Source organism: Thermoactinomyces sp. CICC 10735 (assembly GCF_016055175.1).
Taxonomy (GTDB): Bacteria; Bacillota; Bacilli; order Thermoactinomycetales; family Thermoactinomycetaceae; genus Thermoactinomyces; species Thermoactinomyces vulgaris.
The window spans coordinates 1-57671 of record NZ_JAECVT010000006.1 but is presented as its reverse complement, the minus strand read 5'-3'; the positions used below and the strand labels follow the sequence as shown (position 1 = coordinate 57671).

Annotated in this window: 57 protein-coding genes, 14 tRNA genes, 1 pseudogene and 1 riboswitch (1 of these 73 running past the window's edge); of the genes and pseudogenes, 7 read left to right on the top strand and 65 right to left on the bottom strand. The window is 48.2% G+C overall.

Going from position 1 to position 57671, the window contains the following annotated elements; genetic code table 11:
* The 8 genes from xylE to I8U23_RS12630 form a co-directional block, all read right to left on the bottom strand.
* Window positions 1-1099, bottom strand: the 5' portion of a protein-coding gene (xylE, locus tag I8U23_RS12665; protein WP_198051114.1) for a D-xylose transporter XylE. Its footprint begins 329 nt before the window's first position; 1099 of the gene's 1428 nt are visible here — the first part of the coding sequence; the start codon lies at window positions 1097-1099; the stop codon falls past the left edge of the window.
* Between the two features lie 87 nt (window positions 1100-1186).
* Window positions 1187-2512, bottom strand: coding sequence for a xylose isomerase (gene xylA / locus I8U23_RS12660; RefSeq protein ID WP_037998292.1), 1326 nt, complete (start codon window positions 2510-2512; stop codon window positions 1187-1189).
* 261 nt (window positions 2513-2773) lie between these two features.
* Window positions 2774-4414 carry a chaperonin GroEL gene (gene groL / locus I8U23_RS12655; RefSeq protein WP_121874493.1) on the bottom strand — a complete coding sequence of 547 codons (1641 nt, stop codon included), beginning with the start codon at window positions 4412-4414 and terminating at the stop codon, window positions 2774-2776.
* Between the two features lie 56 nt (window positions 4415-4470).
* The gene (groES, locus tag I8U23_RS12650; protein WP_037998287.1) at window positions 4471-4755 is read right to left on the bottom strand and encodes a co-chaperone GroES; all 285 of its coding nucleotides are present in this window, start codon (window positions 4753-4755) and stop codon (window positions 4471-4473) included.
* Window positions 4756-4994: 239 nt separating this feature from the next.
* Complete coding sequence (locus tag I8U23_RS12645; RefSeq protein WP_037998284.1) at window positions 4995-5228, bottom strand: hypothetical protein; 234 nt, start codon at window positions 5226-5228, stop codon at window positions 4995-4997.
* A gap of 92 nt (window positions 5229-5320) precedes the next feature.
* A complete protein-coding gene (gene tatC, locus I8U23_RS12640; protein ID WP_037998282.1) occupies window positions 5321-6067 on the bottom strand; it encodes a twin-arginine translocase subunit TatC in 747 nt (248 codons plus the stop codon).
* A 33-nt stretch (window positions 6068-6100) separates the two neighbouring features.
* On the bottom strand, window positions 6101-6778 hold the full coding sequence (locus I8U23_RS12635) for a redox-sensing transcriptional repressor Rex (protein ID WP_052186911.1): 678 nt from the start codon (window positions 6776-6778) through the stop codon (window positions 6101-6103).
* 89 nt (window positions 6779-6867) lie between these two features.
* The gene (locus tag I8U23_RS12630; RefSeq protein ID WP_037998281.1) at window positions 6868-7452 is read right to left on the bottom strand and encodes a 5-formyltetrahydrofolate cyclo-ligase; all 585 of its coding nucleotides are present in this window, start codon (window positions 7450-7452) and stop codon (window positions 6868-6870) included.
* A gap of 94 nt (window positions 7453-7546) precedes the next feature.
* Between I8U23_RS12630 and I8U23_RS12625 the strand changes: the two genes are divergently transcribed.
* Window positions 7547-9535, top strand: coding sequence for an ABC-F family ATP-binding cassette domain-containing protein (locus I8U23_RS12625; protein WP_231564652.1), 1989 nt, complete (start codon window positions 7547-7549; stop codon window positions 9533-9535).
* Between the two features lie 42 nt (window positions 9536-9577).
* Here I8U23_RS12625 and I8U23_RS12620 read toward each other — a convergent pair whose 3' ends face one another.
* The 23 genes from I8U23_RS12620 to I8U23_RS12510 all read right to left on the bottom strand — a co-directional run bounded on the left by I8U23_RS12620 (window position 9578) and on the right by I8U23_RS12510 (window position 18468).
* The gene (locus tag I8U23_RS12620; protein WP_198051105.1) at window positions 9578-10531 is read right to left on the bottom strand and encodes a 5-oxoprolinase subunit C family protein; all 954 of its coding nucleotides are present in this window, start codon (window positions 10529-10531) and stop codon (window positions 9578-9580) included.
* Window positions 10524-11327 (bottom strand): LamB/YcsF family protein, encoded by an 804-nt coding sequence (locus tag I8U23_RS12615; protein ID WP_052186916.1) that lies wholly within the window; start codon window positions 11325-11327, stop codon window positions 10524-10526. The genes I8U23_RS12620 and I8U23_RS12615 overlap by 8 nt, the downstream gene beginning before the upstream one ends.
* A complete protein-coding gene (pxpB, locus tag I8U23_RS12610; RefSeq protein ID WP_069201568.1) occupies window positions 11284-12036 on the bottom strand; it encodes a 5-oxoprolinase subunit PxpB in 753 nt (250 codons plus the stop codon). Before pxpB ends, I8U23_RS12615 begins: the two co-directional genes overlap by 44 nt.
* 150 nt (window positions 12037-12186) lie before the next feature.
* Window positions 12187-13212, bottom strand: coding sequence for a tRNA (adenosine(37)-N6)-threonylcarbamoyltransferase complex transferase subunit TsaD (tsaD, locus tag I8U23_RS12605; RefSeq protein WP_062843376.1), 1026 nt, complete (start codon window positions 13210-13212; stop codon window positions 12187-12189).
* Window positions 13175-13672 carry a ribosomal protein S18-alanine N-acetyltransferase gene (rimI, locus tag I8U23_RS12600; RefSeq protein ID WP_037998146.1) on the bottom strand — a complete coding sequence of 166 codons (498 nt, stop codon included), beginning with the start codon at window positions 13670-13672 and terminating at the stop codon, window positions 13175-13177. Before rimI ends, tsaD begins: the two co-directional genes overlap by 38 nt.
* Window positions 13665-14390 carry a tRNA (adenosine(37)-N6)-threonylcarbamoyltransferase complex dimerization subunit type 1 TsaB gene (gene tsaB / locus I8U23_RS12595; RefSeq protein WP_198051104.1) on the bottom strand — a complete coding sequence of 242 codons (726 nt, stop codon included), beginning with the start codon at window positions 14388-14390 and terminating at the stop codon, window positions 13665-13667. Before tsaB ends, rimI begins: the two co-directional genes overlap by 8 nt.
* Entirely contained in the window at window positions 14387-14845 is a 459-nt protein-coding gene (tsaE, locus tag I8U23_RS12590) for a tRNA (adenosine(37)-N6)-threonylcarbamoyltransferase complex ATPase subunit type 1 TsaE (protein ID WP_037998151.1), read from the bottom strand. Before tsaE ends, tsaB begins: the two co-directional genes overlap by 4 nt.
* Window positions 14846-14850: 5 nt before the next feature.
* Window positions 14851-15849: a thiamine-phosphate kinase gene (gene thiL / locus I8U23_RS12585; RefSeq protein ID WP_198051103.1), complete on the bottom strand. Its 999-nt coding sequence runs from the start codon at window positions 15847-15849 to the stop codon at window positions 14851-14853.
* 75 nt (window positions 15850-15924) lie between these two features.
* A tRNA-Gly gene (locus I8U23_RS12580) sits at window positions 15925-15998 on the bottom strand.
* Between the two features lie 11 nt (window positions 15999-16009).
* A tRNA-Pro gene (locus I8U23_RS12575) sits at window positions 16010-16086 on the bottom strand.
* A gap of 18 nt (window positions 16087-16104) precedes the next feature.
* A tRNA-Leu gene (locus tag I8U23_RS12570) sits at window positions 16105-16191 on the bottom strand.
* Window positions 16192-16203: 12 nt separating this feature from the next.
* Window positions 16204-16288: transfer RNA gene (locus I8U23_RS12565), tRNA-Leu, on the bottom strand.
* A 154-nt stretch (window positions 16289-16442) separates the two neighbouring features.
* A tRNA-Lys gene (locus I8U23_RS12560) sits at window positions 16443-16518 on the bottom strand.
* A gap of 10 nt (window positions 16519-16528) precedes the next feature.
* Window positions 16529-16603, bottom strand: a tRNA-Gln gene (locus I8U23_RS12555).
* A 4-nt stretch (window positions 16604-16607) separates the two neighbouring features.
* Window positions 16608-16683 (bottom strand) — tRNA-His (locus I8U23_RS12550).
* Window positions 16684-16695: 12 nt separating this feature from the next.
* A tRNA-Asp gene (locus I8U23_RS12545) sits at window positions 16696-16772 on the bottom strand.
* 17 nt (window positions 16773-16789) lie between these two features.
* Window positions 16790-16865 (bottom strand) — tRNA-Val (locus tag I8U23_RS12540).
* 4 nt (window positions 16866-16869) lie between these two features.
* Window positions 16870-16946 (bottom strand) — tRNA-Glu (locus I8U23_RS12535).
* A 7-nt stretch (window positions 16947-16953) separates the two neighbouring features.
* Window positions 16954-17047: transfer RNA gene (locus I8U23_RS12530), tRNA-Ser, on the bottom strand.
* A 3-nt stretch (window positions 17048-17050) separates the two neighbouring features.
* Window positions 17051-17125 (bottom strand) — tRNA-Asn (locus I8U23_RS12525).
* A 28-nt stretch (window positions 17126-17153) separates the two neighbouring features.
* Complete coding sequence (locus I8U23_RS12520) at window positions 17154-17318, bottom strand: hypothetical protein (RefSeq protein ID WP_156097777.1); 165 nt, start codon at window positions 17316-17318, stop codon at window positions 17154-17156.
* Window positions 17318-18022: a Bax inhibitor-1/YccA family protein gene (locus I8U23_RS12515; protein ID WP_231564650.1), complete on the bottom strand. Its 705-nt coding sequence runs from the start codon at window positions 18020-18022 to the stop codon at window positions 17318-17320. Before I8U23_RS12515 ends, I8U23_RS12520 begins: the two co-directional genes overlap by 1 nt.
* A 116-nt stretch (window positions 18023-18138) precedes the next feature.
* Window positions 18139-18468, bottom strand: coding sequence for a hypothetical protein (locus I8U23_RS12510; RefSeq protein WP_037998138.1), 330 nt, complete (start codon window positions 18466-18468; stop codon window positions 18139-18141).
* Between the two features lie 131 nt (window positions 18469-18599).
* Between I8U23_RS12510 and I8U23_RS12505 the strand changes: the two genes are divergently transcribed.
* Entirely contained in the window at window positions 18600-19628 is a 1029-nt protein-coding gene (locus tag I8U23_RS12505; protein ID WP_240790236.1) for a ThiF family adenylyltransferase, read from the top strand.
* A 25-nt stretch (window positions 19629-19653) separates the two neighbouring features.
* Here the strand turns inward: I8U23_RS12505 and I8U23_RS12500 are convergent, their stop codons facing one another.
* Entirely contained in the window at window positions 19654-20556 is a 903-nt protein-coding gene (locus I8U23_RS12500) for an NAD(P)-dependent oxidoreductase (protein ID WP_232335533.1), read from the bottom strand.
* A 128-nt stretch (window positions 20557-20684) separates the two neighbouring features.
* On the opposite strand from I8U23_RS12500, the gene cmpA reads away from it, so the two are divergent.
* Window positions 20685-20819 carry a cortex morphogenetic protein CmpA gene (cmpA, locus tag I8U23_RS12495; protein WP_121874494.1) on the top strand — a complete coding sequence of 45 codons (135 nt, stop codon included), beginning with the start codon at window positions 20685-20687 and terminating at the stop codon, window positions 20817-20819.
* Window positions 20820-20854: 35 nt separating this feature from the next.
* Here the strand turns inward: cmpA and I8U23_RS12490 are convergent, their stop codons facing one another.
* The 5 genes from I8U23_RS12490 to I8U23_RS12470 all read right to left on the bottom strand — a co-directional run bounded on the left by I8U23_RS12490 (window position 20855) and on the right by I8U23_RS12470 (window position 27400).
* Complete coding sequence (locus I8U23_RS12490; protein ID WP_198051101.1) at window positions 20855-22996, bottom strand: Tex family protein; 2142 nt, start codon at window positions 22994-22996, stop codon at window positions 20855-20857.
* Window positions 22997-23322: 326 nt separating this feature from the next.
* Window positions 23323-24297, bottom strand: coding sequence for a hypothetical protein (locus I8U23_RS12485; RefSeq protein WP_232335532.1), 975 nt, complete (start codon window positions 24295-24297; stop codon window positions 23323-23325).
* Between the two features lie 74 nt (window positions 24298-24371).
* The gene (locus I8U23_RS12480) at window positions 24372-25598 is read right to left on the bottom strand and encodes a HAMP domain-containing sensor histidine kinase (protein WP_198051100.1); all 1227 of its coding nucleotides are present in this window, start codon (window positions 25596-25598) and stop codon (window positions 24372-24374) included.
* Between the two features lie 196 nt (window positions 25599-25794).
* Window positions 25795-26520 (bottom strand): response regulator transcription factor, encoded by a 726-nt coding sequence (locus I8U23_RS12475; protein WP_037998069.1) that lies wholly within the window; start codon window positions 26518-26520, stop codon window positions 25795-25797.
* 319 nt (window positions 26521-26839) lie between these two features.
* Entirely contained in the window at window positions 26840-27400 is a 561-nt protein-coding gene (locus tag I8U23_RS12470; RefSeq protein WP_062843381.1) for a class I SAM-dependent methyltransferase, read from the bottom strand.
* 688 nt (window positions 27401-28088) lie between these two features.
* Between I8U23_RS12470 and I8U23_RS12465 the strand changes: the two genes are divergently transcribed.
* Window positions 28089-29369 carry a Glu/Leu/Phe/Val family dehydrogenase gene (locus tag I8U23_RS12465; protein ID WP_037998052.1) on the top strand — a complete coding sequence of 427 codons (1281 nt, stop codon included), beginning with the start codon at window positions 28089-28091 and terminating at the stop codon, window positions 29367-29369.
* Window positions 29370-29541: 172 nt separating this feature from the next.
* On the opposite strand, the gene sigB is transcribed toward I8U23_RS12465, so the two are convergent.
* From sigB to I8U23_RS13470, 14 genes and pseudogenes are all read right to left on the bottom strand, one after another.
* Window positions 29542-30327: an RNA polymerase sigma factor SigB gene (gene sigB / locus I8U23_RS12460; RefSeq protein ID WP_062843382.1), complete on the bottom strand. Its 786-nt coding sequence runs from the start codon at window positions 30325-30327 to the stop codon at window positions 29542-29544.
* On the bottom strand, window positions 30290-30778 hold the full coding sequence (gene rsbW, locus I8U23_RS12455) for an anti-sigma B factor RsbW (protein WP_037998054.1): 489 nt from the start codon (window positions 30776-30778) through the stop codon (window positions 30290-30292). The genes sigB and rsbW overlap by 38 nt, the downstream gene beginning before the upstream one ends.
* Window positions 30775-31110 carry an STAS domain-containing protein gene (locus I8U23_RS12450; protein ID WP_037998057.1) on the bottom strand — a complete coding sequence of 112 codons (336 nt, stop codon included), beginning with the start codon at window positions 31108-31110 and terminating at the stop codon, window positions 30775-30777. Before I8U23_RS12450 ends, rsbW begins: the two co-directional genes overlap by 4 nt.
* The gene (locus tag I8U23_RS12445) at window positions 31107-32168 is read right to left on the bottom strand and encodes a PP2C family protein-serine/threonine phosphatase (protein ID WP_052186901.1); all 1062 of its coding nucleotides are present in this window, start codon (window positions 32166-32168) and stop codon (window positions 31107-31109) included. Before I8U23_RS12445 ends, I8U23_RS12450 begins: the two co-directional genes overlap by 4 nt.
* Window positions 32169-32441: 273 nt before the next feature.
* Window positions 32442-32792 (bottom strand): type II toxin-antitoxin system PemK/MazF family toxin, encoded by a 351-nt coding sequence (locus I8U23_RS12440; RefSeq protein WP_037998060.1) that lies wholly within the window; start codon window positions 32790-32792, stop codon window positions 32442-32444.
* A gap of 5 nt (window positions 32793-32797) precedes the next feature.
* Window positions 32798-33049 (bottom strand): CopG family ribbon-helix-helix protein, encoded by a 252-nt coding sequence (locus tag I8U23_RS12435; protein ID WP_175413226.1) that lies wholly within the window; start codon window positions 33047-33049, stop codon window positions 32798-32800.
* A gap of 223 nt (window positions 33050-33272) precedes the next feature.
* Entirely contained in the window at window positions 33273-34481 is a 1209-nt protein-coding gene (gene alr, locus I8U23_RS12430; protein WP_232335531.1) for an alanine racemase, read from the bottom strand.
* Entirely contained in the window at window positions 34474-34890 is a 417-nt protein-coding gene (locus I8U23_RS12425) for a YdbT family protein (protein ID WP_037998062.1), read from the bottom strand. Before I8U23_RS12425 ends, alr begins: the two co-directional genes overlap by 8 nt.
* 121 nt (window positions 34891-35011) lie before the next feature.
* A complete protein-coding gene (locus I8U23_RS12420; protein ID WP_131470885.1) occupies window positions 35012-35992 on the bottom strand; it encodes a LolA family protein in 981 nt (326 codons plus the stop codon).
* Window positions 35993-36087: 95 nt separating this feature from the next.
* On the bottom strand, window positions 36088-37626 hold the full coding sequence (locus I8U23_RS12415) for an NAD(P)H-hydrate dehydratase (protein WP_198051099.1): 1539 nt from the start codon (window positions 37624-37626) through the stop codon (window positions 36088-36090).
* A 42-nt stretch (window positions 37627-37668) separates the two neighbouring features.
* The gene (acpS, locus tag I8U23_RS12410; RefSeq protein WP_198051098.1) at window positions 37669-38049 is read right to left on the bottom strand and encodes a holo-ACP synthase; all 381 of its coding nucleotides are present in this window, start codon (window positions 38047-38049) and stop codon (window positions 37669-37671) included.
* The gene (locus I8U23_RS12405) at window positions 38050-39147 is read right to left on the bottom strand and encodes an ABC transporter permease (RefSeq protein WP_198051097.1); all 1098 of its coding nucleotides are present in this window, start codon (window positions 39145-39147) and stop codon (window positions 38050-38052) included. It abuts the gene before it with no gap.
* On the bottom strand, window positions 39144-39641 hold the full coding sequence (locus I8U23_RS13475; protein ID WP_370526951.1) for an AAA family ATPase: 498 nt from the start codon (window positions 39639-39641) through the stop codon (window positions 39144-39146). Before I8U23_RS13475 ends, I8U23_RS12405 begins: the two co-directional genes overlap by 4 nt.
* Before the next feature lie 9 nt (window positions 39642-39650).
* Window positions 39651-39988 (bottom strand): annotated as a pseudogene (locus I8U23_RS13470) (ATP-binding cassette domain-containing protein); the annotation flags it as partial.
* 224 nt (window positions 39989-40212) lie between these two features.
* On the opposite strand from I8U23_RS13470, the gene I8U23_RS12395 reads away from it, so the two are divergent.
* Window positions 40213-40500, top strand: coding sequence for an antibiotic biosynthesis monooxygenase family protein (locus tag I8U23_RS12395; RefSeq protein ID WP_198051096.1), 288 nt, complete (start codon window positions 40213-40215; stop codon window positions 40498-40500).
* A gap of 14 nt (window positions 40501-40514) precedes the next feature.
* Window positions 40515-40967, top strand: coding sequence for a DUF2269 family protein (locus tag I8U23_RS12390; protein ID WP_131470888.1), 453 nt, complete (start codon window positions 40515-40517; stop codon window positions 40965-40967).
* Between the two features lie 41 nt (window positions 40968-41008).
* Here I8U23_RS12390 and I8U23_RS12385 read toward each other — a convergent pair whose 3' ends face one another.
* The gene (locus I8U23_RS12385; protein WP_037997120.1) at window positions 41009-42463 is read right to left on the bottom strand and encodes an amino acid permease; all 1455 of its coding nucleotides are present in this window, start codon (window positions 42461-42463) and stop codon (window positions 41009-41011) included.
* Window positions 42464-42564: 101 nt separating this feature from the next.
* Window positions 42565-42760: riboswitch (Lysine riboswitch) on the bottom strand.
* Window positions 42761-42945: 185 nt separating this feature from the next.
* On the opposite strand from I8U23_RS12385, the gene I8U23_RS12380 reads away from it, so the two are divergent.
* Window positions 42946-43542: a LysE family translocator gene (locus I8U23_RS12380; RefSeq protein ID WP_198051095.1), complete on the top strand. Its 597-nt coding sequence runs from the start codon at window positions 42946-42948 to the stop codon at window positions 43540-43542.
* A gap of 12 nt (window positions 43543-43554) precedes the next feature.
* On the opposite strand, the gene I8U23_RS12375 is transcribed toward I8U23_RS12380, so the two are convergent.
* The 13 genes from I8U23_RS12375 to I8U23_RS12315 form a co-directional block, all read right to left on the bottom strand.
* Window positions 43555-44079: a hypothetical protein gene (locus I8U23_RS12375; RefSeq protein ID WP_037997117.1), complete on the bottom strand. Its 525-nt coding sequence runs from the start codon at window positions 44077-44079 to the stop codon at window positions 43555-43557.
* A gap of 35 nt (window positions 44080-44114) precedes the next feature.
* On the bottom strand, window positions 44115-44345 hold the full coding sequence (locus I8U23_RS12370) for a DUF5957 family protein (protein WP_052186840.1): 231 nt from the start codon (window positions 44343-44345) through the stop codon (window positions 44115-44117).
* 172 nt (window positions 44346-44517) lie between these two features.
* Window positions 44518-45603 (bottom strand): sensor histidine kinase, encoded by a 1086-nt coding sequence (locus tag I8U23_RS12365; RefSeq protein WP_198051094.1) that lies wholly within the window; start codon window positions 45601-45603, stop codon window positions 44518-44520.
* Window positions 45603-46310 (bottom strand): response regulator transcription factor, encoded by a 708-nt coding sequence (locus tag I8U23_RS12360; RefSeq protein WP_037997139.1) that lies wholly within the window; start codon window positions 46308-46310, stop codon window positions 45603-45605. The genes I8U23_RS12365 and I8U23_RS12360 overlap by 1 nt, the downstream gene beginning before the upstream one ends.
* Window positions 46311-46390: 80 nt before the next feature.
* On the bottom strand, window positions 46391-47623 hold the full coding sequence (locus I8U23_RS12355; protein WP_037997115.1) for an MFS transporter: 1233 nt from the start codon (window positions 47621-47623) through the stop codon (window positions 46391-46393).
* Window positions 47624-47657: 34 nt separating this feature from the next.
* Window positions 47658-49226, bottom strand: a complete 1569-nt coding sequence (locus tag I8U23_RS12350; protein ID WP_198051112.1) for a Vga family ABC-F type ribosomal protection protein — start codon at window positions 49224-49226, stop codon at window positions 47658-47660.
* 644 nt (window positions 49227-49870) lie between these two features.
* A complete protein-coding gene (glmS, locus tag I8U23_RS12345) occupies window positions 49871-51697 on the bottom strand; it encodes a glutamine--fructose-6-phosphate transaminase (isomerizing) (protein WP_037997369.1) in 1827 nt (608 codons plus the stop codon).
* Window positions 51698-52342: 645 nt separating this feature from the next.
* Window positions 52343-53683: a phosphoglucosamine mutase gene (gene glmM / locus I8U23_RS12340; RefSeq protein WP_198051093.1), complete on the bottom strand. Its 1341-nt coding sequence runs from the start codon at window positions 53681-53683 to the stop codon at window positions 52343-52345.
* A gap of 29 nt (window positions 53684-53712) precedes the next feature.
* Complete coding sequence (locus I8U23_RS12335; protein ID WP_037997364.1) at window positions 53713-54918, bottom strand: CdaR family protein; 1206 nt, start codon at window positions 54916-54918, stop codon at window positions 53713-53715.
* Window positions 54911-55741, bottom strand: a complete 831-nt coding sequence (gene cdaA / locus I8U23_RS12330; protein WP_037997361.1) for a diadenylate cyclase CdaA — start codon at window positions 55739-55741, stop codon at window positions 54911-54913. The genes I8U23_RS12335 and cdaA overlap by 8 nt, the downstream gene beginning before the upstream one ends.
* A gap of 353 nt (window positions 55742-56094) precedes the next feature.
* Window positions 56095-56997: an arginase gene (gene rocF, locus I8U23_RS12325; protein WP_037997359.1), complete on the bottom strand. Its 903-nt coding sequence runs from the start codon at window positions 56995-56997 to the stop codon at window positions 56095-56097.
* Window positions 56998-57496: 499 nt separating this feature from the next.
* A tRNA-Gly gene (locus I8U23_RS12320) sits at window positions 57497-57571 on the bottom strand.
* A gap of 6 nt (window positions 57572-57577) precedes the next feature.
* Window positions 57578-57653: transfer RNA gene (locus I8U23_RS12315), tRNA-Lys, on the bottom strand.
* Window positions 57654-57671: the final 18 nt, after the last annotated feature.

Below are 57671 nucleotides of genomic sequence, written 5' to 3'. Positions count from 1 at the left end.
CCATGAAAAACAATGCCCAGATGCCGAACCATTGGAGTGATGCAAACGCCGCCATTCCGAACATGCCTGCGGCCATTCCGATTGAACCGGTAATCAGCAAAGGTTTTCTTCCCCATTTGTCCACCGTTTGAATGGCCACGATGGTGAAAATGACATTGACAGTCCCCATGACCACGGTTTGGACCATGGAGGCATTTTGGCCGGCACCCATGCTTTCAAAAATGCGCGGGGCATAATAGAGCGCCACATTGATTCCGACGAATTGCTGGAAAACCGAAAGCAAAACCCCCACGGCAATCACAAGCTTCCCGTAGGAAAACAGCCGGCCGGCTTTCACTTTTTGGCGCAACGACGCTTCGATTTCCGCCAAAATTCCCTGCGCCCGGTCTTTGGAGCCATAGATTTTCTTTAAGATGCCAAACGCCTGATCCCTGCGGCTTTTGGAAGCCAGGAACCTCGGAGTTTCCGGAACAAAAAACAATAAAACCAAAAACAGGGTGGCCGGAACCAGTTCGGATGCCATCATGTACCTCCAGCCACGGTCGACAATCCACTCCATCGAATGGCCGCTGGCAATCATCCAGTTCACAATGTATACCACCAATTGCCCGAAAATAATGGCAAATTGGTAGTAAGAAACAAGCCTTCCCCGGACGGATGCAGGGGCGATTTCCCCGATATACGTCGGTGAAGCGGCAGATGCGATTCCAACCCCGACCCCGCCAAGAATCCGGTAGAAGTTAAACATCCACAGCAATCCCATCGTGGGCTCCCCCGCTTGGAAAAAAAAGAACTCCGGATACGCGGACCCCAAAGCCGACAAGATAAATAAAACAGCCGATACCAACAATGCATTTTTGCGTCCGATGGAATTGGAAATCCATCCGGAAATCATGGCGCCAAGGATGCAACCAATCAATGCGGATGACACGGTTAACCCGTGGACGAATGAACCAAGCCCGAGACTTTGGATCAGGTATACTTCAATGGCTTGCTCCGCCCCGGAGATGACAGCCGTGTCATATCCGAACAAAAGTCCTCCCAATGCCGCGGTCAAAGTAAGCGATAAAATATAAAAGCGATGCGTGCCATCCTTCATCCGTTTTGAGGAACAAGCCCCCTTTTCGGGGGCCGGCCCTCCGCCTCCTCTCTTTGTCAAGGCATTCACCGGAAGAAACCTCCTGCTTTACCTTTGGGCAACAATATTTAACAAGTATTGGTTGATGGTGGCTTTGATCTGTTCCAGCCGCCCGGATTCATTCCGGATTTCGTTTAAGCCCAGCGCATATTCCTCCAATTTGTGAAAATCGACTTTCCCTTCGACAATCTCTTTTCCGATTCCATCCCGATAACTCGCGTACCGTTTTTCGATCCATCCATCCAGCACTTGATCATCAATCAATTTTTGTGCCACTTTGAGCCCCACGGCAAAGCTGTCCATTCCGACGATATGGGCCAGGAATAAATCATCCGGTTCGAACGAACCACGGCGCACTTTGGCGTCAAAGTTCAATCCGCCCGGCTTCAAGCCACCATTTTTCAGAATTTCATACATGGCCAGGGTTGTTGCATACAAATCCGACGGAAATTCATCGGTATCCCAACCCAACAGAGGATGCCCCTGGTTGGCATCCACAGACCCCAGCAAGCCGTGAATCCGTGCATAGCGCAGTTCATGTTCAAAGGTGTGGCCGGCAAGGGTGGCATGGTTGGCTTCGATATTTAATTTGAAATCATCTTGAAGGTCATAATGTTGCAAAAACGCATAGCAACTGGCCGCATCAAAATCATATTGGTGCGAGGTCGGCTCTTTGGGTTTCGGCTCCAGCAACAACTGCCCTTCAAAGCCGATTTCTTTGGCATAATCCACCGCCATGCGGAAGAAACGGGCCAAATTGTCCAACTCCAGCTTCATGTCGGTATTCAAAAGCGTTTCATATCCTTCGCGCCCGCCCCAAAACACATAATTTTCCGCTTCCAGCTCTTTGGCAATTTCCAACCCTTTTTTCACTTTGGCTGCTGCATAGGCAAACACATCCGCCTGGTTGGAAGAGGCCGCCCCGTGCACGAAACGCGGGTGCGTAAAGTTGTTCACGGTGTTCCACAGCAATTTAACCTTGCTGTCTTTCATGTAATCCTTAATCATCGACACAATGATATCCAGATTTCGATTGGTCTCTCTTAAATTGCTTCCTTCCGGCGCGATATCCACATCATGGAAGCAGAAATAAGGAACCCCCAGTTTTTCAAAAAATTCAAAGGCCGCTTCCACCCTCGCTTTGGCCAAATCCAGCCCCTGATACCGGTCCCATGGCCTGAGCGCCGTTCCGCTCCCGAACGGATCGGATAAATCTTCGGTAAAGGTATGCCAATAAGCCACACTGAACCGCAAGATCTCTTCCATGGTTTTGCCGCCGACTTTTTCCTCCGGATTGTAGTGCTTGAATGCAAAAGGATTGGATGACCCCGGACCCTCATACCGGATTTTTTCAATATTAGGGAAAAAGCTCATCTACCTCTTCTCCTTTCATGATCTGCGATGGAAAAAAACTTCAAACTTTGTTTATTCTTTAAATTAAGTTAATCGCAAAATGAAAACGTTGTCAATATAAAATACTCATATAAACAAAGATATTCCGTTATACACACCAGATATTTCTTGTCGACTTTATTCATCGGTTAAACTATTCATATCAAAAAACGGATAGAAAAAGAGGCCTTCCATTCAATGAATGGAGGCCTCTTTTTCAGATCAACGGGCTTCAGGGCTTGATTACATCATGCCGCCCATTCCGCCCATTCCTCCCATGTCCGGAGAACCGCTGTCTTTTTGTTCTTCCGGTTTGTCAGCCACAACGGCTTCCGTGGTGAGGAACATGGCAGCAACGGATGCTGCATTTTGCAGTGCGGAACGGGTTACTTTCGCCGGATCCACAACACCAGCTTGGATCATGTCGACCCATTCGCCGCTTGCAGCGTTGAATCCGACTCCGGCTTCTTCTTTTTTCAGACGTTCCACGATGACGGAACCTTCCAATCCGGCGTTGAAAGCGATTTGGCGTACCGGCTCTTCCAGTGCACGTTTGATGATGGAAACACCGGTTTTTTCGTCGCCAATCGGCAAAGAGCTTTCCAGATCTCCCACAACATTGATCACATTAACAAGCGCGGTTCCCCCACCGGCAACAATTCCTTCTTCCACAGCGGCACGGGTGGAGTTGAGCGCGTCTTCAATGCGCAATTTTTTCTCTTTGAGTTCGGTTTCGGTTGCAGCACCGACTTTGATGACGGCCACACCGCCAGCCAGTTTGGCCAGACGTTCTTGCAGTTTTTCTTTATCAAACTCGGAAGTGGTTTCTTCGAGTTGTTGACGGATTTGGTTTACACGGGATTGGATGGCACTGGGTTCACCGTAACCGTCAACGATGATGGTGTCGTCTTTGTTGACGCGTACTTGGCGGGCACGGCCGAGCACTTCGAGTCCGACGGATTTCAGGTCGAGACCCAATTCTTCGGAAATGCGTTGCCCACCGGTCAAGATGGCAATGTCATCGAGCATTGCTTTGCGGCGGTCACCAAATCCGGGAGCTTTTACAGCCACAGCGGTGAACGTTCCACGCAATTTGTTCACAACGAGGGTGGCCAATGCTTCCCCTTCCATGTCTTCGGCAATGATTAACAATTGTTTGCCTTGTTGTACCACTTTTTCCAGGATCGGCAGGATTTCTTGGATGCTGCTGATTTTTTTGTCGGTGATGAGGATGTACGGCTCATCCAAAACAGCTTCCATTTTGTCGGTGTCGGTTACCATGTAAGGAGAAATGTAACCGCGGTCGAATTGCATCCCTTCCACCACTTCGAGTTCGGTGGCGAATCCTTTGGACTCTTCCACGGTGATGACGCCGTCTTTACCCACTTTTTCCATGGCTTCGGCAATCAATTTACCGATTTCTTCATCGTTAGCAGAAATGGCTGCAACTTGGGCAATGGAGTCTTTTCCTTCGATCGGTTTTGCAATTTCATGAATTTGTTCAACGGCTTTTTTAACCGCTTTTTCGATCCCTTTGCGGAGAATCATCGGGTTTGCACCGGCAGCTACGTTTTTCAATCCTTCACGGATGATGGCTTGTGCCAAAACGGTGGCTGTGGTGGTACCGTCTCCGGCAACGTCGTTGGTTTTGGTTGCTACTTCTTTCACCAACTGTGCACCCATGTTTTCAAAAGGATCTTCCAATTCGATTTCTTTTGCAATGGTTACACCGTCATTTGTAATCAAAGGAGAACCGAATTTTCTTTCCAACACCACGTTGCGGCCTTTCGGTCCGAGGGTTACTTTTACCGCATTCGCCAGTGCGTCCACTCCGCGCAGCATTGCACGACGGGCTTCTTCGCTGAATTGAATTTCTTTTGCCATGACTCACCGTCCCCTTTCCATATGTAAGTGAAATTTTTATATCTCAATGACTGAGATCAGTCAACGATTGCGAGGATATCACTTTCACGCAAGATGAGGTATTCTTTGTCGCCGTATTTTACTTCGGTTCCGGCATATTTGGAGAAGATCACATGGTCTCCTTCTTTGACTTCCAATGCGATCCGGTTTCCATTGTCATCCAAGCGGCCGCTTCCAACCGCAACAATGCGTCCTTCTTGCGGTTTTTCTTTGGCGGTGTCCGGCAAAACGATGCCGCTGGCTGTTTTTTCTTCTTTTTCTACTGCTTCCAAGACAACACGATCACCCAAAGGTTTGATCATTGCGAAACCCTCCTTTGTTCAGTGGATGAATTTGTCATATTGTTAGCACTCATCAAAGCCGAGTGCTAACATCCATTAAATATAATATTCCTCTCGCCTTCATTTTTCAAGTGGGGAGCCAAAAAAACTATCAAAAATCCCGTTCAGGCAAAAATGAAAGCGATTCCCACCCCGAATCGCTTTCCAAATCCCGGTCTGCTTTTTTGTTTGTGAAATGCTCCTTATAATAAATAAACATCTCATATTGACTGGTTTAAATCAAGACGGATTTTAAAATCATCTTCCGGGCCGCCCGATGACGAATGGCCGGAAGAACCGCCATCCTGGCGCTTTCCGCCTTTGAACAAAGAGAGCAACCGGTCTTCAAAAAATTGGGAGACACACTGCCTGACCGATGGTATGGCCAACAGCGTCATCAAGACAAAGGCGAAAAAATACACCTTTGGGAAACGGTCTTTTGAACATGAACTCATGGTACTCCTCCTTCCATCAGGAATTGTTCCCCAATCCATATCAACCTATGTAACGCAAAAACTCCCGTCAGAGGACGGGAGTTTTTCGCCAATCATTGATTTTCTTTTTCCCACTCAGCATCTTGGCGCTCCATGCGCCGTGACAAAATCGTTGAAATGGAAATACTTACTTCATATAACAAGATCAGCGGAATGGAGACGAGGATGTTGGCGATCGGCTCGGGTGGCGTGATCAAAGCCGCGACGATCACCAGCCCCAGGTATGCATAACGCCGCACTTTGCGCAACAAATCCGGCGTCACCAAGCGGATGCGCGTCAAAAACAAAGTGATCACCGGCAATTCAAAAAACAGCGCGAGCGGCAGGATCACTCCGAACAAAAAACTGAAAGCATATTGTACGCTGAAGTTTTCCTGCAACCCCATCTGTCCGCCAAGCAACACCAAAAAATCAAGGATATAAGGAAAAATGACAAAATACCCGAAAGCAACGCCCGTTAAAAACAATCCCAATGAGACCGGAATATAAATCAACGCGGCCCTTTGTTCATTCGGGTGAAGACCCGGGCGGACAAAGCGCCAAAGGTGATACATCCAGAAAGGCGAACTGATCACCAAGGCTATAATGACCGATATTTGCATATAAATACGAATCGGATCAACCGGATTCAAGATGACGATTTTGTAATCGGAAAACAAGTCCTGCTTAATGAACAAGAACACATCCTGCGAATAAAAAAAGCTTCCGATTAAGGCGACGAAAAAAAAGACCAGACTCCATATAATACGGCGTCGAAGCTCCCCTAAATGCTCTGTGATCGGCTGTTGTTCATCGCTCATGATCCAATGCTCCCTTACAATCATCTGTGGCAATCATTTTTCCGTCGTCAAAGACTCTTCTTCGCTGTCCCCCGGGTTCCCTTCCGGAAAGTTTTTGAGGAAGTAAATCAATGTCTGCAGTTCGATCGTCAAATCGATATTGTGAATACGCACATAAGGTGGCGCCGTCAAACGGGCCGGCGTGAAGTTTAAAATCCCCCGGATCCCGTTCTTGACCAAAAAATCAGCCGTGGATTGAGCCGCATTCAGCGGAACAGTCAAAATCGCCACTTCCACATTGTGCAACTGGGTCACTTCCGCCAGGCGATCCATGGAATAGACCGGAATGCCATCCACATCTTTTCCCACTTTGTTCGGATCCTGGTCAAAACCGGCAACGATCTTGGTATTGTGGCTGCGATAAAAATTATATCTCAATAATGCCGTTCCGAGATTTCCCACTCCAACCAACACCACATTGGTGACCTCGTCTTGTTTCAAGAAATCCCGTAAAAATTGAAGCAGATAAGTAACATTATAACCGTAACCTTTTTTCCCGAGCTCACCCAGGTAAGAAAAATCGCGGCGAATCGTCGCCGGATCTATATGCAATGCATCGCTCAAATCCGCTGAAGAAACGCGTTGTTTCCCGATCGCATGCAATTTCTCCAAATAACGGTAATATAAAGGCAACCGCTTTGCCGTCACCTGCGGTATTTTATTTTCAGGCATCGTGCCAACATACACCTCCATAAATGTGAATCAACGCACAAAAGTTTTGCAAAAAACATCATACCATAAAACTTGTAAATTCGGGTGGTTCACTTAATTTTTAACCGGGTGAATTCCAATATTTTCCGTGGGGAAACCAACCAGTCCATCCTGCAATCATGAGGTTCTGCCTTCACATCATTTACAATTTGTTCATCATAAGCGACGCCCATACGGACCGCTCCGGGGTGCCGGGATAAAAACCGGTCATAATATCCGCCGCCGTATCCCAGGCGAAACCCTGAAACATCGAAGCCGACGCCCGGTACGATCACCAATTCCACTTTCTGAACGACAATCTCCTGACAAAGGGATGCGTCCGGTTCCAAAATGCCGTAGGCTCCTTCGGTCAAATCCTTCAATCCCCGAATCCGGAAGCAACGGATGGACTTCTTTTCTTTTTCGGTTTTTGGCAAAATCACCCGTTTGCCGGATGAAAGCGCTTCTTTCAGGGCAGGCAAAACATCCGCTTCACCACGAACCGGCATATAAAACATCACCGTCTTTGCCTGCTTGTAAGCCGGATGGCCCGTCACCTTCCGGCAGATAATATCAGAACATTCTTTCTTATATGCAGAAGAAAGACGGCTGCGGACTTCAAGCAAATGCCGGCGCAGTTCCTTTTTATTTTTCATGTTATTCATTCCTTCAAGGCAATGAAAAAACAGTGATTGATTCTTACATTATAACCTTTCTTTTTTCAATAATCCACCGGAGATAAGGGCCGCCATGAATAATTTGCCCTGCGGCAAAGACTCGATTACACTGGACATGAGCGAGGTGGACCGAATGCTGTTACAAGCGAAAAACATAGAAAAAACATTTGGAGGAAACATCATTTTTCAAAATGTGGACCTGAAAATCAATGAAGGTGAACATATCGGACTCATCGGCCCGAACGGCGCCGGCAAATCCACGCTTTTAAGAATTTTGATCCGGGAACTGCTTCCCGATGAAGGCGAAATCCATCTTTCCAAAAAAGCCAGAGTCGGCTATTTGGCGCAAAACAGCGGACTTCAGTCTGAAAAAACGGTCTGGGATGAACTTTTGCTCCCGTTTCAAGAACTGATCGGGATGGAAAAGCAGCTCCGCCTGTTGGAAACGGAAATGGGCAAAGAAGAAGTATACACCCGGCCGGACATCTATGAAAAGACGTTGGAAAAATATTCCTCATTGCAATCCGCATTCGAAGAAAAAGGCGGATATGCTTATGAAGCCAAAATCCGGAGAGCTTTAACCGGATTGGGAATGGGCGGCATTGACTGGAAAGCGACACCGGTCCAATCCTTGAGCGGAGGGCAAAAAACCCGGGTGGCGCTGGCCAAATTGCTTTTGGAAGAACCGGATTTACTCATCCTGGATGAGCCGACCAACTATCTGGACATGGACGCGATGTCCTGGTTGGAGCAAATGCTCGCCAATTACCCGGGGGCTTTGCTTTTGGTTTCCCACGACCGGTATTTTCTCGACCGTCTGGTCACCATCATCTATGAACTGGAACACCATCAGATCACCCGGTATGTGGGGAATTATTCTTCCTATGTGAAACAGAAAGAAGCGAGATGGGAACAACAACAAAAACTATATGAAAAGCAACAAGCCGAAATCAAAAGGATGGAAGAATTCATCGAGCGAAACATCGCCCGGGCTTCCACCACCAAGCGGGCACAAAGCCGCCGCAAAGCGCTGGAAAAAATGGAACGCATCGAACCGCCATCCCCGCGCCCGCGCAAAGCGGCCATCCGGTTTGAACCGGCCGTCCGAAGCGGCAAAGAGATTTTGGAAGTCAAAAATTTAACCATCGGATACGAAAAGCCGCTCATCCAAAACCTCGACTTCCGCATCGAACGGGGAGAACACATTGCACTGATCGGTCCGAACGGGCTGGGAAAATCAACATTGTTAAAAACCATCGCCGGCAAGCTTCCTCCGCTCAGCGGGACGTGGAAGTGGGGAACGCAAGTGGAAATGGACTATTATGACCAGGAACAACAAGAGTTGAATCCGGATCTTTCAGTGATTGACGAATTGTGGAATGATCACCCACGCCTGGATCAGACCACCATCCGTTCAGCACTCGGGCAGTTTCTGTTTTACGGGGACCATGTTTTTAAAAAGGTGAGCAGTTTGAGCGGCGGGGAAAAAGCGCGCCTTTCCTTATGTAAACGCATGTTAAACCAGGCAAATTTTTTGCTGATGGATGAACCGACCAACCATTTGGATATGCCCAGCAAAGAACGGTTGGAGCAAGCCTTGGAAGAATTTCCGGGAACCCTGCTGTTCATTTCGCACGACCGGTATTTCATCCGGCGCCTGGCCACCCGCATCTGGGAATTGACCCCCGACGGCATACGGGATTATCAGGGGAATTATGATTGGTACTTGGAGAAAAAGGCATTGGAGCAATTTGAAGACAAAACCGCCCCTCCCGCGCAGGGCACTTCATCCGCCCCTTCGCGGACTGAAGCAGATGCCTACCGGAAGCGGGAAAAAGAAAAGCAACGCAAACAAAAACAACGCCGGCAGAAGTTGGAACGGCTGGAACAAGAAATCGAACAACTGGAATCAAAAATTGAAGAGATTCACGCCAAGTTGTGCGATCCAGAAATTTATAACGATCCGTCCGCCAGTGCGCCTTTGCAACAGGAACTGGCAAAGCTGGAAGAAAAATTGGAGGAAACCACCAATGAATGGGCGGACTTGGCGGATGAATCTTAGTCAAACAACGGTTGCGGCTGCCATCTGAAAAAGATGGCAGCCTCATTTTTGATTATGGGCGCTTAATTGTTTTAAAAAGCGGACTTGTTCCACCAACGCTTCCCTCGCTTCCCCAAGGGACACGGGGCAAAAACGGATCCGGTCGCCCGGCATCAACTGGGCGATCTTCGTGAAATCCGCACGAATCACCGTCGCAATTTGTGTGTAACCGCCGGTCGTCTGGCGATCGGCCAACAGAATAAAGGGCTGTCCGTCCGCCGGAACTTGAATGGATCCAAACGTGACCCCGGCGGATATGATATCCGCTCCGTTTTTGTGTTCCACCGGCTCACCCAAACATTGAAGGCCCATGCGGTTCATCCGGTGAGAACATTGGAATGTGGCGGAAATAAACCGTTCTTTTCCTTTTTGGGTGAAGGCATCATCATGCGGACCGAAAACCACCCGGACTTTTTCCGGTTCTTTCTTTTTTTTCTTTCGGAACCACACCGGCGAAAGCCTTCGCCCCTTTAAAACCGAAGGATCCATCCTCTTTTCCCCCACTTTCAGCTTGTCCCCTTTTTTAAGAGCCCGTCCACCGGTTCCGCCGATTCCGGCGATGAGATCCGTGGACGCACTCTTTAACACTTCGGGCACATCAATTCCTCCGGACACGGTGAGATAACAGCGGGCACCATCCGGTTTTCCTTTCAGGGAGAGCAGACTTCCTTCCGGCCACAAAAAGACGGTTCCAAGCGGCATGTCCTTCCCGTCCAGCTTGGCCGAAAAATCCGCCCCGGTCAGGGTGGCCGCCAATGTTTCATGCGCACGGAAAACCGCTCCGATCAGGTTCATCTCAATGCCGGGGGCATCGGGATGATTTCCGACCAACAAATTTCCGGTGTTTAACGAAAAACGGTCCACGGCCCCACCGACCGTCACGCCCCATGCCTGGTAACCCGTTCTTCCCCCGTCTTGCACCGTGGTCAAGAGTCCCGGATCCACCACTTCAATCATCCAAACGTTCCCCTGCCGGACGAAGCACAATCCCCTCGTCCTCCAATTGTTTGCGCAAACGGGATACGAAAAAAACCGCCCCCGGATGGTCGCCGTGCACACAGATTGTATCCGCTCTTAACGGAACAGCGGTTCCTTCGACCGTGGTCACCATTCCGTCTTTCACCATGGAAATCACTTGCCGGGCGGCTGAACGGATGTCATGGATCACGGCTTTCGGATGGCGGCGGGGGGTTAACGATCCGTCCGGCTGGTAAGTGCGGTCGGCAAATCCTTCTTCGGCCACTGTCAATCCGGCCCGTCGTCCGGCTTTGACCAGTTCGCTTCCGGACAGTGCAAACAAGATCAACTGCTTGTCCAAATCGCGGACGGCTTCGGCAATCGCCCGGGCCAGTTCGGGTTGGACGGTGGCAAGATTGTACAACGCTCCGTGGGGTTTCACATGTCTCACCCGAACCCCTTCCACATCGGCAAATGCTTTTAATGCCCCCACCTGATAAATCACCATATGGTACACCTCGTCTGCCGACATCTTCAACTCACGCCGCCCGAATCCCATCAAATCGGGAAATCCCGGATGCGCCCCCAGGGACACGCCGTATTGTTTGGCCAGTTTGACGCTGTGATACATGGTTTCCGGATCTCCGGCGTGATAACCGCAGGCCACGTTGCAGGAAGTAATCCACTTCATGATTTCTTCATCGTTTCCCAGACGGTAATGCCCGAAACTTTCCCCCAGATCACAATTTAAGTCAACGGATGCTTGACGATTCACTTCCCTTCCCTCCTTTGACATAACGAATTTCAACGGGAATTTCCCCATGATTGCATTTCTCTTTGATGGCGTGGTACACTGGCTCGTCAATGGGGACAAATTGCACCAGGTCCCCGGCGCGCAATAACGATGGAGGAGATTGATCCGGGAGAAACAAAGGCAGCGGCGTCCTGCCGATGATCCTCCAACCGCCCGGCACCTCCAGTGGATAAACGCCGGTTTGTTCGCCGGCAATCCCGACGGAACCGGCCGGAATTTTCGGGCGGGGCGAATCCCGCCTCGGCATCGCGATCCGGGAAGACATCCCTCCCAAATAAGCGAACCCCGGAACAAATCCGATCATATAGACAAGGTAAGTTCCGCCGGCATGAATCCGGATCACCTCTTTGGCATCCATCCGACAGAAGCGGGCCAGTTCCTCCAAATCGGGGCCAAATTCCCCTCCATAACAAACCGGGATTCCGATCATCCGCACCCGATCTTGCCCGTCGCCCGCGGATTCGGCGGAAAAATCCGCCAACTTTGATTGAAGTTCAAAAGAGGATAATAAAAATGGATCAAAATGAATGGTCACCCCTGTATACGAAGGAACCCATTCCACCACCCCGTTGATCTTTTGTTGCTCAAGCCATTTGCAAAAAGCCAGCACCTTCCGGTGAACGGCCGGATCAATCCGATCCCCCAGTTCAACAATCAGGGCTTGTTCTCCCAAGCATCGAAACCGGATCATGTTCCCCCTCCCTGACCAGTCTTCATCTGACTTCGTAATTTATTTTAATTTTAACATAATTTTACCTAAAATCTGATTATTCTTATCCTTATCTTTAAAATAAAAAAACCAATGTCGTCGGACATTGGTCAGTCTTCTTTTTGTCTATATTTAGTTTTCCCCAATCAGCGGGAGGTTGGCATCGGCATTTAAGGTTAAACCGGCCGTTTTCCCGTCCATCAGCTGATAGGTTCCCGCCGCAGCAATCATGGCCGCATTATCCGTACAAAGTTCCAACGGAGGCATTTGAAACCGGATGCCTTCTTGTCCGGCCCGCTCCTGCAAACGTTTCCGCAAGCCTTTGTTGGCCGAAACCCCGCCGGCGAGCAACAAATGTTTCGCTCCGGTTTGATGAACCGCCCGCATCGCCTTTTCAATCAACACCTCGAGCACCGCTTCCTGGAAGCTGGCCGCCAAATTGGCTTCATTGATTTCTTCCCCTCGTTGCTTGGCGTTGTTCACCAAATTCATGACAGCCGATTTCAACCCGCTAAAGCTGAAATCCAAAGAATCCGGTTCCAGCCAGGCCCGCGGCAGATCATATTCAGGCGTTCCCATTGCCGCCAGACGGTCGATGTGCGGCCCTCCCGGATAAGGGAGATTCATCAACCGCGCCACTTTGTCAAACGCTTCCCCGGCGGCGTCATCCCTTGTTTTTCCCAAAAGCTGAAACCGATTGTGTTCTTCCATGTAGATCAATTCCGTATGTCCGCCGGAGACCACTAGTGCGACCAACGGGAAGGAGAGCGGTTGCACCAGGTGATTGGCATAAATGTGCCCTGCAATATGGTGCACCGGGATCAACGGTTTTCCGGTGGCAAACGATAACGCTTTGGCTGCAGCCACCCCGATCAACAGCGCCCCGACCAACCCCGGGCCCTGGGTCACGGCAATCCCGTCCACTTCCTCCATGCTGACCTTGGCATCATGCAAAGCTTTTTCAATAATCAACGTGATCCGTTCCACATGGCGTCTGGAAGCCACTTCCGGCACCACGCCGCCAAATTTGCGGTGGATGTCCATCTGTGATGAAATCACATTGGATAACACAGTGGTTCCGTTTTCCACGACGGCGGCGGATGTTTCATCACAACTTGTCTCAATTCCCAGAATGATGGTCCTTCTGTTCTCGTTCATTTAATGTCACCCACATAATCATCGCATCTTCTTTATTGTCAGTATAATAGCCTTTTCGAATTCCCGAGCGGACAAATCCCAGTTTCTCATACATTTTTTTGGCCACTTCATTGGATACCCGCACTTCCAAGGTCATTTTTTCCGCACCCAATTTTTTCGCCAAATCCATCACATAACTCAACGTCGCTTCACCAATCCCTCTGCCCCGGTAATCCGGGTGAATGGCGATGTTGGTAATGTGCGCCTCATCCAAAATCAGCCAGAACCCGCAGTAGCCGATCACTTTCTCATCGTACGTGGCAACGGTGTAGTAAGCAAACTGGTTAAACATCAACTCATTATAAAACGCCTTGCGCGGCCAAGGGGTGGGAAATGAGCTTTTCTCCACCAATTCAATCTGCGGCAAATCCATGATTTCCATCGGACGAAAAGCCACCGGACCCAGCGATTGTTTAGCCATTCGCCCCTTCCTTCCGTTGTTTTTTTAACCAATTGGCCTCGGCTTCGGTCATCTGCAAATACTCCGGGGAGAAATCCGGTGGTTCCGGTTGTTCTTGCCGGCTCCATTTTTGATAAGCCAACCAGGCCAACGATGCCGGGCGGGGAATGTTCTCCTGCGGGGTGCCGAAACATGCCTGTTTGCCGAGCGTGGACCGGATTTCTTCTTCAAAGCGAACCACGTCATCCCCCAAAAACAAAACCGGTTCGCCGGATTCTTTCAATTGTTGTAACCAAGCATTCAAGGTAATCACTTGCTGGGGCAATTTTTCACGGATTTCATGGTTGTCCATCCGAAATGCCCCGGTATAAACCCTGCGCCGGCGCGCATCAAACATGGGAACCACCCATCCGCCAAAACGGGCACCGTTTAACGCCAACACCGCCAAGCTGGACGCACTGTAAAGCGGAATTTGTCTTGCCCAGGACATGGCCTTGGCGGTGGTCACTCCGATGCGAATGCCGGTGTAAGAACCCGGTCCCCGTGTCACCGCCAAATGGGTGAGATCATCCACGGCGAGATCCAGGTCGTTTAACAGCTGCTCAATGGTGGGCATTAAGCGGACCGAATGGTTCTTGTGTAAATTGGTCACCGTCTCTCCCAAAATTTTTTGGTTTTCCAGATCCATCACGGCCACACCCATCACCAGCGTGGAGGTATCCATGGCGATTAATTTCATCGGGCTGCCAACTCCTTCATCAATGAATTCCAACGCGAATCTTTGGATCGAATCCGGATGCTCCTCCGGTCCGGCTTTACCGTCAAAAACATCCACAACGTGGAATCCGGCAGGAGCGGCTTTACATGGGATGCCCATTCCACCAGACAAACCCCGTCCCCGTAAAAATACTCTTCCAATCCCAACTCTTCTTCCGGGGAATCAATGCGGTACACATCCATGTGATAAAGGGGAAGCGTTCCTTCATATTCTTTGATAATGGTAAAGGTCGGGCTGTCCACCGGTCCCGAAATCCCCAGCGCTTTGGCAATCCCTTGGGCAAGTGTCGTTTTGCCGGCTCCCAAATCCCCCTCCAGCGCAATGACATCCCCGGGTTTCAAATACCGTGCAATGGTTCGGGCCAATGCCTTCGTCTCTTCTTCGCTGAACGTGTCAACCGTGCATTCTTTTTCCACAAATATCACCTGTTTGCAAAATGATTGTAACCGGATTTCTCCACTTTCAACCTTTGTTTATCCACTATTTTTTCAACACCGGGTTCCCCGGATTCCACCTGTCCGATGGCAGCGATTTTCCAATTTCTTCTCTTTGCCTCCCATTCAAAAGCCTCCCAGTGCTGGAACGGAACGGTTCCCAACAATTGAAAATCCTCTCCTCCGCTCCATACCCACTGATACGGATCTTGCCCGGAACTTTCCGCATAAGAGAGCAAAGCCGGGGACAAAGGGATTTTGTCTTCTTCAATCACAATCTTGACGCCGCTGGCTTCGGCAATTTCCCAAGCTTCCCGCGCCAGCCCGTCACTGATGTCATTCAGGGACACGCGGCTGTAAAAAGGAGAATCCGAGAGCCAAGGTCCGATTTGCAGCGGGGGATCAGGGCGACGGTGCGCCTCAATCAACAGCTTCTCCCCGTCAGAAGCTGCCCGGTTCTTCAACAACAAATCCAATCCTACCGCAGAATCCCCCAAAGTGCCCGTGACAAACAAAATATCCCCCGGTTTTGCCGCCGAACGCCGGAGCGCACGCCCTTTCTCCACTTCCCCCGTCAAGGTCAACGTGAGGGTCAAAGGTCCGTCGGTACGGGTCGTGTCCCCGCCGATCAGGGCCACTTTGATTTCTTCTGCATACGCATACAATCCCTCGTAAATTTGGAGCAATTCGTCTTCCTGCCATCCATCCGGAACCGATGCACTGATCAGGGCATAAACCGGCACCCCGCCCATCGCATTGATGTCACTTGCATTGACGGCAAGCAGTTTGCGCCCGATTTCCTTAAATGAAAGGGTATCCCTGCGAAAATGAACGGTTTCCACCATCGTATCACAAGTCAAGACCATGGAATTTCCGGAAAGAGGTTGGACAACCGCCGCATCATCCCCGATATCCACTTCGATGTGCCTGTCGGGAGTCGGACGCCGGCTCAACCAAGACCGAATGAGCGCAAATTCGTCTTGCACCTTGAATCTCTCCTTTGACGGTAAAAAAATAAGGATCGCAGCAGTCACCGCGATCCGTGTTTCTCATCTCTATTTTGGAGCGGGTGAAGGGAATCGAACCCTCGCATTCGGCTTGGAAGGCCGATGTTCTACCACTGAACTACACCCGCAAATATAAAAATGGTCGGGGTGACAGGATTTGAACCTGCGACCTCCTCGTCCCGAACGAGGCGCTCTGCCAAGCTGAGCCACACCCCGATATAAGAATTCTTTGCTTGGTGCGGTCGGCGAGACTCGAACTCGCACGGCCAAAGGGCCACTACCCCCTCAAGATAGCGTGTCTGCCAATTCCACCACGACCGCCCGGTTGACGTTTGGTGCGGGTGGAGGGAGTTGAACCCCCACGCCCGAAGGCGCTAGAACCTAAATCTAGTGCGTCTGCCAATTCCGCCACACCCGCATGACTGCTATTACGCACTGTCAGCTCTCATATCGACAAAAAACAGAATAACATGCTTTCGGGATAAAGTCAATAGAAAATTTATTTTTTATCGCATGTCCATTCATCATGAAAGCCTCCTCAGTGAAAACCCCACCAAGGAGGCCAAACACTGTGGTGAGCCATGAAGGACTCGAACCTTCGACACCCTGATTAAAAGTCAGGTGCTCTACCAACTGAGCTAATGGCTCAAATTTGAAATGGCTGGGGAAGCAGGATTCGAACCTGCGCATCACGGAGTCAAAGTCCGTTGCCTTACCGCTTGGCTATTCCCCATCAATGGGGCGACCGGTGGGAATCGAACCCACGAATGCCGGAGCCACAATCCGGTGCGTTAACCACTTCGCCACGGCCGCCACGCATAAAATTGGCGGAGCTGACGGGATTCGAACCCGCGATCTCCTGCGTGACAGGCAGGCATGTTAGGCCTCTACACCACAGCTCCGCATCATCATATGGAAATGGTGGACGCTGACGGGATCGAACCGCCGACCCTCTGCTTGTAAGGCAGATGCTCTCCCAGCTGAGCTAAGCGTCCGTTTTGGTGACCCGTAGGGGATTCGAACCCCTGCATGCCAGCGTGAAAGGCTGGTGTGTTAAACCGCTTCACCAACGGGCCACGTGAATGGCGGAGAGAGAGGGATTCGAACCCTCGCGGGGCCAGTAAGACCCCCTAACGGTTTAGCAAACCGTCCTCTTCAGCCACTTGAGTATCTCTCCGCGTGGCTCCTCAGGCAGGACTCGAACCTGCAACCTACCGGTTAACAGCCGGGCGCTCTACCATTGAGCTACTGAGGATCATCAACAAGAGACGGATTGTATTATATCAAATCCCCAGCCAAATGGCAAGAGATTTTTTTATTTTTCTTTCGTCCTCATCAGTGACAATTAATAAATTACCACGCTCCACATCTTTCGTCAAGAGTTTTTTTAAAAAAATAATTTTTATTTTACAGCCCTCCCGCTTTCGCAAGAGGGCCTTTGTTGCCATCAGTCATCACTGCTTAAGATCGACAAAAGGTTTTTAAAGATGATGATAAAATCAAGGTACAACATCAGCGCGCCGAAAATGGCCAATTTGGTTGCCGTTTTTTCATCATATGCCCTTTCGCTCATTCTTTTGATGTTTTGAATGTCATAAGCCGTGACAATACAAAAGACCAAAACCAAGAGATAAGAAATCACCAGTTCCACAACGGAGCTTTTCAGGAAGAACAAATTGACCAGTGACGCCAAAACGAGGCCGATCGCCGCCATAATGGCAATAGAACCGATTTTGGTCAAATTGATTTTGGTCACATAACCGATGAACGCAAACAAACCAAACATCCCGGCCGCAATGAGAAATGCCGTCCCGACCAGGGCCAAACCAAACTGCGCCAGGATCAATGTGAAGGTAACCCCGTTTAAAGCGGCATAGAGAAAGAAAGCGAAGGTGGCCATAAACGGAGTCAGCTTGTGAAGAAGCGCAGACAATCCGAACACCACAATTAATTCGGCAATCAAAATCCCCCAGAAAACTCCGGGAGTGGAAGCCAAAAAGAACGGCACATCCGGATTGCTGTACAAAGCCATCGCGATAATCGCGGTCATGGACAAACCGGCAAACATCCAGGAAAACACACGTTGCATCAACCGTTGTTGAATTTGTACCGCAGTGGTTTCATTCATACCGGGAAAACGGGTTTGTTCCACGGAAATCCCCCTCATCTTGATCTTTATCAAAAAATTAGTATATTTCCAATCCCCCATAAAATCAAGCCGGCTCCCCCGGCAAAGAAAGCAAGGATCCCGTTCTTTCCCGTCAGGATTTACCGGATCACCCCGATTTCCCGCAATTGCTCCCGGGTCTTTTCGGTTCCCAATTGGTAAATCATTTGGTAGATCCTGTTGATTTCTCTGTCTTCTTCCGCATTTTCCGCCGCTTCATTATCCAAAAACGGAACATGGGCTTTGGCGAAAAACTGCAACTCCGTTTCCTGGGCCTCGGCAAATAACTTTTCCAACTGCTCAACCTCTTGCGGGGTGGCTTCAATCTCATATTGGAAAACAGGGCTGTTTTCATCTTTTTGTGCCTGTATTTCGCCCGTGTGCGTTCCGAACTCAAGCGATACATAGTATTTTCTTTTTTCCTGCTCCACCTGATCACCTCCTCTCTTTTTCACTGTTTCCTTTTCTCTAAACATTGATGCACCCAAACTCTCCATTCTCAGTTTCATCCTTCTGTGAGAAAATAAGGATATGCGAAAATCAAAGGAGGAACATCAGGAAAGTGGACCAGCAACGATACTCCAGACAAATTCTTTTTGCCCCGATCGGTGAAGAAGGACAAAAAAAATTGTCCCAAGCCCGTGTGGCCGTCGTGGGAATGGGGGCGCTCGGCACCGCCCTTTCCAACCACATGGCCCGGGCCGGCGTCAAATTCTTGCGCCTGATCGACAGGGATTTTGTCGAAGCGAGCAATTTACAACGGCAAATGCTTTATGACGAAACCGATGCCCGGCAACATTTGCCGAAGGTGATCGCTGCCAAAAACAAATTGCAAGCCATCCGTTCCGATCTCGAACTGGAAGCGCACATCGCCGATCTGACCTGGCGCAATGCGGAAGAATTGTTGTCCGATGTGGACCTGATTTTGGACGGAACGGATAACTTTCAAGTGCGTTATCTCATCAATGACTTGAGCATCAAACATCAAATCCCCTGGATCTACGGAGGCGTCGTCGGTTCCCGGGGAATGTCCTTTACGATCCGGCCGGGAAAAACGCCTTGCTTGCGTTGCATCTTTCCGGAAACGCCTGCTCCGGGAGCCGCGGAAACTTGTGACACCGCTGGCGTCATCGGTCCGGCCGTGCAAGTGATTACCGCTTTTCAAGGGGCGGAAGCGATCAAACTGTTGACCGGAAATGAAGAGGCTTGCGAAACGCACCTGCGCCATATCGACTTGTGGTCCAACCATTTTCAATCCTTGGATGTCAGCCATCAAAAAGACGAAGACTGCCCGGCATGCGGCCGCAAACAATGGGATTTCCTTCATCCGGCCCGCAAAGACCCGCAAGAAGTATCCATGTGCGGAAGACAGTCGGTGCAAATCACGCTTTCCCAACCTCTGGATCTGGACATTCTGGAAAGCCGGCTGCAAAAAGTGGGAAAGACCAACAGAAATCCCTTTTTGTTAAAAGCAGATCTGTCTGAAGACGGGCACGAATTGGCCATCTTTCCGGACGGGCGCATCTTGGTGCAAGGAACCACGGACATTCAGACGGCCAAAGCGGTGGTCGCCCGTTATGTGGGCATTTAAAAAAGGAGCGGATGGATGCCGCTCCTTATTTTTTATCCACTATCTCGACATTCCCCAGCTTTTCCATCACCCGGATCAATGATTGGGTCCCGTCCTCATTTCCTCCATAGGCTTGGACCGAACGGAGAAGTTGTTGAACCACGGCCGTCCCCGGAAGGGGCAATGCCATTTTTTCCGCTTCCTCCAAAACAATCCGCAAATCTTTTTGCTGGAACCGGACCGTGAATCCGGGCGAGAGATCCCCTTTGATCAACCGGGGACCGTAATTGGACAAAGCCCAGGATCCAGCGGCCCCCCGGGTCGTCACCTCCAACATTTTTTCCAAATCCACCCCGGACTTTTTGGCAAACGCAAACGCTTCAACCATGGCCAGCAAGTTCAATCCGCACAAAATCTGGTTGCAGGCTTTGACGGTTTGCCCGGCACCCACGGGCCCGCAATGGGTGATGGAAGACCCCATCGCTTGAAAAACCGGCATCACCCGCTTTACATCTTCTTTTTCTCCGCCAACCATGATCGATAACATCCCGTTTTTCGCCCCGGTGTCCCCGCCGCTGACGGGGGCATCCATCATGATGATGCCTTTCTTTTTGGCCCGTTCGGCAAAGTCCCGGGTGGCATCGGGAGAGATGGTGCTCATATCGATCCAATAAGTCCCCGGCCGGGCCCCGTGAATCAATCCGTTTTCCCCTTCCGCCACTTGCCGCACGTCATCGGTGTCCCCGACCATGGTGATCACCAAATGGCAGGTTTTGGCCAGCTCTTTGGGAGAAGAAGCGGTTTTTGCCCCCCATTTTTCAGCTTCTTTCACTTTGGACTCCGTCCGGTTCCACACCGTAACGTCAAACCCTGCGCGGTAAAGGTTATAAGCCATTGACCGTCCCATGATCCCCAAACCGATAAAACCGATTTTCCACGATTGATCCATCATCCTCTTCCTTTCTTCGAACCAATATTCACACTTTTTATCTTACAAAATCCGTCCGGGAAGCGGAGCACATCGACCTCATTTTTACATATGTATAAATAAAAGTTTTTTTAGGGGGACCGGAAACAATGCCTAAGTGGCTGATCAAGCAACTCATGCAAGCTTTTTTCAACAAAGACCGCCGGCAAATTATTTTTTTAAACCAATGTTGGTTTGAATACCACAAGCAAGGAAAAATCCGGCTTGATTCGCCACAAGCCTGATTTTTAAAAAAAGCGCCCGCAACCGGGCACTTTTTTCAGCTTAAGGGAACCATGCTCAATCCGACTCTTTCCCGTTCAATATCCACTTCGGCCACCCACACGTCCACAATGTCACCGACCGTGACGACATCCATCGGGTTTTTCACATACTTTTCACTCATTCTCGAGATATGAACCAAACCGTCATTTTTCAGCCCGATATCCACAAAGGCGCCAAAGTCCACAACGTTCCGGACCGTTCCTTTCAAATGCATGCCGGGACTGAGGTCTTCCAGCTTCAACACATCCGAACGGAGAAGCGGTTTCGGCATTTCATCGCGGGGATCCCGACCCGGACGCAACAAAGCTTCAATGATATCCTTTAATGTGGGAACCCCGCAGCCTAACTCAGCGGCCGTTTTTTCGACATCCACTTTTTTTAACATTTCTTTGCATTCATCGGTACCGATTTGTTCCGGCTTTAATCCCGACAGGTTCAAAAGACCTTCTGCAATATGGTAAGACTCGGGGTGAATCGGGGTTTGATCCAGCGGGTTGCTCCCGTCATGAATGCGTAAAAACCCGATGCATTGCTCATATGTTTTGACCCCCAGGCGGGGAACGTCTTTCAACTCGGCGCGATCCATGAAACGGCCTTTTTCTTCTCTTTGTTTCACAATATTTTTGGCAACCGACGTACTGATCCCGGATACATATTGCAAAAGTGACGGGGAAGCGGTGTTGACATCCACCCCCACATAGTTCACGACCGATTCCACCACATTGGCCAAACTGCGGCTCAACTCTTTTTGCGAAACATCATGTTGGTATTGTCCCACGCCCACCGATTTCGGGTCGATTTTCACCAATTCCGCCAAGGGATCTTGAAAGCGGCGGGCAATGGAGACCGCGCTGCGCCGGGCGGCATCCAAATCCGGAAACTCTTCTTTGGCCAATTTGGATGCCGAGTAAACACTTGCTCCCGCTTCATTGACAATCACATAATAAACCGGGCGCGGTGCTTCTTGAATCACTTGGGCGACAAAAGCCTCCGTTTCGCGGGATGCCGTTCCGTTTCCAATGGTAATGACTTCAATCGGATACCGGTCAATCAGCGCCAACACCGTGGCTTTGGCTTCTTCCACCTTTTCCTGGGGCTTGGTCGGGTAGATCACGCCGACTTCGAGCATTTTTCCCGTTTCATCCACCACCGCCCATTTGCAACCGGTACGGTAAGCCGGATCGATCCCCAATACCGTTTTTCCGCGGACCGGCGGCTGCAACAATAAATGCCTCAGGTTTTCGGAAAAAATCTGAATGGCGTGTTCTTCCGCTTCCTCCGTCATCCGGGAACGCACTTCCCGCTCGATGGACGGGGCAATCAGCCGCTTGTAGCTGTCTTGAATCACCGATTCTAAAAAAGGATGGACCGGAATGGAAAACCACCGGGCCAACCGCTCATAAATTTTTTCTTCGTCCACGGTGATCTTGATTTTGAGGATTTCTTCGCGTTCTCCCCGGTTTACCGCCAAGATCCGGTGGGACGGCATCTTATGTACAGGCTCCGAATAATCATAATACATTTCATAAACAGACCGGGTTTCTTTATCTTTGGCGGCGGAAACCAGAATGCCCGTCTTCCAGGTGAATTCGCGCACCCATTTGCGGATCTCCGCATCCTCGGACAATTCCTCCGCCAAAATGTCCATCGCTCCCTGCAACGCTTTTTCTTTTGAATCAATTTCCTTTTCCTCATTGATAAATTGAAGCGCGGCTTCTTCAATCGCAGAAGGATCGGTCGTCTCCGCCATGATGCGCGCCAGAGGTTCCAGCCCTTTTTCACGGGCAATGGACGCTCTGGTTTTTCGCTTCGGCCGATAGGGAAGATACAAATCCTCCACTTCCTGCAACTTGGTCGCCTGCTCAATTTTTTGCCGCAACTCTTCGGTCAACTTTCCTTGTTCGTCAATGAGGCGGATCACTTCTTCTTTGCGGGTGGCAAGTTGCGTTAAATAATGATATCTTTCTTCAATCTGCCGTAATTGTTCTTCGTCCAGTTCCCGGGTCTTCTCTTTGCGGTAACGGGCAATGAAAGGAATGGTGTTTCCTTCTTCCATCAATTGGACAGCAGCTTGCACCTGTTCTGTCAAAATCCCCATCTCTTTGGCGATCAGGGAAAACATCCGTTGTTGATCCATAACTTCTATCACCTGCTTTCTTCCTCTCAAACAAAACCGAGCATTTACGGCCCAACTTTATTTATTGTAACGAAAATGCAACCGGACCGGTCCGCAGCCTGGAACAAAAGATGGAAGATTCGTTGACAAAACAATAAAACGATTTCTCCGGCCCCTGCGGAAATACCTGCCTCAACGGCGGACGACCCCTCCGGGTTTCTTGCCACCCCCGGATAAAATCCATAAAATCCGCCTTCTCCTTCCGGAAAGCCCGATAACGCAAAAACGGCTTCATATGGTTTGGCAAGTCCCATATAAAGCCGTGGCATTGTTTTTTGATCCGGGAATTATTCTTTTGAAGCGCTGTAATCGTTAAAATAAGCGACATTGTCCGAAGCCGTGTCTCCGGAAGATTTTCTCCGGTTGGCATGGAACCAGAGTTTATCCCTGTTGGCAATTCCGACCCCCTCAATCTCGAAAAGATCCGGATATTGACCGGACGTGATGCGGAAAGACAGATCATCATCGGCATGGATCGTGCCGGAAGCCGTGGAGATATTCCGGTAAACGAGGATGATGCTGACGTTCTTGTATTTTTCCACCGTATTGCCAGTCAAAGGGAAATATAATGTATTGTTGTAATAACCGATTCCCTGAGTGGCGAATTCCGTGATTTCTGTAGGGACGGGCTGATGATTGACCAACGCATCTTTAATATTTATTTGAAAAGCCTTGGTCACGTTGATCGTGCCGCTGGTTGCATTCAAAGGAAGTGAACCCCGGTAAAAAGTGGTTCCGGATTTAAAGAGAAAGTGGATGTTGTCGGCATCTTTTCCGGTGATCGCCACTCCCGACATCGCTTTATTTTCGCCATTGTATTTGATGGTGTAGTTTCCGGCTTTATAATACTTCGTCCCTTCATACTTCAGTTTCACCAGACTCATACTGCCGGCTTTCATGGTGACAACAAACATATAATAATTTCCGTTGTTGCTGTGAAGGGCAATGTCATTGGCGTGGCCAAGGTAGTTTGCATAAGTGGTTCCGTTATCCCCGTTCGTCATGAGTGTCGTGGTTCCGTCACTCATTCTCGTCCGGTAAATCACCGCCTTGGTTTCATCATTGTTGATTTTGATGGAATAGGTGTAAGTCGATCCCACGGCAAATCCTTGCGCGGCGTAACAACTGTTGGCATTGCCGAGAAGCGAAACGGTGGTATACGTGTTGTAATAAGCAGCCCCGGCCGTGTCCGGAAGCAGGATCGAAACGCACAAGGTAATCACCACAAACATCAGAAAACGCTTCATCTTTCCTGTTTTCATAAAGACCCCCCTTATGAATAATATTCTATGCATTTCTCTAATTCATCTTTATATTCAAAATAAACAAACGATATTTACTCTGCAGGAAGACGAATATGAAACCGGATCATCCCCTCCCTTTGACAGGCTTGAATCGTTCCTTGATGCATTTCCACAATCCGCTTCACGATTGCCAACCCCAATCCCGATCCGCCTTTGGACCTGGAGGGATCCCCCGTGACAAACATCCCGAACAGTTGTTGAAACGTGTCCGGATCGACCGGTTCAGCCGGATTCCCGATTTCGATCACCGCTTTCTTTTCTTGTTGATGTGTCATGATTTCCAAAAACCCCGGCCTCTTTGCATAGCGAACGGCATTTTGAATGAGATTGTCAAACAACCGCACCATCAAAAGCGGATCTCCTTTGACCCGCAGTTCCCCGTTGCATAACATCTTTTTTATTTCCAAGTCATTCTGCTCCCTCAACATGAATGATTCTTCCAATAACTGTTCCAACAAAGTATTTAAGGATATGGTTTCTTTTTGGATTTGGATTTGATCATGCGTCAACCTGGCATAATCAAACAAGTCATCGATCATTTGTTTCATCTTTTCAGCTTTTGAAAGGGCGATCTTAACAGATGAAACCAAATCTTCTTTTTTCATGTCTGAATGGTCCTGCACGAATCTCAAATAGCCGATGACAGAAGTCAGAGGAGTCCGAAGGTCATGGGAAATGCCGGTGATGAGTCCGGTGCGTTCCCGCTCCGCTTTTTGTTCTTGCTCCCGGTTTTTTTCCAATTGTTCCGCCATCCGGTTCACATGAACCGCCATCGAGGCAACTTCATCCCGTCCCGTCTCTTGCAAACGACAGCTGAAGTTCCCTGCTGCAATCTCATTCATTCCTTGAACAACCATTTTTATCTGCTTTAATTTCTTATTTGTCAGAAGGAAATAAACCATGATAAAGATAAGAACAGCGGTAAGCGACGTCAGGACAGAATTAACTCTTTGATAAGCCCCGGTGACCGGACGTTCCTTCTTGCCGGCAATAAAATAAACATCCTTATTCTTTAACGAAAAAGGGTACAATGCAACAATTTCTCTTGATCCCAAGTCATGACGGACGGCTTCTTCTTGTCGGGCCATCTTCATCTGTATTTGATAAAGATCCACTTTGGTTTCCGAAACATTTCCCGAATGATAAAGAACATCCCCTTCCTTGCTTACAATCATCAGCTTCATGCCTGTTTTTTTCATTTGCCGGTTTAAGGAATGATTGATTTCATCCGGTTGCATTTGTTGAATGACGGGAGCCAAACCTTTGATCCTTTGTTGTAATCCAAAGTTAGACGGATAAGTATAATAGGGTTCAGTCGTATAAAAAATATATTTTGTGAATCCAAATGAAAGCCATGCACAAACCGCGCTTATCAGGACCATCCCGATCATTTGGATCCTGAAACTGCCCGCAATCCTTTGGTACAAATATAGAAAAGCTTGAGGGATCCACTTTTTAACCACGGGAATCCCGGGCCGGTGATGACTGAACTTTATAACCAACCCCCCATACTGTTTGAATCACCATTGGCCGTTTGGGATCCAGTTCAACCTTTTCCCGAATCTTTCGAATATGAACCATAATGGTGTTATTGGATGTCAACATCGGTTCATTCCATACCCTTTCATAAATTTGTTCAGCGGTAAAAACCACTCCGGGATGGCGGGCCAGCAAAACCAAGATATCAAATTCTCTGGGGGTGAGCCGGACTTCTTTTTCATTGGCAAAAACTTGTCTTGAAAGCAGATGGATGGTCAGATGCTGAACCGTAATCACATCATCTTGACGGAAACTTTTCGTATCAAAATGAAGATACCTTCGCAAATGAGCTTTGATCCGGGCCACCAGCTCCAATGGATTGAAAGGTTTGGTCACATAATCGTCGGCCCCGATACTCAACCCCTGAATTTTATCCAAGTCATTCGTTTTCGCAGTCAGCATGATAATCGGCATCCAGTATTTTTCCCGTATGCGGATACAGGCTTCCAACCCGTCCATTTCCGGCATCATCAAGTCCAACACCATTAAGTCAATGGCATGGGAATCGGCCAACTGCAATGCTTCCTTTCCATTGGTCGCCTGTAAAATGCGATATCCTTCGTTGTGTAAATAAAGTTGCATGAACTGTCGGATTTCTTGATCATCATCGACGAGCAGAATCACCGGTTGATCATTTCTCATCGTGTTTTTCCAACCGCCTTTTTCTTTGAGTTTGAACCATCCAAGTGTCAAGTGCCAAAAAAACAGCACAGCGCTTGCAGGAAGAGATGAAACTTTCCATGAACACCCCCTCAAACAGGGCATCATCTGTCGAGGAAAACCGTTCCCCGCATTCTGTCAGATCCTTTTTCCAACGGCCCCCAAATTCTCCCCTGTGACCCGGTGACAATCCGAAAAAACACGCTCCCCGGCCATAACAGAAAAAAACAGAGCAGCATGATCTTATTCAACACCCAACCCCCAATAAATCACTTCTCTTGGATCCAATAAATCCTCCTCCTTATTTTGAACATACATAAACAAAACCAGGGGGCAAATTCGCGGGTACAAACCGCACTTCCACTTTTCCGAAACAACTTCTGAGCATTGGCAACATGTGCAAAGAATATTGATAAGCCACAAACACCCCGTTACAAGACAATACTTTCTGTATTTCATCCAATATCTTCAAGCAATCTTGTTTGGAAAAATTGGCAAAAGGCAACGAAGAAACCACACAATCCGCCTCATTCATTCCCTGCAGGCGTAATTCCTGTTTCAGATTTCTTGCATCACAACAGTGAACAAACCTTGGAAATTGATTTTTTAAATACCGGCGGAGTTCAGGATCCAGTTCAAAAGTGATCACCCGGCAGGAATGATTCACCCGGTTTGCAATTTCCCGGGTCACAACTCCGGTTCCCGCTCCCAATTCCAATACCGTTTTGGTTTGGTCCCAATTTACCGGTTTCAACAAGGAATTGACAAGATACTTGGAACTCGGGGTGATACTGCCGATGGTTCTTGGCGAAGACATGAATTTCGAGAAAAAAAGGATTCTTTGCATGAGCGATTGCATCATTTCGCATCCCCTTTTTGTGAATTTGAATACAAGATAAATCATGATTCTTAAAATAAATAAAGCTTTTTTCTTATCATTTCCTTAAGAAACATTTTCTTGCGCAAAGCCCCTTCTTCGTCAGCTTGTCCCAACCAATCATCTTAATATTCTTAAAAAACGAAGATGAAACGCCTTCGTTCCTTTATGCCGGACAATGTTAAAAAGGGAGAAGCCATTATGAACAGGCAAGTCCCCTTTTGAAACAGGAGATTGTTCAACTCAGCACATACCAATGATAGCGCATTCATAAATAAAATTTATCATTCCAAAACAAAACTCATAAAAATACAAATCAATTAAAAAATCATACGGACTGAAATTCATTTTTCATTCGAACCGGCTCTTTCATAAAACTGCTTTTTTTAAAGACCAAAACAAAGGAAATATGTGGTAAACGCTGTGATGCTTATAACTTCTGGTTTTGGAAAACATTAATAAACGGGTTCTCTCGTGCAATCCTTTGCTTGAAAAAGAAAAATTATACAATTAGAAATTAAGTGTGGAAGAAACCCATGGATGTTTGGTAAACTATTTTATATAAATATTTATTCATTTTGATTAATAGAATGTTATTAATTCTATTAATCAAAAAATTTATTATCTAAAAGTTTTTTGTGAACAATTTTACTAATGAAAGGATGATTCAACATTGCCAGTATCCACCGTTACGTCTGACAAACTTGAGTCTTTGAATCCGTATGAAATTGTTCAGATTCAGATTGATCAAGCTGGCAAGAAGCTGGGGGTTTCCGAGGATATTCTTAATATTCTTAAAAAGCCGAAACGCGTTTTGAGTGTCTCCTTCCCCGTCAAAATGGATGATGGTTCCATCCGTGTCTTTGAAGGATTCCGCTCCCAGCACACCGATGCCATGGGGCCGACCAAAGGGGGCATCCGCTTTCATCCCGATGTCACGATGGATGAAGTCAAAGCTTTGTCCATGTGGATGAGTTTCAAATGTGCGGTGACCGATGTTCCTTATGGCGGCGGAAAAGGAGGCGTCATCTGCGATCCGCGCAAGTTGAGCAAAGGTGAGATTGAGCGTGTCAGCCGCGGCTTCATTGAAGCCATTGCCGATATCGTCGGGCCGGAAAAAGACATTCCTGCTCCCGATGTCTATACCAATGCCCAAACCATGGGTTGGATGATGGATACTTACAGCCGGATGAAAGGAAAATTCAGCCCCGGAGTCATCACCGGAAAACCCCTCAGCCTGGGCGGATCCAAAGGACGCAATGAAGCAACGGCAAGAGGTTGTGCCTTTGCCATTGAGCAGGCAATGGAAAAGTTAAACAACCCCCTCCAAGGCGCCACTGTGGCGGTGCAAGGATTCGGAAATGCCGGCCGCATCGTTGCCGATTTGTTGGCCGAAAAAGGTTGCAAAATTGTTGCCGTCAGTGACACCTCGGGCGCCATTTACCAAAAAGACGGTTTAAACCTTCAAGAAGTCAAAAAATTGAAGGATGACAAAAACAGCAAAATCACCGATCTCCCCGATGCACAGATCCTCGAAAATCCGGAAGAAATCTTGGAATTGGATGTGGACATTCTCGTTCCGGCCGCACTGGAAAATGTGATTACCCGCAAAAACGCTGATCGCATCCAAGCCAAGGTTGTCGCCGAAGCAGCCAACGGACCGACAACCCCCAAAGCTGACGAAGTTTTATTCAAAAAAGGAGTGCATTTGATCCCCGACATTCTGGCCAATGCCGGAGGAGTCATTGTCTCTTATTTCGAATGGGTGCAAAACCTGATGCATTATTATTGGACCGAAGAAGAAGTCAACAGCAAACTGAAAGAAAAAATCGTGCGTTCTTACAATGAGGTCTACGATCTTGCCCAAAAAGAAAACACGGATCTGCGCACGGCAGCATATATGGTGGCCATCAAACGGATTACGGAAGCCATTGAAGCCAGAGGCTGGATCTGATCAAGCGTTCTCTCCTTCCCTCTTTTGAAAGCGGGAACCGGTCATTCCTCACGCTTCATCCCTCTGTCTGTTTCTGAAAAGCACGGCTCCTCCAGGCTCCTCTGATCGAACCCGGAACCTGGAGGAGCATTTTTTGCCCAAAATAAAAAAGCATACCTCAACAAGGTACACTTCATATCACTTCGGAAGGCTCCATCCGGATTGCCTGCCTCAATTTTTGCAAGGCCCGGCGCTGCAAACGGGATACATGCATCTGGGAAATTCCCAACCGGTCCCCTGCCTGTTTTTGGCTGAGGTTTTCAAAAAAGGTTAATTTTAATATCTCTTGTTCCCTTTCACTTAAAGCTGAAAAAATTTTCTCCAATAACAATTTCCGGTCAATTTGTTCGAATTCTTTATCCTCTGTTCCCACCAGATCCAGCAGGGTCACCTGACTTCCGTCATTGCTTGCCTCGATGGGGTTATCCACAGAAACCGCATGATAACTTCGTCCCATCTCCATCGTTTCCAAGACTTCCTCATCACTGACTCCCAAATACTCCGCGATCTCATTCACACGAGGCGAACGCTGCAATTGAGCCGTCAAGTCTTCCACCGCCTTTTTGATCCGGGGCCCCAGCTCCTTAATCCGCCTGGGAACGTGAACGCTCCAGGTTTTATCCCGCATATGCCGTTTGATTTCGCCTACAATGGTAGGGACGGCAAAACTTTCAAAGTTCCGCCCCATGGACAAATCAAATCGTTTCAGCGATGCAATCAATCCGATCATTCCCACTTGCACCAAATCTTCATACGGTTCATTGCCGTATGCAAATTTATGCGCAATGGTTTCGACCAGATCGCGATAATGATGGATCAAGGTTTCCTGTGCTTTTGAATCCTCATTTTTCTGAAAGCGGCTGATCAAATCCAGTATTTGGTCATCGGTTAGTGGGGAAGGATGTGGACGTTTCGACATGATTTTCCACCACGTCCTTTCGGATATACTTGGTCATTCTCACAATGACTCCGTTATCACCTTTGATATCGACGTGATCCATCAAGGATTTAATCAAGTACAACCCCAACCCGCGTTCACGGATCCCGTTCATGGAACCGCTCATTTTAATCGGGCCGGTTCTCTTTTGCACTTCATCCAGATCAAAGCTGTTTCCGCGGTCGATCACTTCAATCTGAATGCGGTTGGGGAAAATATTGCAAGTCACCTCAATTTCGCCTTCACCGCCGCAATAAGCATGATCGACAGCATTGGTGCAAGCTTCGGAAACTGCCAATTTCAGATCCTCGATGTCATCATAAGAAAACCCCATGCGATTGGCAATTCCAGATACAGTCAATCTTGCAATCCCAACATAATCCGGTTTGGCGGGAATCATCAAATTAACCAAATCCAAGGGTTTATCACTCATTTGCGGCCATCCTCCTGCGCTTGATCTTCAATTTCCATAATCTCATACAAACCTGTGATTTTAAAAAGACGGGACAACCGGGGATTCATACCGGATATGATCAGTTTTCCTGCCGTTTGCCTTTGTGCTTTGTATGCCCCGATTAAAACGCCGAGCCCGGTGCTGTCGATATAATCCACTTGTGACAAATTGACCGTGATCCGTTTTTTTCCGTCACAAAGAGGCAGTAACTTTTCCCTTAACTTGGGAGCAGTATATACGTCAACTTCCCCTTCCACCATGACTGTGATCTGATTCTCTTTCTCCTTTTTTTCGTGCACAACCAGATTCATTCACCCACGACCTCCTTCTGCTCTGGGTCCCCCGTATCCATTTCATCTGCGTCACGTTTTAAAATAACAATCGTTTGATCATCTCGAATTTTATAACCACACATATCATAAAGTGCTTGGTGAATGGTTTCAACAGATTCTTGCGCCGGGAGATGAATATGCGTGCGGATAATCTCTTTCAACATATCCCGCTCAATAAATCGGCCATCCACTTTACACTCCGTTACCCCGTCGGAAAATAATATAATCGCATCTTGAGGTGATAACCGGATTTTATATTCCGGATACCTGACTTCCCTGGATACGCCAAGCACAAGCCCCTTGGTCTCCAGATCAACAAACTCGCCGGTTTCATGGCAATAATAGAGCCCGGGTTCATGCCCGGCGGTAGCATACCGAAAATGATGGTTCAACGAATCATATACCCCGTAAACCATGGTGATAAACATACTCGGATCCACATTGCGCTCCACCACGGTGTTTAAATCGCGCAAAACCTGGGACGGCGATAAAGGAGCGGACGGTTGATCATCCAGCCGGTCCATCGCATATTTAATCATCGACATACAAAGAGCCGCGGGAATCCCTTTTCCGATAATATCGGCAATAGCGATGCCCAGCGATCCCGAACCATGATCAACGAAGTTATAGTAATCGCCGCTCATCTGTTTGGCGGCCACACTCACCACGCCAATATCGACGCCTCCCAACTTCGGAGGCCCGTCCGGCAACAAAGTTTGTTGCATTCCGACCGCCACTTCGATCTCATTTTCCAATTCCCGGTGCCGATTGACCAGTTTCTCTTTTTCACGATAAGAAATGCCGTAGCCGATCATGATCTCAATCAACAGATCAAACGAGGCTTTCAGATCATCCGACATATCGGGATATTGCTCTTTCATGGCATTGACATGCATGTTTACCACTTCGTCCGGAGGAATCCGCTTTTCCAAAAACCATTTACTCAGCTGCTGCACACTATACAAATGATCTTCTTTTTTTGAAGTAATATATGAAGCCAAAAGCTTCTGATATAACTTTTTTAAATGAATGTCCATATTGGTCTCCTTGATCCGCCTTCAATATTAAACAGAACAATCCATTTTGGAAATAAAATAACACAGATATAAAAGAAATAAAATATGCACACGACTTGCTGAACGATTCTATTATACCACCCTTTTCTTTTGTTGGCTGAATCCAAGGATTGCAAAACGGATGAGATCAACCATGCGAAAAAAACCCGGCAAACACCATCCCGCAAAGAAAAAAACCGGGGCCTTCCCCGATTTTCGCACAAAAAAAGAATGGACGGCTCCATCCATTCTTTGCTAGAAGTTAATCATACCCAAACTGATCATTAACGCTTCATTGACACGATTCATCATTTCATCATCCAGATGAGTGATTTTATCCGTCAGCCTTTGCTTATCGATCGTTCGGATTTGTTCCAACAATATGACCGAGTCACGATCAAACCCGTATGCTTTGGCATCGATTTCCACATGCGTAGGTAATTTGGCCTTTTGAATTTGAGCTGTAATCGCGGCGACGATCACGGTGGGGCTGAACCGATTGCCAATATCATTTTGAATCACCAAAACAGGCCGAACCCCACCTTGTTCGGATCCGACCACAGGGGATAGATCAGCAAAATAAACATCGCCACGTTTCACAATCAAATCAATTACACCCCACTAACCAATCGATCCAAAGTATCTTCAGCCTCTTCTTCTGCCTCAAATGCTTCCGAAGCGATGTTGAGATTGATGCGTGCCATCTCCATGTAGCCGCGTTGCATCATTTCACGAATCAGACGCTTTTTCCGCTCTTGGAGATACATTCTCATCGCTTGGCGGATAAACTCACTCCGATTGGAATTTTCCCTCGCCACAACGCCATCCACTTCTTGAAGCAATTTTGTTGGCAGGCTGATCATGATTCTTTTTGTACCGGACAAATGAAGCACCCCCAACCAATCATCACCGTTTAAATTCCCCTATCAATACTACCATTATGATGAAGATGTTGCAAAAATATACTTATCATTCATCAATAAACCAACATAAAAGCAAAAACCTAGTTTAATCTATTCGCTCAAGTATATAAAATTCCTTCACTCAACATGTTTATACATAAAATATTAACAGTTGTCCATGCTGTCAAGTAAGACACTGCATCCGCACCGGCTCCCGCAACCGGTTGACGATTCCCGTCACTTTCCCGTCACGCAAGTAAACCCTCGGAATACGGTGGCTCAACATACAGGTGACTTCATAATGAATGGTTCCAAGCATATCGGCCACTTCATCCACCGAAATGACATTTTGCTGTTGTCTTCCGTACAGCACCACTTCCTGTCCGACTTCAACAGGCATCACCCCGGTCACATTCAACATCAATTGGTCCATGCAGATGCGGCCCACAATCGGCACCTTTTGCCCGTGAATCAGTGCATGCCCGCGATTGGACAAGTGGCGGTTGATCCCGTCGGCATACCCAACCGGAATCGCGGCAATCCACTCTTCCCCGTTGACGACATACGTTTTTCCGTAACTGATTCCAGTGCCGGCGGGCGGTTTCTTGACGGAAGAAACTTTGGTTTTTAGAGTCAAAACCGGTTTTAGCGAAACCGATTTGCGGTTCACTTCCGCCGAAGGGTAAAAACCGTACACACTGACTCCCAACCGCACCATGTCGTATGCGTATTCATTGAGATCAATGGCCCCTGCGCTGTTGGCGATATGCACCAGCGGCGGCCGGAGATGATTTTCGGACAAGATTTCAATCACTTTCCGAAACTTTTGCTCCTGGCTCAGAGCGTAATCCTTGTCGGCCTCGTCAGCCGTCGCATAATGGGTAAAGATTCCTTCCCATTCAATGTGTGGCGACTGTTCCAGTTTCCGTGCAAAAGACAACACTTCTTCCGGAGCCAGTCCCAATCTTCCCATGCCGGTGTCCACTTTGACATGAACACGCAAGGGTTTGCCCGCTTTGATCGCGGCCTCTTCCATCTTCCGCAAATGCTCCGGCAAATAAACCGTGCAGGTCAAGTCGTAATCAACCGCCGTTTGATACGCATGCGGCGGCGTATAACCCAAAATCAAAATGGGGGCGGTGATCCCTGCATTCCTCAGTTCAACCGCTTCATCCACAAAGGCTACCGCCAAATAAGAAGCCCCTGCCGACAAAGCAGTTTTGGATACTTCCACCGCTCCATGCCCGTAAGCGTCCGCTTTCACGACAACCATCATTTTGACTTGTTTCTCCAAATGCCTGCGAAATTCATAAATGTTGTGTGTAAGCGCATCCAAATCCACTTCAACGACTGTATCCCTGCCCATATAATCTGCCCAATTCAATTCAGCCATATTTTATCACTTCCAATTGACCGTTTAACTTTTCTAAAAAATGATTGCTTACCAGTAAGTATTCCCTTTTGCCACGAATTACATATCCATACGGTAAATCAAAATCTTTTGTCATCTCCTGCAAAGGAATCGTTTCGGTGCGGGATCTCATCCGAATTTCCAAACGGTCAGGATAAAGCGTGTAGTGCGGGCGCAACCAACATCGGTAAAGACAGGGAAAACCAAAGAAAACGACCATGGCAAGTCCAATGACCGAAAATATGAAAGGCTGACTGCGAAAGGGAAAAAACATGAGGATGACGAGAAGCCCCAAAACAAAAGCAAACGACTCCATCATCCGCATCCAGCGCTTTTTCCGATAAAGAAGGGTCCAGTACGAAGTGTGCTCTTTTACAATCTGTCGGTTCATGATTTGCTTCATCCCTTTACCGCAAACGCTAGAAAGTATTATACCAGCTTTCTTTTCTTCTTGAAAGAAAAATGAATGCATGCGGGCTTCTCTCAGAAACCCGCCGTTTCAGCAGGAATCATTATTTGACCAGCTGATCAAAGGTGGAATTGGCGATTTTCACCATTTCCTCCTCCGCCAGCTTTCCAATCATTTCAAATTCCACCCCTTGATAAGTCCATGCCAGCCGTTTCATCTCCCCGGACTCCAACAAGACTCCGATGGCGCTTTTTAATTCAACAGGTTTTCCCATCAGCGGCAGGCTGGTGGCGACGGTTTGCGGCTTCCGTTGGGTCAAAGTAAAATTTTTTTCCCCTTGAAAACGCATGATTTGAACCGGTCCCTCCGGGGTTTGGATCGTTTGTTCACTCACCAGATGGCTCTTTTCCGGAATATAGCCGGGCAACACGGACGCCAATTCGTTATTATCCGGTTTCGCGGGAGCGACGACTTGTTTTTCCATTGACGGGAGATCCTTCATGTTCCGCTCCGTATCAAAAGCATCGTCGTCAAAGGTCGCATCCAATCGGAAACGGTCAAATTGCACTTGCATCAGCTTTTGGTTTTGTTCACTCAGAACTTCCAGACGGGTCGGCAACAGCTTGGAATCCAACCAGATTTTTTGTTTGGCGGCTTCCTGATTAAACGGATATTTTGCGGATACTTCCAATTGATATGCTTTTTTCTCTGCCTGAAACATACGTTCTTCATCGTCAATAATGCTTTGGATGATGGATTGGTATAAATAAATCTGCCCGTTCGTTTGCGGCCAGTCGCTTTGAAAACGAAAGCTTTTTTTCAGATGGGGAGTCAACACAAAGACCCCTTCATCATTCCGCAAAATAATTTGAGTGATGTTTTTCTTTACATTTTTAATGGAAACCCGATAAAAAGAAGGTTTCTTATACCAGACTTCAATGTCATAGACTTGTGGCTCGGAGCTGGTTAAAATCGTCATTTTCCCGTGGCTGATGTATGACTCCATTTTTTCCGTCCGCTGTGCCAGTTCACTGACCACATCTTGTTCATTTTTGACACCACATCCGGCCACTGCCAATAGCATGAGGCAGATCCAAAAACAGAAAAATGGTTTCTTCCGACACATAGAACCATCCCTTTCGTCAATTTCCCGGGAAATGTGTCGGCTAGCGAGGGACATCACTCGACAAATTCCTGGCGGACCGCGCGTTGAATCCCGTCCAGCAAATCAGTATACACCATACTGTGCGGATGGGTTCCGCTCAACCCGGCGGCTTTTCCATGCAGGTAAACGGCCATGGCCGCCGCTTCCAGCGGCGAAACCTTTTGTGCCAGAAGGGAACCGATCATCCCGGTCAACACGTCGCCGGAACCGGCTTTGGCCAGTGCAGGACTTCCTGTCGGATTCAGAAACACCGTGCCGTCAGGATGGGCAATCAATGTAAACCTTCCTTTTAAAACAACAATCATTCCGGTATGCTTGGCAAATGAACGGGCCACATCCACCCGGCCGGCCTCCACTTCCTTTACCGACAGGGAGGTCAGGCGGGCCATTTCTCCAGGATGAGGCGTGATAATCGCCGGCGCCTTTCTGTGCCGGAGATCTCCGAGCAAATCCGGATAAGCCGCCAAAATATTCAATGCATCCGCATCCAGCACCAGCGGTCCTTGCATGGAAGAAAGGACGTCCCGCAACCATTTGTCTTCCCCCTCAAACCTTCCAAGCCCCGGACCGATGGCCATTGCAGAAATTTGACCGGCTTTTTCTTGGAACCTGTCAGCACTGTTGGGATGAAAGGTGCCTTCTCCCGGCCACGGCCAAATCAACGGCTGCGTGACTTTGGCAGCCAGTGCGTGTCTTTCCGACTCCGGAACGGCGAGGGTCACATAACCCGCTCCCATCCGGTAAGCCGCTTCGCCTGCCATGCATATGGCGCCGAGCATCCCTTTGCTTCCGCCGATCAGGAGCAAGTGGCCGTGGCTTCCTTTGTGTGACCAAGGATCGCGGGGAGACCAGCTTTTTTTCCACCATACCGGATCATTCAACCTTCCCTTTGGTTTCAACTCCGGCTTTAATACCGGAGGCAATCCGATCTCTTTGATGACCAATTCGCCGCTCAATTCTTTTCCTTGCCGTGAAAAATGCCCCCATTTGGGATATTGGAACGTGACAGTCAAGTCTGCTTTTACTTTTTCTGAATCAATGCTTGCTCCATCTGTATGAAGTCCTGTCGGCAAATCGACGGAAACCACCCATTTCCCGGAAGCATTGATTTGTTCCACCACTTCTTTGACGGGCGGACGCAGACTTCCGTTCACTCCCGTCCCCAAAAGGGCATCCACAATCACGCCGGCCTGGCTGAGATCGGATTTCAATGCATCCAGTCTCCCGGAATGATACGTTTGAATGGGCGTAAACGATTGCAGCACGTGATAAAAAACCTTTGCATCCGGGGTGAGTTGATCCGGATTTCCGACAAGCCAGCAAGCCACATCCCAATTTCGGTACAAGAGATAACGGGCGATCACCCAACCGTCTCCCCCGTTATTCCCTTTTCCCGCCAGGATCACCGCTTTTTGCGGTTTGGGAAACCGTTTTGTGATTTCGTCCGCGACCGATCTCCCGGCATTTTCCATCAACACCGTTCCGGGAAGGCCGGTTTCTTCCATGATCCGTTCCTCAATCCTCCGCATTTCTTCTGCCGTGACCAAATACAACGTTTGTCCCTCCTAACCGCGTTATATATGTATGTCCACCGTTTATGAGTTATGATCGATTTCAATCACCGCCATCGCCATGGCGTAATGTTCGCTGTGAGAAATGGACAGATGGATGGAAACCGCACCGGTTCCGTACAATGCCTTAAGCACCCGGGGCGAAACGGTCACCACCGGTTTTCCCTGCTCATTGTTTAAAACTTCGATATCCTGAAACGAACACGTTTTTCCAATGCCGGACCCCATCGCTTTGGATACGGCTTCCTTGGCCGCAAACCTTCCGGCGACAAATTCCAAACGGCGTACGGGAGATTCGGGCAAAGCGACCTGTTCGTCCGGTGTCAGGATCCGCTTTGTCAACCGGGAAATCACTTTTTCCACTCTGTTCAGTTCAATCAAGTCCGTTCCGATTCCAGCAATCATTCATTTCACATCCCATTGAAAAGTCCATGCCGCGATGGCAAACGATCCTGCCGCCCAGGCAAGCAGGATGGAAACGGGAACCATCAACTGGCCGAGTGCCAAACCGTCATTCATCACACCGCGCAAAGCATCCGTCAAATGCACGATGGGAATCACCTGTACCACTGACTGGAGAATCCCCGGCAGATCCCGGACCGGAAAAAAGATGCCTCCCACAAAGATCATCGGAAACGAGATCAGGCCGGCGATGGGGGCTGCACTTTCCGGGGTTTTGGACAAACCGGCCACAATAAAGCCCATCGACATAAATGTCAGTGTCCCGAGAAAGATCAATAAAATCAAAGTGCCCCACGATCCGTACACATGAACATCAAACAGAAAGTAGGCCACCAGCAAGACCACGATCACCTGGATGGCATTCAACAAAATCCGGGCCGTCATTTGCCCTGCGATAAAAGTGGAACTTTTCAGCGGCGTCCCCTGCATCCGGCGCAAAATCCCGCGCTCCCGCCAGGACGCGATCGTGGCGGCGACACCGTTTAAATTGTTGCTCATCAGCATTAAAGACAAGATGCCAGGCACCAAAAAATCGATATACGACAGCGTCCGGCTTTGGATGGATACCACTTCCGTCAAAATTACAGGTTGAAAGCGGGTTTTTTCTTTATTCATGGCATCCACTGTTTGGTCCACAAGCATCCGGGCCATGCCGGCTTTGGTTTTGTTCACCGGATCCATGTAGATCAACACTTTTTTCGCGCTTTGGTTGGTTTGGTAAGCTTTTTCAAATCCTTTTTCAATTTTCACCACAAAGTCGACATCCCCCGATTTCAACTTCTTCATCAGTTCCGCCTCTGACCCGGATGCCGGTTTGACGGTTTCCTGCCGGAAAAAATTTTGCTTCCATTCTTCGGACAGTGCCGATTGATCCAGATCCACCACTCCGGCTTTCAAAGAAATTTGGGAACTCCCGTCCCCTAAAAACAACCCCAGGCCAAGCATCATCAAAACCGGCAAAAAAAAGGACCAGATCACTGTGTTTTTGTTGCGGAAAAACAAAAGAAGCTGCGCCCTCACCAACTGCCAATATGCTTTCATTTCCCTCTCAACCTCTCTCCCGTTTTATGGAGAAACACATCCTCCAGCGTTGCGCTTCTTGTGCGAAGCCCGGTTAACGGAATCAAATGGCGGTTTGCCCATGGAACCAGCTCTTGCAGGGTTTGGGATAAATCATTAGTGTGGATGGACACGACTTCATTTTCTTCCCGGCTGACTTTCATCACCCCCGGCAGTTCAGACAATTCTTGATCCAAACCGGAGTCCGGCAGCACAAATTCGATCCGGCTTTGGGAAGCCAAGCCGCGAATCAAACCGGCAGGAGAATCCACCTCCAGCATCCGGCCTTGACTCATGATCGCCACTTGGTCACACAGGACTTCCGCTTCTTCCATGTAATGGGTTGATAAAACAATGGTTCTTCCTTCATCGCGAAGCTGAAAAATAAGATCCCACAAACGCCGTCTTGCCTGGGGATCCAGTCCCGTCGTGGGTTCATCCAAAAAAATCACTTTGGGATCATGCACCACCGCGATCGCAATCGCCAGTTTTTGCCGTTGCCCTCCGGACAGATGTTTCACCTGTGTTTTTTCCTTTTCTTGAAGATCAAATGATTGTAGAAGTTCCAGAACCGGACGGGCTTTCGGGTAAAAACCGGCATAAAGCTCCAGACTTTCCCGGACGGTCAAATGCTCAAACAATGGGTGGACTGCAGTTGCACACCGATGATTTGCTTCAACTGATTCCTCTCTCTGACCGCATCCACCCCGGCAATTTCAATGCTTCCCTCATCGGGATCCCTTAACCCTTCCATCATTTCCATGGTGGTGGTCTTTCCGGCACCATTGGGGCCCAGCAATCCAAAAATGTGATGTTCTTTCACCGTAAAAGAAATGCCGTTGACAACCACCTGGTCTCCGTATTTTTTCGTAAAGTTTTTAACCTTGATCAATTCCCATCACTTCTGTTTCATTTTTTATTCAGTATACACTTTCCCGTCTCTCTTAAAAAAGGGTTCCGTTCCTCTTGCTTCTTTTTGATCACAGGGAGGATAATGGTATATAGTATAAATGAATGACTAATTTTGTCCCGGGAAGGAGGACCTGAATGTACCTGGTCAACAATCATATCAAGATCCAATCCGAAGAACATCTGAAACACTTGAAGGAAAGTTTCAGCCGGGCTCCAGAATCCATGAAACAAGTGCCGGGTTTTGTCTCTTTCCGTCTGCTTCTGTCTGAAGATGAATCGCATGTCGTTGCCGAAACCGTCTTTGCTTCCAAAGAGGATTTTATAAATTGGACCCAAAGCGAACATTTTCAAAGAGCACACGGCGGGCGCAAAGGGGATGTCCAACGCCCGGAACTGTCCGCTTATCATATCATCGTGAAATGAAAGGGGTTTATCCAGTGACTACCTACGGTATCATCAAGTTTTTACATATCGCCTTTGTTGCTGCTTGGTTTGGCGGAGCCTCACTGATGGCCATGTTTTTAAGGGATGCGATCCGCACCGGCGAGACGGGACGGATGGATCATGCGTTGAATCGTGCCCAACGCTGGAATTTGACCATGTTTATCCCCACCTCTGTCATTGTTCTCCTGACGGGAATCTACATGATGCTGCAATTCGACGGGGACAAGCCGCTTTGGCTGTTGGTGAAAGAACGTTTTGGAAGTTTGTTTATCCTTGCGTTCATTCTCGTTATTGTCTTGTACGGCCGCAAGGCATTGGCAAAAGTTAAATCCGACGGCATCGAAAAAGAACAAGTGATCGGAACTGTCAAACGCTATATCATGCTGCTGAATATTTCGGTTTTGTGCATGGTGGTTTTGATGTTCTTTGCATCGGTCAAAATCTGATGGCCCAAAAAAACCTGCTGACTGTGGTCAGCAGGTTTTTCTTACTCCTGATCCGGTTCCAGTTGACAAGACTCAAGCGGAACCACTTTTGTTTTATTTTTCCATTTGTAACCGAGCCACAGACAAATGAAAATCGGCAGCCCGATATAGGAAACCACCAGCCGGTACCAGTCGATGGCTTCTCCCGTGAAAGCCTGATAATCTTGTCCCAGGATCACCACCAAACACAGGAAGAAGGCAAACAACGGCCCAAACGGGAACAACCTCGCCCGGTAAGGAAGGACATCCAGGCTTTTTCCCTGGGCGATAAAAGCACGGCGGAACCGATAATGGCTGACCGCAATGCCGAGCCAAGCCAAAAATCCGGACAGCCCCGAAGCATTGAGCAACCAGATGTAAATGGTTCCGTCACCGACCAGCGACGCCAAAAATGCAAACGCCCCGACCAGTGCCGTCAACAGCAATGCATAAACAGGCACTCCACTCCGGTTCACCTTGCTGAACACTTTCGGCGCTTTTCCTTCTTTCGCCAACTGCCACAACATCCGGGTGGATGCATACATGCCGGAATTCCCCGCGGAAAGGACCGCCGTCAGAATCACCGCGTTCATCACCGAAGCGGCAAAGGCAAAACCGGCACGTTCAAAAACCATGGTAAACGGGCTTTTGGCAACCTGATCCACATCGCCGCCCGCCAGATTCGGGTGGGTGTAAGGCAAAATCAAACCGATCACAAGGATGGTCAGTGTATAAAAAAGCAAAATTCTCCAAAAAATCTGCCGGACCGCCTTCGGGATGTTTTCGCCGGGATTTTCACTTTCTCCCGCTGCAATCCCGACCAACTCCGTTCCCTGGAATGAAAAACCTGCAATCATAAACACGCCGACAGTGGCCACCCATCCGCCATGAAACGGAGCGTCACCGATGGTGAAATTCTTGAAGCCGATCGGTTCTCCTCCCATGATACCGAGAATCATTAAAAATCCGATAACCAAAAAGATGATGACGGTCGATACTTTGATAAAAGAGAACCAATATTCTGACTCCCCGTACCCTTTGACGGAAAGAAGATTCAATCCCAACATCAATGCCAGGAAAATGGCACTCCAAATCACACCCGGCACATCCGGGAACCAATATTTCATAATCAACGCGCCAGCAGACAATTCAACTGCAATGGTAATGGCCCAGTTATACCAATAATTCCATCCCATCGCAAATCCCAATGCCGGATCCACAAACCGGCTTGCATACGTGCTGAAAGAACCGGAAACCGGCATATAAGCAGCCATTTCTCCCAGGCTGGTCATCAAAAAGTAAACCATCATGCCGATCGCCATATAAGCAACCAGCGCGCCCCCCGGGCCGGCTTCCTGAATCGCCGCTCCGCTGGCGAGAAAGATCCCTGTCCCGATGGATCCGCCAATGGCGATCATCGACATATGCCTGGACTTTAATCCTTTTTTTAATTGTTGGTCATCACTTGAATTGGACATAAAAAAGTATCTCTCCCTTTCTTCAGCCGAGGTCCGGCAGGAAAAAACAAAAAAACCGTCACTTCTGGATGGGACGGTATGATGAAACCCACACCAAACCCCCGCAAGATAGCGCACCACGTTTGTCTGGGCAAAGAACAAACGTGACAGTGCTGACCCTGTTTGGAATCAGCCCCAGCTTGTCCGCCTGGAGCGGGCGAACAAACTTCGGCGACTTTTCCTTTCCCTTGCAGTCATCAAAGAAACTCCAAATTCTCGTGCAAAGTACTGATAAAAGCCGCAACCTCTACCTCACCGAGAGAAATCGATGAGGGTGAATATGCACTTGTTAGTTATTATTAGTATAAATAAAAACATATGAATTTACAATGGTAATTCCTTCAACCCCCTTTCCATCCCGTCCATGCTGATCGATTTTGTTGTTGTTTTTTCCCAGGACAAGCATAAATATAGTGATAAGTTGTCATAAAGGAGTCGTATGCATGGAAACGTGGATGGGCTATTTTATCTTGGGATTTGCTTTGTCCACCCCAATCGGACCGGTCAACATCGAGATGATCCGGCAAGGGATTTCAAGCGGTTTTTATCCTTCCTGGCTGGTCGGCTTGGGAGATGTGATCTCCAACCTGTTGATTGTCGGCATCATTTTTTCCGGCTTTTCCAGCGGCATTGTGGATTTGTCGTATCTGGCGTTCATAGCGGTCGCGGTCGGGGCTTACCTGATTTATTTGGGGACGTCGAATCTGAAAACCAAGTTGTCCATTTCGTCGTGGCCCCGGCCTGTCCATCTCCTTGCCAAGGGATTTGTCCTTGGGTTCATCAATCCCATGGATTTTCTCTACTGGTCCGGTGTGTACAGCACCATTCATGAGCAACCCCTGTCGTTTCTGATCACGGCATTTGCTTATCTGATGATCGGTTGCGGAATGTGGAATCTCCTCTTATCTTTGTCGGTCAGTTGGTGCCGGCCTTACATCAAGCCGGCCTTTATCCAGGGATTTCAACTGATTTCCGGACTCATTCTTTGCGGCTACGGCATTTTTTTGGCTTGGTTCGGCTTCAAAATGCTTGTTCAATAATCCTTTCCGGAATCACCGGTTTTCACGTTTTGCTTTTCTTTTAATCTTCCCGAATGGTTTGTAATAGGTGACCAGGGTCATCATGACCATCGCCGCCACATTGAAGATGGCGCCCAAAGTCAAGGAAATGCTGGTCCGATGGAAAGAGGCATTTTCTAAAGCTGCCAAATGATATTTCTCCGCGGTCTCGATCAAAAAAGACAACCCGTCACTCAGAAACAGGATACCGAGCAAAATAATGAGGAAAGTCGTTACCAACTTGATTAACACCCAGTAATGCTTCGTCAATCCCCAATGGGTCCAGACCGACAGCATCAGGCCGGTGATCAGGACCACCATGGCCGGATATTTGATCAGCGTGCCATCAATCATGTGCATACTTGAAAGTGTGTAATAAAGCTGTTCCCCATTTTCCGCGTTTCCCATGTAAATCCCCAGGATCAACATTCCCAACGTTCCGCCAAACCATGCCATGGCCCCCAGCACATGTATGGAAACCAATAAATGCTTTTTTCTCATATTTAACCGGTAACCCATCAAAATATCCTCCTTTCTGCTCTATTCCTCCAACTTCACCTGTTTTCCACCGATCCATTCCCGGATGAATGGCGATGTTTCCATTGGCGCCAATCGATCACGGGAACGGCAACCGCGCCCGCCAACGCACACAGATAGGGAAGAAACGGAATTCCAAACGGTTTGAAAAATAATTGGAAACTGAGAATGCCAATGATGCTGGACAACAGAACGCCGATGATAAATCCGCCCAAAATCCCCGTGACAGCGGCAATCATGATTCTCATCCCCTTTTCCCTCCTTCCGGTCATGACATCAAAGCGGTGCAAGCAATGCATGAAAAACACCCGATCCCTTTAAAACCTATTGATTCTTTTGGCGGTGCCTTTCTTTCAACCGCTCCAAACGCAGTTTAACAGACCAAAATAAACACCACACAAACGCAATCTTAACAGCACCTTAATTTTTATACGGAAACCAAAGAGTGATCCGGGTGCCTTCATTCTGCTTGCTTTCCACTTGGATGAAGCCCTGCATCCTCTCGATGAATTGCTTGGCAATCACCATGCCGAGCCCGGAACCCAACGCGGACCGGTCGGTGGGGGTTCCCCGGTAATAGCGGTCGAACAAATGTTGAATGGTTTTCCGGTCCATTCCCTTGCCATGATCCTGAATCACGATCAAAAGCTTGTCTTCTTTCAATTCGGTTGTCACCTGAATGGTTGTTTCCGGGGGATTATGCCGAATGGCATTCATGACGAGGTTTTCCAGTGCCCTTTTGAGCAAATGTTCGTCAAACGTCCACCGGATCTCCCTGGCCGGGGATTTGAATCGGATATCATACCAGTCCGCCAGGGGATGTTTTTTAAGATCGGCCAAAACCCGTTCCAAAAAGGTAACCAGGTTTAAGGTGCGCTCATTCAAGGGAATTTGGCGTTCTTCCAATTGGTAAACGATGCTCAAATCTTGGATCAATTGCTCAATATGGATCGATTTTTCCTCAATGATCCGGCTGAACTCTTTCACTTCTGCTTCTTCCCAAGCATGATCCGAGCGGAGCATCGCTGCATACCCTTTGATGTAAGATAAAGGGGTTTTCAAATCGTGGGTGATGCCGGAGGCCCAGCTTCTCCTCAATTCTTCAAGTGCTTTGCGCTCTTGTTCGACGGAATGAAGCCGGGCGGTCAAATTGTCCAGTTTCGATTCCAATTCCAAAAACACCCCGAACTTCCGGGCGGCCAGGTCTGGAAAATCCGGCTTTTGATATTTCCCTTCCGAAAGGTTCTCAATCCATTGGATCAGAAAAAAGAGCGGCTTGCTGATTTTCCGCCCCAAAAAGATCCCGATCATCATAAATATCACGATAAAGGAACTTAAATACAAACCGATCAACAGAGGGACACGGGTTCCCACCGGGATCTGAAGAAGTTTGTGAATCCCCATGACAACAACCGGAACCACCGTCAGCCCCGAAAGCAAAAGAACGCCTCCGATGGCGAGCAAAACCGCCACAAACTGGAGGGATATTTTGTGTTTGAGATCCATCACCGTCTCTCCTTGTCCGAAACTGCGAGCATATATCCCAATCCCCTGATGTTTTTTAAATACTCAGGGTTTTTCGGGTCTTTTTCAATTTTTTGCCGCAACCGCCTGATATGCACCATGACGGTGTTTTCCTTTCCCACCGTCGGGTAATCCCCCCATACGTGCTGATAAAGGCTGTCCACACTGAATACTTGATTGGGATGCTCACACAAGAATTTCAGCAACTCAAATTCCTTTGCCGGGCATTTCACTTCTTTCCCGTCCACCACCAATTTCGCCTGTTCCAAGTACAATACAAAATGACCGGTACGAAATTCGCGAAGCCGGGAATTCAAGCGCCTTTGCCGGTGCAAAATCGCTTTGATCCGGGCAACCACCTCCAACGGATTAAACGGTTTCGTGATATAATCGTCCCCTCCCATGGAAAAACCGGTCAACTTATCCATATCCGCCGTGCGAGCCGTCAAAAAAAGGATGGGGACGTCGGTCATTTCCCTGATTTGCTGACACAGCCGGAAGCCGTCTGTATCCGGCAGCATCACATCCAGCAAAATCAAGTCCACCGGGTGTTTCCTGATTTTCTCCAACGCTTCTTCGCCGGAGGTGGCCTCAAGGATCCCTTCGAATCCTTCTTTTTCGAGCAGCCGTTTCATCATTTGGATGATGCCGATCTCATCATCCACCATCAACAGCGTTTCCCTCATCATTTTTCCCCCTTCTTCTTCATTCATGAGAGCAACCCCCTGAAGCCGCGTTCCCCTTCAAGGGGGTTGGATCCAAGATGAAATCAAGCTGGTTTTCCTGCTTTCAACAGCACTTTGTTCCTTCCCAAAAACATGGCAAGCATGCACATCAACAAACCCGTGCCGGCCAAAATCCATTCAATTTCGATCCAATCGGCAACCGGCCCGAATACAAGCATCCCCACCGGCATCATGGAAGTGGAGATCATGCTGAATACCCCAAATACCCTTCCTGTATAATTTTCTTCAATCTTTTCTTGCAACAAGACCGTCGTCGGTGTATTGAAAAAGGGCATGGCCACCCCGAATAAGGCCATGACCAACAAGTAAATCCAAAAGTCGGGAACCAATCCCAGCGCCAATGTGCAAACCCCCATGATAAAGCCGGAGAGAGCCATCGTATGGACTTTATTGCCAAAGCCTCCCCACAAGGCGATCAACCCTCCCCCTGCCATCATCCCGACGGAAAAGGTGATTTCAATGGCCGTCAACCGCCACACATCATCCCCAAAGCTCCGGGTCACCTGCAAAGGGGTTAAAAACGAAGCCGGTGCAATCAATACAAAAAAAACAGCGAAGAACAAAAAGAAGCTCTTTAAAAAAGCATGTTTTTTAATATACGCGATGCCTTCGGTGACATCACTGTAATAAGTGGTTTTCTGTTTTTCGGACGCCTTTTCGTGAACCGGAATGTGAACCCATGCCATCATGATGAAAACAGCAACGGCGGCCGTGAGAACATCCACAAAGAAAACCGCTTCAATGGAGGCCATGGTGATGAGTGCCGCACTCACCATGGGGGAAACCAACATAATCAATGATTGAAGGCTTCCGTTGATTCCATTCACTTTCGTCAGTTGATCCTTCGGAACCATTTGCGGCAAAACCGCGCCAATGGTGGGAGTTTGGAATCCGGTCCCGATTGCGCGGACAGCCGAGATGGCAAAAAGCAGCCATATCGCATCGTATCCCGCAAGAAAAAGAATGGCGAGGACCAACGTGGCCATGGCAATCATTGCATCCGACCCGATGATCAGCATTTTGCGGTTGAAACGGTCTGCCCACACCCCGGCAACCGGCGAGAGAAGAAAAGTGGGGACAAAACCGCAAAGAATATAGATGGTCATCATCACACCGGATCGGGTATCCAAGGTGATATACCACATAATGGCATATTGCACGAGCGACGAGCCCAACAGGGAAATCGTCTGGCTGGTTAAAAAAAGGAAAATCTCCCGTTTCCAATGTTCTTTCCTCTCTTCATGGATGAAATTCATTCGGTTTCACACCTTTTTCTTGTCGCTGAACGTTTTAATCTGTTACCAATTTCTTTTTTTCTGCCAACAGCCTTTGAAATTCCTTTTCCAGCTCCTCAGATGGCTCCACGCTCAACCGGCTGAGCACCTCGGATATTTTGGTCTCAATCAACAGCCGCCGGTCCTCCCCGGCATCCTTTTCTTTTTGCCGCCCGGGCTGCCGTTTCTCTTCATCAAGACGGTCTAAAAAACGAATTTCCCGGTTTTTGATCTCCAGGATCCGGGTTGCCAGCTTTTGCACAAAACGCCGGTCGTGAGTGACAAAGATGACCGTGGCTTCGTACTCTTGAAGAAGGGATTCCAAAGCTTCCTCCGCTTCAATATCCAGGAAGTTCGTCGGTTCGTCCAAAACGAGGGTGTTAATGTCACTGACAAATACTTTGGCCAATGCCACTTTGACCCGTTCCCCGCCACTTAACACCTCCACTTTTTTATAAACATCGTCCCTCCGGAAATGCAACCGGGCCAGGACAGTGCGTATCAACGTTTCATCCTGCTTGGAGGTGGAACGGACATTTTCCAAAATCGATTCTTTCAGATCAAGAATATTGAGATTCTGGCTGAAATAACCGATTTTCACAGACGGCGAAACTGTGATTCCCTCATCCTGGCGGATGATCTTTCGGATCAGCGTGGTTTTTCCGGCACCATTCGGTCCGGTGACGGCCAGTTTCTCCCCTCCGCGCACATCAAAACGAGCCGGCTTCCACAAAAGCTTGTTTCCCGCTGTTCCGGAAACATCTTGCACCCGGATCACCACTCTCCCCTTCATAGCTTCCTGGTGGGGCAAACTCAACTTGACCGGCTTGATTTCTCTCGGCTTTTCCACCTTCTCCAATTTTTCCAGACGGGTTTCCATGGCTTTTTTGGCTTTCTCCAGTTTCTTTTGTTTTTTGGCAAAGTAGGGTTTGGCCATCTTCGCTTCGGACCGGTTTGTTTTTTTCGGTGTTTTGGTCGCTCTCTGTGCTTTTTGTTCTTTCATTCGCAGCGCTTCTTCCAACTGCCTTTTCTTTTTTGCATATTTTTCGTATGCCTGGATCTGTTGTTCTCTTTCCAACTCCTTTTGGCGGACGTAATCCGAATAACTCCCTTTATAGGTTTTGATCTTGCCTTCATCGATCTCCCAAATTGTTGTACAAAGAGTATCCAGGAACACCCTGTCATGGGAAACGACCACAAAAGCTCCCGGCCAGTTTTTCAGCTTCTTTTCCAACCATTCGATATGCCCGGTGTCCAAATGTGTGGTCGGCTCATCCAAAAACAAAATCTCCGGCTCCTTCCCCAAGGCTTGCAAAAGATATTCCCGGGCCAACTCACCGCCGCTTTTGGTTGAATCCTGCCGTTTGATCTGCGGCAAAAATTCAACCGTGGCACGGGTAATCACTTGGCCTTGATCGGGAACCGCCCGACCGGTCAACGTTTTGATCAACGTGGTTTTTCCACAGCCATTTTTTCCGACCAAACCGATCCGGTCCCGGTGATCAATGAATAACCTTTTCACGTCAAACAACAAACGGTCTTTGACATACAGCTTCAAATCACGCGCTTCCAGCAACATCCGCATCATCTCCGTACCGTTATGTTTTTGGGAGACGAAAAAAGCCTCCCATCTTTTTAAGAATAGGAGGCATAAAAAAGGCACGAGTGCACAGACCGTCATCAGACAAAAGATCCATACCACCGGATTCACTTTTTATAAAAATGGGTGATGCCAATCCTATTCTTAAAAGACACATTGAAGGCAGCACAAAGAAGCAGACTCCTTCTCTGCCAAAAAAAATCCTTCAATCCATCTGCTTTCAAAAATAGGATTAGCACTTCATCGTCCCGATGTTCACCCTTCCGTACATAATATTTATCAGTATCATAAACCAGAAAGAAAAGATTTGTCAAATGATAAGACGCAATTCGCATCCTGTTTTCCCAAAAACCGCCCGGTTTTCTCCTTCTGGCTCCGTCTGTGCCTTTTTAATCTTTCAATCCCTCCTTTGCTGATGTACTCCAGATTTTGATGAATCCTTTCCATATCCAGTTCCGCATGAATGGACACTCGTATCCACTGAAAAAACTGACAATCAATCATTTATAAGCGGAAAAGACAAGTTGCCTGAACCTTCTCTCCGAACATAAAAAAAATAACCTCTTGCGGTTGATGGCAACCGAAGAGGTTATGTTCGAACAGGTTCCGTTCCGCCAATTTTCCTTTCTTTATTCCACAGTCACGCTTTTTGCCAGATTCCGCGGTTTATCCACATCGAAGCCACGCTCCAGGCAAGCATAGTAGGCGAACAATTGCAGCGGGATGACCGTCAATACCGGAGCCAAAAGATCCAGTGTCGACGGGATGTGGATCACTTCATCCACGGATTTAATCATCTCCGTGTCTCCTTCCCCGGCAAACCCGAGAACATAAGCGCCACGTGCTTTGACTTCCTGGATATTGCTGATCATCTTTTCGTAGACACTGCTTTGGGTGGCCAGCGCAATGACCGGGATGTTTTCTTCAATCAAAGCCAAGGTGCCGTGTTTCAATTCACCGGCCGCATAAGCTTCGGAATGAATGTAGGAAATCTCTTTTAATTTAAGCGAACCTTCCAAGGCAACAGCATAATCCAAGCCGCGTCCCAGGAAGAAGAGATGTTCATGGCTGGCGATGTCCCGTGCAAATTGTTCAACCACCTTGGTTTGGCCGAGTATCTGCTCTGCTTTTTCCGGCAATTCTTCCAAGTGACGGATAATTTCCGCCAGTTCTTCGCGGCTTTTTCCACCGCGAACCTGAGCCAGATAAACTCCCAGCATATAAATGGCAATCAATTGCGAAGTATAGGCTTTGGTGGAAGCCACCGCGATTTCCGGTCCGGCCCAGGTGATGATCACATCATCGGCTTCCCGGGAAACGCTGGATCCAACCACGTTCGTAATGGCAAGAACCCGCGCGCCGTGCTTTTTCGCCTCCCTGAGGGCAGCCAGTGTATCTGCTGTTTCCCCGGATTGGCTGATCACGACAACCAGCGTTTTTTCGGTAATGAGCGGATTGCGATACCGGTATTCGGACGCCACATCCACTTCCACCGGAATCCGTGCGAGATCTTCCAACACATATTTCCCGACCAGTCCGGCGTGATAAGCCGTGCCGCAAGCCACGAAATGAATTTTTTCGATCTCTTGGATTTGTTCCTTGGTCAGCTTCACTTCGTTGGATAAATCCACTTCTCCGTCTTTCAGACGACCGGACAACGTGTCGCGGATCGCTTTGGGTTGTTCGTGGATTTCCTTCAGCATGAAGTGGTCATAACCGCCTTTTTCCGCTGTTTCAATATCCCATTTGACATTCATGACTTCCCGTTCCACAGGCGTCCCGTCCACTTTCATCAGGGTCACCTGGTTTTCTTTCAGAACAGCCATTTCCCCGTCTTCCAAAATGTACACATCGCGGGTGTGCTGCAAAATCGCCGGGATATCGGAAGCAATAAAGTTTTCCGATTCGCCGACCCCGACAATCAGAGGGCTTGCCTGGCGAACAGCCACCAATTTATCCGGTTCCAATTCGCTGATAATCCCCAAGGCATAGGCCCCTTCCAAGCGGGCCACCACGTCCCGCACAGTGGAAACCAAGTCGCCGTTCCACATGTCAGCCAGCAGTTTGGCCACCACTTCCGAGTCCGTTTCGGATTCAAAGGTAAATCCTTTGGCGATCAATTCTTCTTTCAATTCAATGTAGTTTTCGATAATCCCGTTATGAACCACCGCAAAACGACCCGTTTGGTCCGTATGGGGATGGGAGTTTTGGTCTGAAGGCTTCCCGTGTGTCGCCCACCGGGTATGTCCGATCCCCAAAGTACCCGGCAGGGATTTAGCACGGAGTTTTTCTTCGAGATTGGTCAGCCGTCCTTCGTTTTTTTGCACACCAATCGTTTCCCCGTTGTAAACCGCCAGACCGGCCGAATCATATCCGCGATATTCCAATTTGCTCAAACCTTCAAGCAACAGATTTTGAGCCTCTTTGGAGCCAATATATCCAACAATTCCGCACATATGTGAATACCCCCTGAAATTTGCAGAAACAATGACGAACCACGGGTATCCAAAGTCTGTCTGTCTTTGACCCGTTCATCATCATTTCCATGCTTTCTCTTTTTTCTATTTTTTGTATCCAACCGACCTCTCTTAGCATCATATCGCAACTTTTGTACAACGGGTCACCCCGCTGTTTTGTGTCGCGATTCCTCGGCTTTGATGCGAAGCCGGGAGGTATCCGCCGATCACTCGATACTCCTCCTCCTCGTCAACTGCAGATCCACGTCTCCTCTGCAGTCCAGGCGCTTTACGGCAAACTTTTGATGCATCCGTGAGATTCCCCCTGCTTCCATTCATCACCTCCTTAAAATGATGCTTTATCCAATGGAAAATCACTCATGTAACTATGGTATGCAAAGATGCTTTCTGTGTAAAGTGCCGGGTTAAAAATGATCCCGCCAAAATTTAAAAATAAGATTTATCCGCATCTTACTTCTATTATAAAGAATGATTTCAGCTATTTATGATGAAAAATAACATTTTTCCAAAATATAAAAGAAAAAAATATGAACGTAAAGATACAAACCAAAAACCGGAAAAAATGGATAAGCCCTGTTCCTCTGTCTTTCTACGGGAAACAGGGCTTCTTCTTACGGTTATTTTTTAATTCAAATGGTTGCGGACTTCTTCCGCAATTTGATTCACATATTTCTTCAATAACTCTTCGTCCGGGCCTTCCGCCATCACACGGATCAACGATTCGGTACCGGAAGGGCGCACCAATACCCGGCCTTCATTTCCCAAAGCTTTTTCCACGGATTCAATCGCAGAACGAATCGCACTGTTCTGGTCCCAGCCCTCTTTGTTTTTCACGGGGACATTGGTCAGCAATTGGGGGTATTTGGTCATAATCCGGGTCAAATCCGACAAAGTTTGCCCTTTTTCCTTCACCACCCGTAAGAGTTGAACCGCTGTCAACATGCCATCGCCGGTTGTGTTGTGATCCAGGAAAATAATGTGGCCGGATTGTTCACCGCCGAGATTATAGCCGCCTTCTCTCATTTTCTCCATCACATAACGGTCGCCCACTTTGGTTTGTTCCGTGGCAATTCCCAATTTCTCCGCCGCTTTAAAGAAACCGATGTTGCTCATCACGGTGGTGACAATGGTATCTCCTTTTAAGGTGCCGTTTTCCTTCATATAGGCTCCGCAGATGGCCATGATTTGGTCGCCATCCACCACATTTCCCTTTTCATCGACGGCAATCAACCGGTCCGCATCACCGTCAAAAGCCAGCCCCAAGTGCGCTTGTTGTTTTAAAACTTCCTCCTGCAAACGCTCCGGATGCGTCGAGCCGCAATTCACATTGATGTTGATGCCGTCGGGATGGGCAAAAATGGTGGTCACATCTGCCCCCAGATCCCTCAGCAACATCGGTGCCAACTCATAAGCGGCTCCGTTGGCACAATCCACCACAATATGCATTCCGCACAAATCCGTGTCAATGGTTTGTTTCAAATGTTCCAAATAGATTTGCGCCGCATCGTGATGATCCGTGACACGGCCGATTCCTTCCCCGACGGGGCGAGGCAGGTTGTCATCTTCTCGATCCAATAACGCTTCAATCTCTGCTTCCGTTTCATCTGACAATTTATAGCCATCGGCTCCAAAAAATTTGATTCCATTATCTTCAAAGGGGTTATGGGATGCGGAAATCATCACCCCGGCATCTGCTTCAAAATGACGGGTCAAAAAGGCGACACCGGGGGTTGTGATGACACCCAACCGAAAAACATCACATCCGATGGAAAGCATTCCGCTGATGAGCGCGGATTCCAACATTTCCCCTGACAATCGTGTATCTCTTCCCACAACAATTTTCGGGCGCTTTTTTCCCTTGGTCAGCACATAGGCTCCGTAACGTCCGAGGCGGAAGGCTAATTCAGGTGTTAACCCTTGATTCGCTACTCCCCGTACTCCATCGGTTCCAAAATATTTACCCATGTTTTCTCCTCCTCAATCATCAAGAACCATTATTCGCTATCACGAATCCTGATCTTTGCCTTTAAATTGTTCTGTTCGGCAACTTGGATAAAGTCAGGCAAAATAAACCGGATTGGTACTTCATGAATTCCCTCCGACAAACCTGAAACATCAATGACCGCTTTGATGTCCGATTGATTGAGCCCCGTCAAGTTTTTCGGTGCCCCTGAAAGAGTGATATTCATGTTTCCTCCGTTGGGTGAGAGAATATCAATTTTTTGTTTCTCTTCCTGCCCCGTCACAGTAAGCGGAACATCTTCCAACGTCTTTTCCTTGGCAGAAACCATTTTAACATAAATCTCTATCTCCTTGGGCTCCACTTTGATTGCGCCTTCCCGGATCGGAACCGGCATGGTCCGTTTGAAATCTTTCCGGGCATTTCTCAAGTCCAGCTCCGGGCCGATGTAATATTGAAGGTTTTCAAGATATTCATTAAAACCGTAGACCGTCACTTGGTCTTGGCTGGCCCGTATGCTTTCCACCGCGTATCCCGCGGGCGGCGGCTCTTTCACATCAATCGAAAGCGGAACCTGCTTGTGGGGAATGCTGATGGGCACTTCCACCGTAACGACGCTTGGCGAAATCTCCACTTGTTGAACCAGTCCATTGTCACCATATGCCTGCAGCCGGACAACTTTCTTGAGTGTTTGGGTTTGTCCTGACAAATACACAACGGCCTTCACCGCTTTGACTTGGTCCAAGCGGCTTTCGGTTCCCCGGATCAACACCCGTTGAGGGGTGACAACCGGTTTATTGATATGTAAACCGTCCGGAACGTTGCCAATCACATCCGTTTGCACCGTCATTTCTTTCTGCACTTTCTGTTTTAAAGTCACAGAAACCCGTTCCGGCTTTACTTTTCCTTTGACGCCAAGGGGCAATCCTTCGATCTGCACGGGAAGACGGTGTTCCCCTTCCCCCACTTCGTTCGCATCCACAAACAAGCGGTAAGTTCCCGGGACATTCTCCAATGACCGCTTGTCTCCATATAACTGCAATTCCACTTTGGGAGGATGCCCTGTCAGTTCAAATTGTTCCTTGTCGTATTTTACCTGAACCGTCACATCCCGAATGGTCATGCTTTCCTTGACTGAAAAGGAAGAAAAGGAATGATCGGTCACGGTCAGCCACAACATGACGGCCAGCAATAAGGAAACGATGCGCAACACCAAATCATTTTCCAGCCATTTATTCATCTTTCTCCTTCCCCTCTTCCTTTTCCTTACGCATCCAGAAGACGGTTGAGAACTTTTCCGGGGGTTTCAGCAATTCGTATAAACGCGACACCAATTCGTCCTCGCTCAGATTCCGCTCCAATTCGCCCTGGTAAGCCAGAGAAATTTGTCCGGTTTCTTCGGATGCGATCACAACCACAGCATCGGTCACTTCACTTAATCCGATTCCCGCCCGGTGCCTGGTGCCCAGATCTTTGCTGATGTAGGGATTTTCGCTGAGCGGCAGGTAACACCCGGCCGCCATCACGGATTCTCCCCGGATAATCACCGCCCCGTCGTGAAGCGGTGCTTTCGGTATAAAAATATTTTTGAGCAACTCCGCACTCAACCGGGCTTCCAGAACAGTTCCGGTTTCAATGTAATCAGACAATCCGGTATCTTTTTCGATCACAATCAATGCGCCGATTTTCTGTTTTGCGAGTTGAACAACGGCTTTGGTCACTTCGCTGACGATTTTGGTTGCAATTTGGTCTTCCACCTGACTGCTTCTCCCCAAAAAATAACCTCGCCCCAGTTGTTCCAACGCCCTTCGCAACTCCGGCTGAAAAATCACAATGACAGCAATGAGTCCCACGGAAAAGAAATTTTCAATAAAAAACTCCAACGTTTTCAGTTCAAATTCATTACTGATCAGCCATATGACCAGTAATACGGTGATCCCTTTTAATAATTGAACAGCCCGGGTTCCCCGCATCAATTTAAGCAAATGATAAATCACATAACTGACAATCAAAATGTCTACAACATCACTCAGATAATTTTTTACCTCAGCCAATGACTGCATCAAGCCCCTCCATTTAAACCATCCATTCGGTAGTTCATCTCTTTTTATTTTTTCGTAAACGGACAAAAATATTGTTCCGAATCCCGTTTTTTTCAAATCCCGTCTTCTCCGCTGCCCGGGTCTTTGCGGCGGATTACACATTCCGTTTCACCATTAATATAACACTTCCTGTACGGCAACCCAAATCAAAGAGATTCTTCCAGCACTTTCCGTCCCTGCCGTTATAAACTCCCTTGACATTTTCCAAAAAATTGGCAGGCGATGCGATACTCAATATTCATAAATCCAAACGCCACGAAAAAAGCTGCAACCCGGCAGGTCACAGCTCCTTTCAATCTGAAGCAAAATCTATATCATAAAATTTTTTGCCCAAAAACAGACCCCATCAACGCAACAGCCACTTTGGCAGTCTGGTTCCCCTGATCAAGAATGGGATTGACCTCCACAAACTCGGCAGAAGTTAAAATATCCGCTTCGGCCAACATTTCCATGGCCAAATGGCTTTCACGATAGGTCAAACCGCCTTGCACAGGCGTTCCGACCCCTGGGGCATCTTTCGGGTCAAGTCCGTCCAAATCAAGACTCAAGTGAACCCCGTCGGTCCCATTCGATACAATGTGGATGGCTTCTTCCATCACTCCGGCCATTCCAATGCGGTCGATTTCATGCATTGTAAAAACTTTGATTCCCAATTCTTTGATCAATTCACGCTCCCCCGGATCCAACGAGCGTGCCCCGATAATCACCACGTTCTCAGGAGACACTTTTGGTGCAAAACCCCCGATATTGACAAGTTCAGGATGTCCGATTCCAAGGCTGACAGCAAGCGGCATTCCATGAATGTTCCCTGAAGGCGAAGTTTCCCCTGTATTCAAGTCTCCATGAGCGTCATACCAAATCACGCCCATCTTTTCAAAATGCCTTGCCGCACCGGCCACAGTTCCGATCGCAATACTGTGATCTCCTCCAAGAACCACAGGAAAACGCTTTCGTTTCATGACATCAAAAACAGCATCCGCCAAATTTTCACAAGCTTGGCAAACTTCATTTAAATACTTCAACTTCGGATCTCCCTGATGACGGGACTCGGGCGTCGGAATGGACAAATCGCCCAGATCTTCCACATCATATCCCAAAGATTCCAACAATGACTGTGCAGATGCATAACGAATCGCACTGGGGCCCATATCCACACCGCGACGTCCTTGGCCCAAATCCATCGGCATGCCGATCAATGTTATGGATTTTTGCTTCATTTAAACATAACCCCTTTGTGTTCTATATCATCGACAACGCTATTTTAACACACCCTTAAAAATGAAACAAAAAAATATTGCAACAAATATAAATGTATTGTATAATTATTCATTTCTATATTTTATATAATCATATTTCCCATATATTTTAGTGTGAACGAATGGACATAAATCTATGCTCAAACTCAAGCATAGCAAAAAAAAACAACCATGATCGGCGATCATGGTTCATCTTGGATGCCTCGTCCCGTTCACATAAAAAGACGTTTCATTCATTTTTATATTCTCTTTTTCATGATTCTTCGCGGCTCCAAACCGGCATACATCTTTGGAGGGACGTTCCAAATAGCAACAAAGCTGTTTCGTAATAAGTGGTGGACGTTTGGAAGTGAGAATGCCGGATGAGTAGCGAGCGGATCGTTCCCATAAAGAGAAACGCCCGGATTCCAAAAAACAAAAAAACCTTCATTGTAAAATTATACAATGAAGGTTTTTACTCTGGAGCGGAAGACGGGATTCGAACCCGCGACCCTCGCCTTGGCAAGGCGATGCTCTACCCCTGAGCCACTTCCGCATATATTGGTGAGCCATGAAGGACTCGAACCTTCGACACCCTGATTAAAAGTCAGGTGCTCTACCAACTGAGCTAATGGCTCACAACCTGGCTGGGGAAG

Coding starts and splice junctions, on each gene's coding strand:
- xylA (WP_037998292.1), bottom strand. CDS start 2,512: ATGAGCTTTTTCCCTAATATTGAAAAAATCCGGTATGAGGGTCCGGGG.
- groL (WP_121874493.1), bottom strand. CDS start 4,414: ATGGCAAAAGAAATTCAATTCAGCGAAGAAGCCCGTCGTGCAATGCTG.
- groES (WP_037998287.1), bottom strand. CDS start 4,755: ATGATCAAACCTTTGGGTGATCGTGTTGTCTTGGAAGCAGTAGAAAAA.
- I8U23_RS12645 (WP_037998284.1), bottom strand. CDS start 5,228: ATGAGTTCATGTTCAAAAGACCGTTTCCCAAAGGTGTATTTTTTCGCC.
- tatC (WP_037998282.1), bottom strand. CDS start 6,067: ATGAGCGATGAACAACAGCCGATCACAGAGCATTTAGGGGAGCTTCGA.
- I8U23_RS12635 (WP_052186911.1), bottom strand. CDS start 6,778: ATGCCTGAAAATAAAATACCGCAGGTGACGGCAAAGCGGTTGCCTTTA.
- I8U23_RS12630 (WP_037998281.1), bottom strand. CDS start 7,452: ATGAAAAATAAAAAGGAACTGCGCCGGCATTTGCTTGAAGTCCGCAGC.
- I8U23_RS12625 (WP_231564652.1), top strand. CDS start 7,547: ATGAATAATTTGCCCTGCGGCAAAGACTCGATTACACTGGACATGAGC.
- I8U23_RS12620 (WP_198051105.1), bottom strand. CDS start 10,531: ATGATTGAAGTGGTGGATCCGGGACTCTTGACCACGGTGCAAGACGGG.
- I8U23_RS12615 (WP_052186916.1), bottom strand. CDS start 11,327: ATGTCAAAGGAGGGAAGGGAAGTGAATCGTCAAGCATCCGTTGACTTA.
- pxpB (WP_069201568.1), bottom strand. CDS start 12,036: ATGATCCGGTTTCGATGCTTGGGAGAACAAGCCCTGATTGTTGAACTG.
- tsaD (WP_062843376.1), bottom strand. CDS start 13,212: ATGAACGAGAACAGAAGGACCATCATTCTGGGAATTGAGACAAGTTGT.
- rimI (WP_037998146.1), bottom strand. CDS start 13,672: ATGGCTAAACAATCGCTGGGTCCGGTGGCTTTTCGTCCGATGGAAATC.
- tsaB (WP_198051104.1), bottom strand. CDS start 14,390: ATGAAATTAATCGCCATGGATACCTCCACGCTGGTGATGGGTGTGGCC.
- I8U23_RS12520 (WP_156097777.1), bottom strand. CDS start 17,318: ATGGCAACAAAGGCCCTCTTGCGAAAGCGGGAGGGCTGTAAAATAAAA.
- I8U23_RS12500 (WP_232335533.1), bottom strand. CDS start 20,556: ATGGATCAATCGTGGAAAATCGGTTTTATCGGTTTGGGGATCATGGGA.
- cmpA (WP_121874494.1), top strand. CDS start 20,685: ATGCCTAAGTGGCTGATCAAGCAACTCATGCAAGCTTTTTTCAACAAA.
- I8U23_RS12490 (WP_198051101.1), bottom strand. CDS start 22,996: ATGGATCAACAACGGATGTTTTCCCTGATCGCCAAAGAGATGGGGATT.
- I8U23_RS12485 (WP_232335532.1), bottom strand. CDS start 24,297: ATGAAAACAGGAAAGATGAAGCGTTTTCTGATGTTTGTGGTGATTACC.
- I8U23_RS12475 (WP_037998069.1), bottom strand. CDS start 26,520: ATGAGAAATGATCAACCGGTGATTCTGCTCGTCGATGATGATCAAGAA.
- I8U23_RS12470 (WP_062843381.1), bottom strand. CDS start 27,400: ATGATGCAATCGCTCATGCAAAGAATCCTTTTTTTCTCGAAATTCATG.
- sigB (WP_062843382.1), bottom strand. CDS start 30,327: ATGTCGAAACGTCCACATCCTTCCCCACTAACCGATGACCAAATACTG.
- rsbW (WP_037998054.1), bottom strand. CDS start 30,778: ATGAGTGATAAACCCTTGGATTTGGTTAATTTGATGATTCCCGCCAAA.
- I8U23_RS12450 (WP_037998057.1), bottom strand. CDS start 31,110: ATGAATCTGGTTGTGCACGAAAAAAAGGAGAAAGAGAATCAGATCACA.
- I8U23_RS12445 (WP_052186901.1), bottom strand. CDS start 32,168: ATGGACATTCATTTAAAAAAGTTATATCAGAAGCTTTTGGCTTCATAT.
- I8U23_RS12435 (WP_175413226.1), bottom strand. CDS start 33,049: ATGATCAGCCTGCCAACAAAATTGCTTCAAGAAGTGGATGGCGTTGTG.
- alr (WP_232335531.1), bottom strand. CDS start 34,481: ATGGCTGAATTGAATTGGGCAGATTATATGGGCAGGGATACAGTCGTT.
- I8U23_RS12425 (WP_037998062.1), bottom strand. CDS start 34,890: ATGAACCGACAGATTGTAAAAGAGCACACTTCGTACTGGACCCTTCTT.
- I8U23_RS12420 (WP_131470885.1), bottom strand. CDS start 35,992: ATGCTATTGGCAGTGGCCGGATGTGGTGTCAAAAATGAACAAGATGTG.
- acpS (WP_198051098.1), bottom strand. CDS start 38,049: ATGATTGCTGGAATCGGAACGGACTTGATTGAACTGAACAGAGTGGAA.
- I8U23_RS12405 (WP_198051097.1), bottom strand. CDS start 39,147: ATGAAAGCATATTGGCAGTTGGTGAGGGCGCAGCTTCTTTTGTTTTTC.
- I8U23_RS12395 (WP_198051096.1), top strand. CDS start 40,213: ATGTACCTGGTCAACAATCATATCAAGATCCAATCCGAAGAACATCTG.
- I8U23_RS12385 (WP_037997120.1), bottom strand. CDS start 42,463: ATGTCCAATTCAAGTGATGACCAACAATTAAAAAAAGGATTAAAGTCC.
- I8U23_RS12380 (WP_198051095.1), top strand. CDS start 42,946: ATGGAAACGTGGATGGGCTATTTTATCTTGGGATTTGCTTTGTCCACC.
- I8U23_RS12375 (WP_037997117.1), bottom strand. CDS start 44,079: ATGGGTTACCGGTTAAATATGAGAAAAAAGCATTTATTGGTTTCCATA.
- I8U23_RS12370 (WP_052186840.1), bottom strand. CDS start 44,345: ATGAGAATCATGATTGCCGCTGTCACGGGGATTTTGGGCGGATTTATC.
- I8U23_RS12365 (WP_198051094.1), bottom strand. CDS start 45,603: ATGGATCTCAAACACAAAATATCCCTCCAGTTTGTGGCGGTTTTGCTC.
- I8U23_RS12360 (WP_037997139.1), bottom strand. CDS start 46,310: ATGATGAGGGAAACGCTGTTGATGGTGGATGATGAGATCGGCATCATC.
- I8U23_RS12355 (WP_037997115.1), bottom strand. CDS start 47,623: ATGAATTTCATCCATGAAGAGAGGAAAGAACATTGGAAACGGGAGATT.
- I8U23_RS12350 (WP_198051112.1), bottom strand. CDS start 49,226: ATGCGGATGTTGCTGGAAGCGCGTGATTTGAAGCTGTATGTCAAAGAC.
- glmS (WP_037997369.1), bottom strand. CDS start 51,697: ATGTGCGGAATTGTTGGATATATTGGCTCCAAAGAGGCTCAAAATCTG.
- glmM (WP_198051093.1), bottom strand. CDS start 53,683: ATGGGTAAATATTTTGGAACCGATGGAGTACGGGGAGTAGCGAATCAA.
- I8U23_RS12335 (WP_037997364.1), bottom strand. CDS start 54,918: ATGAATAAATGGCTGGAAAATGATTTGGTGTTGCGCATCGTTTCCTTA.
- cdaA (WP_037997361.1), bottom strand. CDS start 55,741: ATGCAGTCATTGGCTGAGGTAAAAAATTATCTGAGTGATGTTGTAGAC.
- rocF (WP_037997359.1), bottom strand. CDS start 56,997: ATGAAGCAAAAATCCATAACATTGATCGGCATGCCGATGGATTTGGGC.